Origin of the sequence: Kitasatospora sp. MAP5-34 (assembly GCF_029894335.1) — a bacterium.
Classification (GTDB): domain Bacteria; phylum Actinomycetota; class Actinomycetes; order Streptomycetales; family Streptomycetaceae; genus Kitasatospora.
Map to the genome: position 1 here is coordinate 171,501 of NZ_JARXZC010000003.1, position 56,445 is coordinate 227,945.

The window sequence follows — 56,445 nt, forward strand, 5'->3', positions numbered from 1 at the left end:
GGCCAACCGCTCGGAGTCACGGGCCACCAGGACGAGATCCCGCCCGTCCTTGGCGAGACGACGGGCGAAGGCGGCACCGATGCCGGCGGTGGCGCCGGTGATGAGGGCTGTGGTCATGAGCCTGACCGTAACGCCTGGACGGGCGTTACAGGGAACCGTACGCACATGGTCAACCACCACAGGGGCGCGGGGAACTGCGCGCACAACCATGCACCTTCGTAGCGCCCTGGTCGCACAGTTCCCCGCGCCCCCGGAGGGGTTGCTCAGGCGTCTCGGGCCGCCGAGTCCGCCTCGCCGCCCGCGCCCACCGGGCGGAGGCGGCTCGCCGCAGTGGCCCGCAACTCCGGTGCCAGGCGGGCGACATCGCGTGAGCCGACGGCCGCGATCAGGGTGGGCAGCAGCGAGCGGACGGGCTGCATGCCGCGCAGCCACGCCTGGGCGTAGACGTGTGCCGAGCGGCGGGCGATCCCGGCGACCAAGCGGTCGACGGCCGGGCCGAGCGGGTAGGTCTTGTTGGCGGGCCAGGGCAGCCGGGCCCGCATCTGCCGCAGTACGGCGTCCTGGTCGGCGCCGCGCACCATGTCGGTGTCGGTCCAACTCAGGTATCCGACGCCGACCTTGACGCCCTGGTAGGCGACCTCGGCGCGCAGCGAGTGGGCGAACGCCTCGACGCCCGCCTTGCTCGCGCAGTACGCCGCCATCAGCGGCGCGGGGGTGATCGCGGCCAGCGAGGCGATCTGCAGCAGGTAGCCGCCGCTCTCGGCGAGGGCCGGCAGGAAGGCCCGCGCGGTCGCCACGCTGCCCAGCAGGTTGACCTCGATCACCCGGCTGAAGGCGCGGTGGTCGCTGTCCAGCAGCGGGCCGCCGATCGCGATCCCGGCGTTGGCGACGACGGTGTCGATCCGGCCGTAGCGGTCCTGGACGGCCCGGGCCGTCGCGGTCAGCGCCTCGACGTCGGTGACGTCGGCCTCCCAGTACGTGGCCTCCGGCCCGCACTGCGCGGCGGCGGCCTTCAACTCCTCGGGTTCCAGGCCAACCAGCGCCACCTTGGCGCCGCGCTGGGCGAGCTTGCGGGCCGTCATCGCGCCGACCCCACGGGCGGCGCCGGTGACGACCACGACCTGTGCGGAGAGCGGTGGGATGGCACTCATTCGGTCACACTCCTCTGGTTCACGGCCGTCCCGGCGACGGCGCCGATCTTCGCCAGGCGGCGGATCTCGGCGGCCACCTCGACCGGCCGTTCGACGGGTGCCATGTGCCCGGCGCCCGCCAGCTGGAGCAGCCCCTGCGAGTCGGGCAGCGCGGCCACTATCCGCTGCGAGTGCACGGGCGGGGTGAGCCGGTCGACGGTGCCGACGACCACCGAGGTCGGTGCGGCGAGCCTGGGCAGCTGGTGGTACTCGTCCAGTGTGCCGAGCACCTGGGCCCAGCGGTACCTGACCTGGGTCGGGCAGGCGTGCACCACCCGGGCGGTGGCCGCGACCCGGGGTGCGGGGGTGTCCGGGCCCATCGTGGCGTACTTCAGCAGCGCGCTGCTGACGCCGTTCGGCCGGCCCAGCGGCAGCCGGGAGTTCAGGATCATCCGGTGCAGCAGCCGCCGGAACCCGGGCACGAAGCCGGGGACGACGTCGAGCTCGGCGACCAGGTCACCGGCCCCGGTGCTGACCAGGACCGCAGCGGCCGTCCGGGCCGCGACCTCGCCCCGGTCGGCGGCGGCCATGATGGTCATGCCGCCCATGCTGTGCCCGGCCAGCACCACCCGCTCCCCCGCCGGGACGACGTGGGCGAGGACGGCCTCCAGGTCGTCCGCCAGCTTCGCGGTGGAGTAACCGGCGGCCGTCGGCGGAATGTCGCTGCGCCCGTGCCCGCGCTGGTCGTAGGCCACCACCCGGTAGTCGGCGGCGAGTTGGTGGATCACCGGGGCCCAGAACGCGATCGAGCAGGTCCAGCCGTGCGAGAGCACCACCATGGGCGCGCCGACCGGGCCGTACGCCTCGGCGTGCACCCAGTGGCCGTCGGCCGAGCGGATGCGGTGCTCCTCGTCGGGTGCGGGCAGGACGCAGTCCGCTGCCGACTCGCTGACGAACTTCACGCGGGTACCTCCTGGGAGACGTTGTCGACCGGGCCGGCACCGGCTCGGGCGGGGTGCCTGATCAGCTCGTACTCGGCGAGGTCCACCCGGCGGGTGGCCCGGCGGAAGCTGGTGGTGGAGCCGGGCCAGAGCACGGTGTTCCTGCCGTCCTCGTCCAGGTACCAGCTCTTGCAGCCGCCGGTCGTCCAGACCGTGCGGGACATCCTCTGCTGGAGTTCGAGGTTCCAGTGCCGCTGGGCCCGGGCGGTGGGCTGCATCGCCGCCGCGCCGACCGCTTTCAGCGTCGTCAACGCGTCGACCAGGTAGTTCAGTTGGGACTCGATCATCAGGATCATCGAGTTGTTGCCGAGGCCGGTGTTGGGGCCGATCACGAAGAACAGGTTGGGGAAGCCGTGCACGGTCGAGCCGCGCAGCGCCTCCATGCCACCCTTCCACTCCTCGGCCAGACTCCGCCCGTCGATGCCGAACACCCGTTCTCCGATGGGCATGTCGGTGACGTGGAAGCCGGTGCCGAAGACGATCGCGTCCGCCTCGTGCTCGCCGCCGTCCGCGTCGACCAGGGTGGAACCGCGCACCTCGGCGAGACCGGCCGGGACCACCTCGGCATTGGGGGCGGCGAGCGCCGGGTAGTAGGCGTTGCTGAGCAGGATGCGCTTGCAGCCGATCCGGTAGTCCGGCGTCAGCTTGGCACGCAACTGCGGGTCGCTGATGGCCTGTTCGAGGTTGCGGACGGCGAGTCGCTGGACCAGCTTGAGCGCGCCGGGGCGGCGGACGAAGGCGTCCACCTGGAGCTCGCGCAGGGCGAACAGGGTGGCGCGGCGCAGCTTGCCGGTGGAGGGGATCGCGGCGTGCAGCCACTTCTCGGTGGCCGAGATCTCCCGGTCGGCCCGGGGCAGGACCCAGGCCGGGGTGCGCTGGAAGACCGTCAGCCGCCCCACCTTCGGCTGGATCGACGGGACGATCTGGGCCGCCGAGGCACCGGTGCCGACCATCGCGACCCGCTTGCCGGTGAGGTCGAAGTCGTGGTCCCAGCGCGAGGAGTGGAACACCTTGCCCGGGAAGTCGGCCAGCCCGGGGATGTCCGGGATCTGCGGGTCCGCCAGCGGCCCGGCGGCCGAGACCACCGCGTCGGCCGTCCAGCTGCCCGCCGAGGTGGTGACCCGCCAGCGGGTCCGTTCCTGGTCCCAACGCAGCTCGGTGACCTCGGCGTTGAAGCGCAGGTGCGGGCGGAGGCCGAAGGTGTCGGCAACCCGCTCCAGGTAGGCGCGGATGTCCGGCTGCCGGGAGAAGCTGCGCGGCCACTCGGGGTTGGGGGCGAACGAGAAGGAGTACAGGTGCGAGGGCACGTCGCAGGCACAGCCGGGGTAGCTGTTGTCGCGCCAGGTGCCGCCGACCGAGTCGGCGCGCTCCAGGATCACGAAGTCGGTGATCCCGGCCCGGCGCAGCCGGACGCCGGCGCCCAGACCGCCGAAGCCGGAGCCGACCACCGCCACCCGTACGTGGGGGATCGCCTCGGACTGCTTGGTGCGCTTGGGACTGGATGCCATCGGAGCGGCCTCCTGAGGGGGATGGGTGGGGGTGCCCAGGTCCATTAGAACCGCGCCAGTAATCACTGGCACGATTGGCAGGGTAGCCGCTGCGGGAGCTTCGCGGAAGGAGCCCGGCAGTACCGGTTTCACCCCGTTCCACCCGCGTCGGCCGGCCCTATGCTGGGCGGCGTGGAGACGATCAGGAGAGCCGGGGACGGCAGTGACGGCGCACCGCGCGAGTACCGGGTCGAGGAGCTCGCGCAGGCGGCCGGCATCACCACCCGCACGCTGCGCTTCTACCGCGAGCGCAAGTTGCTCCAGCCGCCGCGCAAGGAGGGCCGGATCGCCTGGTACGGCGAGGAACACCTGAGCCGGCTCCGGGTGATCGGCGAGCTGCTGGAGCGCGGCCACACCCTCGGCGGCATCGCCGAGCTGATCGGCGCGGGCGAGAGCGGCCGGGACGTCGCCGAGCTGATCGGCCTGCAGGCGGCGATCACCGCCCCCTGGTCGGACGAGACCCCCGTCCACCTCAGCTGGGCCGAGCTGGCCGAGGCGTTCGGCGACCAACTGACCGAGGCCAACACGGCGGAGTCCATCGGCCAGGGCTACATCACCGTCCAGGAGGACGGCATCACCCACGTCAGCCGCCGCCTGATGGACGCCACCACCTCCCTGGTCGCCGAGGGCGTGCCGCTCTCCGCCGTGCTGGCCGCCAGCCGCAAGGCCCAGGACTACGCGGACGCCGTCGCCGAGGTCTTCACCGCCCTGATACGCGACCAACTGCTCGGCGCACTCGCCCACGTCGAGGACGTGACCCCCGCCGAGGCCGCCCGCCTGACCGGCCAGATCCAGCGCGTCCGCCCGCTCGCCCGCACCGTCGCGGACGCCCAGTTCGCCCTCGCCATGGACCGGCGGGTCCACGCCGAGTACGACGCGGTACTCAAACACCGGGGCTGACCGGGGAGCGGGCGTCGCGACCATCCCGGTGGGCCCAGGCCCTGTCTGACAATTCGCGGCGCACGACGGGAACTGTCAGACAGGGCCTGTGTCGGGTCGGGCCCCGGCGGGGCCCCGCCGCAGGTCACACCCGCACGGCCGTGCGAGAGTGGTACCCAGCGAAGGGAGCGCGCACGTGCTGATGGAGAAGGTGGCCGAGATCCTCGCGGAGGCGTCTGCCGAGGTGGTCGAGCCGCGCTTCCGGGCACTGGCGGCCGGTGAGGTGATGGAGAAGGCTCCCGGCGAGGTGGTCACCATCGCGGACCGGGAGGCCGAGGAGATCATCACTCGCCGCCTGCGTGAGCTGCTGCCCGTGCCCGTGGTGGGAGAGGAGGCCGTCTCCGCCGACCCGGCCCTCGCCCGGGCGCTGCTCTCCGAACCCGCCGTCTGGCTGGTCGACCCGGTGGACGGCACCTCGAACTTCATCGCGGGCCGCCCGGACTTCGCCGTGATGGCCTCGCTGGTCCGCAGCGGGCAGACCGTGGCCGCCTGGATCTGGCAGCCGGTCACCAGGACGGCCTACGCCGCCGAACTGGGCTCCGGCGCCTGGCGCAACGAGCACCAGCTGACCCGGACGCCCGCCGGTGACGCGCCGGAGAAATGGCGCGGAGTCCTGAAGAGCCGCTTCCTGGACCCCGCCGAGCACCACCGGCTGCAGACCAACGCCCGGGCCTTCGGCCATCTCACCGAGGGCCTGCGCGCGGCCGGCATGGAGTACCCGCAGATCGCCGACGGCGACCAGGACTTCATCCTCTACTGGCGCACCCTCCCGTGGGACCACTCCCCCGGCTCCCTCCTGGTCACCGAGTCCGGCGGCGTCAGCGCCCGGCTGGACGGCAGCGCCTACCACCCCGAGCCGCCGGGCGGCCAGGACGGGCTGCTGGTGGCCTGCGACCCGGCGACCTGGGAACGGACCAGGGACATCCTCCTCGGCCTCCAGCGGCCCTGAGGCCCGCTCCCACGCCGCGCCTGGTAACCAGCTCACCAGAGCAGTGGCAACCGCTCCGGGAGCCGCTTGATGAAGCCGGGGCGCCAGGCCAGCTGCTCCACCGGCAGTGCGAGCCGCAGGGCCGGCAGCCGCTCGACCAGGGCCTGGAGGGCGATCTCGGCGTGGGTGCGGCCGAGGGCGGAGGCCGGGCAGAAGTGCTGCCCGGCGCCGAAGGCGAGGTGCGGGTTGGTCTCGCGGTCGAAGTCGATCTTCTCGGGGTGCGGGAAGACCTCCGGGTCGTAGTTGGCGCCCTCGATCAGTACCAGTACCAGTTCGCCCTGCCTGACCAGCACCTCGCCGACCTGGACATCGGCCAGCGCCAACCGGGGCAGCGCGTCGCCGATCGACAGGTTGTAGCGGAGCAGCTCGTCCACCGCCCGGCCGATCACGGCGGGCTCCCGGCGGAGCCGTTCGGCCAGCTCGGGCTGCTGGACCAGCGCGATGATCGCGTGCAGTAGGAAGGCGGAGGTGGAGACCGCGCCCGCGCCGAACAGCGAGAGCGCGACGGTGGCCAGCAGGTCGTCGCTGACCTGCCCCGAGCCGACCTGATCCAGGCCATCCTGCTCCAAGACGTCCGGGGAGCGGCGGAGCTCGGCGAAGCGGCCGAGCAGCCCCTCGGTGGGCGCCGGGTCGGCGCGCAGCCGGTCCAGCATGTAGCCGAGATCCTTGTACCAGTTCGGCGTGGAGCCCTCGAAGACCGCCGGGCTGGTGACGAAGGCCAGGTCGATCCCGGACATCAGCCGGCGCCAGTCGTCGGTGGGTATCCCGAGCAGCCTGCAGTGCAGTGCGGCGGAGTAGGGCTCGGTGAAGCCGTCCCGCAGGTCGGCCGGCGGTCCCTGGTCGACCAGCCGGTCGATCAAGCGGTGTGCTTCGGCCTCCAGCCAGCCGCCCAACTCCTTGTCCGCGCGCGGCGAGAGGGTCTTCATGACGGCGTTGCGCAGCCCGGCGCTGTTGATGTTGCCCATGTTGTTGACCACCTCCGGCGGGATGGTCAGCGCGTACTGGCGCGGCACGCCCGGGTTGGCGGTGTCCTTGAGGCTGAAGCGTTCGTCCTCCAGTACCTGCTTGGCCAGCGCGTAGCTGCTGACCAGCCAGGCTTCGTCGCCGGTCAGGGTACGGACCTTGGCCACCGGGTGCTTGTCCCGCAGCAGGTCGGCCTCCTCCGGCAGGACGTCGCCGCGCCGGGAGAGCGGGAAGGTGAAGTCGCACTGTGCGCTCGTGGTCATCGAGGCTGCTCCTCTTGGTACTGACTGCAGTTGACGGTTCGGTACTTCGGTCGGCGCCCGGGGTCAGGCTGCGGCGGTGTGCTGCTCGGGCAGCGGGCGGATCACGGCGTAGCCCTGCTCCGGCACCGCCCTGAGCCCCTCGTTCCGGCCGAACAGGACCGGGGTGAGCGGGAGTTGGACGTGGTAGCAGGAGACGGAGGTGGGCACGCCGAGCAGGCGCGGGGTGTCCAGGAAGAACGGCAGCTCGGCGGCTATGTACGCGACCCCGGCCGCGAGTTGGGCGGGTGAGACGTCGCCGCCCTCGGTCAGCCTGGCCCCCAGGAAGGCGCGGGCCATCCCCTCGGTGGCGTCGCGGAAGATCCGGTCGGTGCCCAGCGCCTCCAACACGCTGCGGTGCAGGCCCTGGTACACCGGATCCGGTTGGAACTCGGAGAGCGCGCGGACCCGGACCCCGGCCGTGCCGGCCTCCTCCACCCCGCGCTGAATGCGCCGGTGGGTGGTCTTGATCTCCTTGGTGGCGCGCCGCAGCGCGCGGTCCGGCGAGTAGCCGAAGGCCGCGAACTGGGTGTCGACGTGCAGATCGGCGTAGACGATGTCGATGGATCGGAAGAACTCGGCACCCCAGAGCAGGAGTTGAGCGATCCGCTGATGGCTGAAGTAGCTGTTGCCAGGGCTGACGCCGATCAGCAGGTGGTCGCCGCGCCGCCAGACCTGGCGGCAGCGGTCGGAGTAGGGCAGCGCCTCGAACCGGGGACGTGCGTCGAGGGGGGTGGTGGCTGTGGTGCTCAGGAGCATGTCGCTCATACCGCGCGGCCTCCGCGTCGCAGGACTGAATGCACTGAAGTGGTGTGGCGCAAGGGTGAGGTGAAGTGAGCTGGGCTGGGCTGGGCTGGTTGGGCTGGGCTGGGCTGGGCTGAAGGGTGCGGCTGCGGCGCGGGGGCGCCGCCGCGCATGGCGGACCACCGGGTCGAGGCGGTTCCACACAGGCGGGGGTACGAGCCGCGCCGGGGCAGGGTGCCGCGCCGGACGGGCTTCAGGAGATGGCCGGGGGTACTACCAGGCTGGTTGCGGCCGGGCCGGCAGCGCAGCTGCGGCCGACGCGGGCGTCTCGAAACGACATGCCGCAGTAACCGCGAGATCGCGGTCGCGCATGGCGGATCCCCCTTGCGCCGCGAGTCCCATGGGGCCGTGTGCTCCTGGTGTGGCGGCGGCTACTAGAAGTTACCGCCGTTGTTCGGTCAGTACGCAAGCCCGATCATGTGGTTGGCGAGATTCGATCGGCAGTACGGCTGAAATCGGCTGGACAGACCGGGGGACGGTACGTACACAGACTCTCTCTTGCGCCGACCGAACAGCGGCCCACCGGCGCTGACCTGGCCCGATGGCGGCGAACGCCAGTGTGCCTTCCTCCAAATCCGAGGAGCTGAAAGGCCGCTGGCTTTAGACCGACCCGCCGCTCTCCGACCCGCCGCTCGCCGCTCCCCGCTCCACGGACCGGCCGGCCCGGACGACTTCGGCCAGCAGCGCGGCCACCTGCGCCCCGGAGGTGTGCGGGTTCAGCAGCGTCAGTTTGAGCCGGACCCGGCCCGGCCCCTCGCCGGGCAGCTCCGTCCGGCCCACCACCGCCCGGCCCGCGCGCAGCAGGGCGCGGCGCAGCTCGGCATTGCACCGGTCCACCTCCGCCGGATCGCGGGAGTCCGGCAGGTAGCGAAAGACCACGGTGGTGAGGATCGGCTCGCAGTGCAGTTCCAGCACGGGTTCGGCCCGTACGGTCTCGGCCGCGACGAGCGCGAGGTCGTGGCAGGTGTCGACAAGTCGGCCCAGGCCGGCCCGTCCCAGGGTCCGCAGGGTGACCGCGATCTTGAAGGCGTCGGCCCGGCGGGTGGTGCGCAGCGACAGCCCGAGCAGGCTCGGATAGCCCGCGCGTTCGTCGTCGTCGGGGTTGAGGTAGACGGCGCGGCGGGCGAGTGAGGCGTACGTCTGGGCTCGGCGGACCAGGAAGACCCCGGCGGCGGTGGGCTGCCAGCCGAGCTTGTGCCAGTCGAGCGAGACCGAGTCGGCGCGGGCGAGGCCGTCCAGCAGCGGCGCCAGCCGGTCGGAGAGCAGGGCGCCGCCGCCGTACGCGGCGTCCACGTGCAGCCAGGCGCCGTACTCGGCGGCGAGGTCGGCCGCCCGGTGCAGCGGGTCGACCGCGCCGGTGTCGGTGTTCCCGGCCGTGGCGACCACCGCGATCGGCGTGGCACCCGCCCGGACGGTGTCGGCCAGCACCTCGGCGAGCCCGGCCGGGTCCATCCGCAGCTCGCGGTCGACCGGGACGACCCGCACCGCGCGCTCGCCGAGTCCGAGCAGGGCGGCGGCGCGCTGGACCGAGAAGTGGGCGGCCCGGGAGGCGACGATCGTCGGACGGACCCCGGCGGGCAGGCCGTCCAGTTCGACGTCGGCGGCCAGGATCTGATCGCGGGCCAGCATCAGCCCCATCAGGTTGGACTCCGTCCCGCCCGAGGTCAGCACACCGGCCGCCGCGCCGGGGTGGTAACCGACCAGCCCCGCGAGTTCGGCCAGCAGCGCGGTCTCCAGGGCGGTCGCGACGGGCGCCTGGTCCCAGGAGTCCAGGGACGGGTTGAGCGCGCTCACCGCGAGGTCGGCGGCGGCGGCCACGGCCAGCGGCGGGCAGTGCAGGTGGGCGGCGCAGGCCGGGTCGGCGGGGTCGGCGCTGCCGTACGCGAGGAACTCGGTCAGGCGCGGCAGCGCATCGTCGTCCGGCCCGAGCCCGAGGCCGAACGCGGCACGGGCCTGGTCGGCGAGCTGCTCGGGCCGGCCGGCCGGGATCGGCCCGGCCCGGCCCTCGGCGCCCGCCCGCAGGCCGGTCAGCACCTGCTCCAGCAGCGGGCGCAGCGCGTCGGGGCCGCCCGTGCCGCCGGACAGCGGAGCGCTCGGCGGGAGGCTCACGCGGAGGCCTCGATCGCGTCGGCGAGCCGGTCCAGCACCGCCTCGACCTGCTCGTCGGTGATGGTGAGCGGCGGCAGCAGCCGGAGCACCGCGTCGTGCCGACCGCCGAGTTCGACGATCAGGCCGCGCTGCAGGCAGGCCGCCCGGACCCGGACGGCGAGCTGCGGATCGGCCGGGTGGGCGCCGCAGCTGTCGGGCTCGCCCGACGGGTCGACCAGCTCGACGCCGAGCATCAGACCGCGTCCCCGGACGTCGCCGATCACCGGCAGCCGCTCCTTCAGGCCGTTGAGCCGATCGATGATCCGGGTGCCCAGCAGGGCGGCCCGCTCGGCCAGACCGTTCGCGGCGACGTACCGCAGGGTCGCGGCGCCGGCCGCCATGGCGAGGGTGTTGCCCCGGAAGGTGCCGGCGTGGGCACCGGGCCGCCAGCCGTCGTACTCCTCGCGGTAGACGACGACCGCGAGCGGCAGGCTGCCACCGATCGCCTTGGACAGCACCATGGCGTCCGGGACGATGCCGCTGTGCTCGACCGCCCACATCGCGCCGGTACGGCCGACGCCGCTCTGCACCTCGTCCACGATCAGCGGGATGCCGCGCTCGGCGGTGATCCGGCGCATCTCGCGCAGCCAGCCGTCCGGCGCGGGGACCACCCCACCCTCACCCTGGACCACCTCGAGGATCATCGCGGCGGGCGGCACCACGCCACCTGACGGATCGTCAAGCAGCCGCTCGACGTAGGTCGCGGACAGCTCGGCCCCCTTCGCGCCCACCCCGAACGGGCAGCGGTAGGCGTGCGGGTACGGCAGCCGGGTGACCTCTCCGCCGCTGGGCAGCGGGGCCTTGACGCCCACGTTGCCGGTAACGGCCAGCGCGCCCGCCGTCATGCCGTGGTACGCGCCGGTGAAGGCGAGCGCGCCGCGCCGTCCGGTGGCGGTCTGCATCAGCTTGAGCGCGGCCTCGACGGCGTCCGTCCCGGCCGGGCCGCAGAAGTGCACCCGGGAGCGGTCGGCGACGGCGGCCGGGAGGCTGGCGAGCAGGGTGGTGGTGAAGTCGTCCTTCTCGGCCGTGGCGAGGTCGAGCAGGTGCAGCGGCGCGCCGCTGTCCAGCGTGCGGCGGATCGCCTCCAGCACCACGGGGTGGTTGTGGCCCAGCGCCAGGGTGCCCGCGCCGGCGAGGCAGTCGAGGTAGCGGCGGCCGTCGGCCCCCTCCACGGTCATCCCGTTGGCGCGCACCGGCACGATCGGGAAGGACCGCGCGTAGGTCCGGGCGGCCGACTCGCGGGTGCGCTGGCGACGCAGGATCGCCTCACCGGCTGCAGGGGCGGCGGCGGTGTCAACGGTGAGAGACAAGGCGGGCTCCCTTTTTGTTAGGTTAGCCTTACTTTACTCACCGAAGTCGCCCTGACCGCCCGCCACCCCCAAGTCCACTCGACCGGGTGACACCCCGCCACCCCACCCAACGACCCGACCGGGCCTGAGGTCACGTACGCTGCGGCAGATGACGTACGAGAGCGAACTCGCCCGCACCCGGGAGTTCTTCGCCGCCCGGGCGGCCGGCTGGGACACCAAGTACCCGGACGACGGCCCGCGTTACGCCGCCGCCATCACCGAACTCGTCCTGGGCGCCGGACAGTTCGTACTGGACGCGGGCTGCGGAACGGGACGGGCGCTGCCCTACCTCCGGGCGGCCGTCGGGCCGGACGGGACGGTACTCGGGCTGGACCTGACCCCCGAGATGATCCGGCAGGCCACCGCCCACCGCACCGACGCCCACCTGGTCACCGCCGACGTCGGCCACCTCCCGCTGCGCGACTCCGTACTGGACGCGGTCTTCGGCGCCGGCCTGATCTCCCACCTCCCCACCCCGCCCGCCAACCTCCGCGAACTCGCCCGCGCCACCCGCCCCGGCGGCCTGCTCGCCCTCTTCCACCCCATCGGCCGATCCACCCTCGCCGCCCGCCACGGCCGCGACCTCACCCCGGACGACCTCCGCGCCGAACCCAACCTCCGCCCCCTGCTGACCGCCATGGGCTGGCGGCTCACGAGCTACGAGGACACGGCCGAGCGCTTCCTGGCGGTGGCGGTGCGGGTAGCGGAATAGTTACCACCCCTGGTCCCCTGGTGGCAACAGGCGTGGTGTGACGAATCACGGCTCGACGGGCGCTCCCGCCACGGCACCCAGGTCGACCAGTTGTGCCCTGCCGTTGCCCACCGACCAGTTGTCGAGGGCGTTCTCGACGAGCGTGACGAACACGTCCTCGGGCCGCACGCCGACGTCGGTCAGGTTGGCGGCGATCTGCCGGTACAGGTCGAGTTTGAGCTCCCGCGGCCGACCCGCCACCAGGGTGATCTGGATGCAGACGACGTCCCGGCGGGCCACGTCGAGGTAGTCGGGGTCGAAGATCAGCTCGTCCGGATCGTGCGGGTTGACGATCTGGAAGCGGTCACCGGCCGGGATGCCGACGGCGTCGACGAGGGCCTGATGCACGCCGTCGGCGATGGCCCGTCGGAGAGCGGGCGGCCGGGTGGCAGACAGGTCGATGCGGACCAGAGGCAAGAGAACGCTCGCTTTCCGGAAGGCCCAGCTACGAAGGCACAGCTACATTGTTCGATGAACATCGACCATATCAGTGTATGACGATCATCGAACACCCTGCAGAGGATCGATCCATGTCCGCCCGCACCCGCAGCCTCACCCACGCCCATCCGACCGAGGTGTCGCTCCAGGACGCGCTCGACGCGGTCGGCGATCCGGTGCGACGCGCCATCCTCAGGGAGTTGGCCGGCACCCCCGACTGGACCCGCGCCTGCGGCACGTTCGACCTTCCGGTAACCAAGGCGACGCGCAGTCACCACTTCGCCGTGCTGCGTGCGGCCGGCCTCGTCGAGCAACGCGACGAGGGAGCACGTCGGCTCAACCGGCTCCGCCGCCCCGAATTCGACCGGCGGTTCCCCGGTCTCCTCGCTCTGGTCCTGGCCGAGCCGGGCTGATCCTGACCGAGCCCGCAACGGACCAGTCCGGTCCCGCGCAGGTTCGCGTGCGAGCGTCAAGGCGCGCGCGCGTCAAGGCGTCGGGGCTGGCGACTGCCTGACGATCGCCAGCGGTAGCACAGCTCCGGGCGGCCGACCTGGCCGTACTGGGGTTCACGGACGGCGAGGCCGGTGTCGACCAGGTGTTCCAGATAGCGGCGGGCGGTGATCCGGGAGACCCCGGCGGCGGTGCCGGCGGCAGCGGAGGAGAGGCCCTCGGCGGCGCCCCGCAGGACGGTGGCGACCGTCTCCAGGGTGGCCGCGCTGAGGCCCTTCGGGAGGGCGGTGCGGTCGGGGGTGCGCAGGACGGCGAACGCCTGGTCCACCTCGTCCTGACCGGTGGCCTCGCCGGAGCGGGCGAGGCTGTCGCGGTAGCGGGCGTAGCGTTCGAGGCGGTCCCGCAGGGAGGCACTGCTGAAGGGCTTCAGCAGGTACTGGACCACGCCCGCCGAGACCGCCTGCCGGACCATTGCCAGGTCGCGGGCCGAGGTGACGGCGATGATGTCGGTGCCGTGGCCGGCCGCGCGCAGCGTGCGGCAGAGCTGCAGACCGTGGCCGTCGGGGAGGTAGAGGTCCAGCAGGGTGAGGTCGACCGGCCGGCCGGCCGCTCGGGCGCACTCCAGCAGGCGCAGCGCGTCGGCGCAACTGTGCGCCGTGCCGGCCACCCGGAAGCCCGGGGTGCGCTCGACGTACAGGGCGTGGGCGGCCGCCGCCACCGGGTCGTCCTCGACCACCAGCACCTCGATCACCGGAACGTCTGTCGCCGGAACCTCGACCACGGGAACCTCGATCACCGGACGGCCTCCTGTCGCAGCGGCAGCCGTACGGTCAGCACCGCGCCGCGCTCGCGGCCGACCTCGACGGTCCCACCGTTGCGGCGGGCGGTCTGGGCGACGAGCGCGAGGCCGAGACCACGGCCGCTGCTCTTGGTGGTCCACCCCCGGGTGAAGACCTCGGTCACGGCCTGCGGGTCGATGCCGGGGCCGGTGTCGGCGACCCGCAGCAGCAGTTCGCCGCCGTCCACCCGGGCGGTGACGGTCACTTCGGGCGGTCCTGGCCGGGCGGCGGCGCCCTCGATGGCGGCGTCCACCGCGTTGTCGACCAGGTTGCCGAGCACGGTGACCAGGTCGCGCGGGGTGAGTCCGGGTGGCAGGACGCCGTCGTCGATCCGGCTGTCCTCGGTCAGGGTGAGGTCGACGCCGCGCTCCGCCGCCTGGGCGGCCTTGCCGAGCAGCAGGGCGGCGAGCACCGGCTCGCTGACGGCCGCCACCACCCGGTCGGTGAGCTGCTGGGCGAGGGCGAGTTCGGCGGTGGCGAACTCCACCGCCTCGTGGTGGCGGCCGAGTTCGATCAGCGAGACCACCGCGTGCAGCCGGTTCGCGGCCTCGTGCGCCTGCGCGCCGAGCGCGTCGGCGAAGCCGCGTACGGAGTCCAACTCGCCGGTCAGCGACTGGAGTTCGGTGTGATCCCGAAGGGTCACCACGGTACCGAGGCCCGCGCCGACAGCCGAGGTGTTGAGCACCACCACCCGCTCGGCGGTGAGATGGACCTCGTCGCGCACCGGCGACGGGCTCTCGAGCGCCCGTACGAGCGCCTCGGGCAGGCCCAGCCCGGCTATCGGGAGTCCGTCCAACTCGCCGGTCAGTCCGAGCAGTTCGCGGGCCGCATCGTTGCAGAGCACCACCCGCTGCAGCTGGTCGAGCAGCACCAGCCCCTCGCGCACCGAGTGCAGAGTCGCCTGGTGGTAGTCGTACAGGTGACTCAGCTCGGCCGCGCCCATGCCGTGGGTGTGCCGCCGCAGCCGGGCGCCCACCAGGTAGCTGCCGAGCCCGCCCAGTGCCAGCGCGGCGAGCGCGACGCCGACCAGTTCGAGCAGCCGGAGCCGCAGCCCGGCGCTGATCGACTCCACCTTGATCCCCGCACTGACCAGCGCGACCACGTGCCGCTGCCCGTCGAGCACGGGCGTGACCACCCGGACGGACGGGCCGAGGGTACCGGCGTACGTCTCCGAGAAGGTCTCCCCGGCGAGCGCCCGGTCGATGTGCCCGAGGAACGGTCTGCCGATCTGCGCCGGGTCGGGGTGCGTCCACCGCACCCCGTGGGTGTCCATCACCGTGACGAAGTCCACCCGGGTGTCCTGGCGCACCTGCTCCGCGTACGGCTCGAGCACCGCCGACGGATCGGGCCCGGCGGCGGCGTCCCGGACGGTCGGCGAGTCGGCGACGGCCCGGGCGGTGGCGGTGACCTGCCGGACGGCGGCGTCCTGGGCCCGGTCGGCGGCGAACAGGTACGCGAGCACGGCGCCGCCGGCGACCACGGCCGCCACGATCACGACCTGCACCGCGAACAGCCGGCCCGCGAGGCTGTGCAGGCGGCGGCGCGGCGGGAGGTGGGGGCGGGCGGTCATGCCAGACAGTGTGCCTTGCCATCGGCGGGCGTCGGAGCCTGCCGCGTGAACTCTATGAACGCAAACGTGACGGCGGTCACGCTGCGGCCCATAGTCGGATCGGCCCTCCCCCCGGGGCCGCCAGGAGCCGAAGGAGCCGCAGCATGACGACGACCGCAGGAGCCGACCGGAAGAGACCGGACCGCACGTGCCACCTCTACCTCGCCGTGCTCGCGGCGGTCGTCGCCGGGATCGTGGTCGGCCTGGCCGCGCCGGGCTTCGCGGTGGAGTTGAAGCCGGTCGGGACGGGCTTCGTCAACCTCATCAAGATGATGATCAGCCCGGTGATCTTCTGCACCATCGTGCTCGGGATCGGGTCCGTCAGCAAGGCCGCCAAGGTCGGCCGGGTCGGCGGGCTGGCGCTCGGCTACTTCCTGCTGATGTCCACCGTCGCGCTCGGCCTCGGCCTGGCGGTCGGCAACCTGATCGAGCCGGGCTCCGGCCTGCACCTCACCCAGGCGCTCGCCAGGACCGGCCACGCCCAGGTGGCCGGTGGCTCGCAGGGCACGGCGGACTTCCTGCTCGGCACCATCCCCACCACCATGTTCTCGTCGCTCACCGACGGCAAGGTGCTGCAGACCCTGCTGGTCGCGCTGCTCACCGGCTTCGCGCTGCAGGCGATGGGCCCGGTCGGCGCGCCGGTCCTGCGCGGTGTCGAGCACCTGCAGCGGCTGGTCTTCCGGATCATGTCGATGATCATGTGGGTGGCGCCGATCGGCGCCTTCGGCGCGATGGCGGCGGTGGTCGGAGCGACCGGGACGGCCGCGTTGAAGAGCCTCGCCGTCATCATGCTCGGCTTCTACCTGACCTGTGCCCTGTTCGTCGTGGTGGTGCTCGGGACGCTGCTGCGCCTGGTGGCCGGGGTGAACGTGTTCGCGCTGCTGCGCTACCTCGGGCGGGAGTTCCTGCTGATCCTCTCCACCTCGTCCTCGGAGAGCGCGCTGCCGCGCCTGATCGCCAAGATGGAGCACCTGGGCGTGAGCCGCCCGGTGGTCGGCATCACCGTCCCGACCGGCTACAGCTTCAACCTCGACGGCACGGCCATCTACCTGACGATGTCCTCGATCTTCATCTCACAGGCGATGGACCGACCGATGTCGCTCGGCCAGCAACTCTCCCTGCTGGTCTTCATGGTGATCGCCAGCAAGGGCGCCGCCGGAGTCACCGGGGCGGGCCTGGCCACCCTGGCCGGCGGCCTGCAGTCGCACCGGCCCGAACTGGTCGACGGGGTCGGCCTGATCGTCGGCATCGACCGTTTCATGTCGGAGGCCCGCGCGCTGACCAACTTCGCGGGCAACGCGGTGGCCACCGTCCTGATCGGCCACTGGACGAGCGAGCTGGACCACCAGCGACTGCACCAAGTCCTTTCCGGCCAGGCCCCGTTCGACGAGACCTCACTGGCGGAGCCGGGGACGACGGCCGGGCTGCCCGCCCAGCCCGAGGCCCCCGGGCTGGCCGACTCTCTGAAGTCCTAGTCGTACGCAGGTTCGTAGGTACCCCCGCTGAGTCCCCAGGCCAGGCCGGACGCCGGGTCCTCGACCGCGAGGTGCAGATAGCGCAGCTCGTCGGCCGGATCGCACCAGGTGAAGCAGCGCACCCGGGAGATCAACCCCTCGATCTCCCGGGCCACCACCCGGGACTCGCCCGTCATCGCCACCAGCACCCGCCAGAGCGCGAGCCGCCCCTGCGCGGAGCCGGCCGCCGGGCCGTCCGAGGCCGCCTGGACGAGCGCCGGGTACGCCTGGGCGAACGGGACGAAGCCGCCCGTCACCTGCCGGCCCGACGCCAGTTGGGCGGCGGCGTCGGGCGCGGTGCCGCATACGCAGACCGCCTCCGCCCACGCCGAGAAGCCGCCGAGCAGCCGGGTCGCCGCCAGTCCCGGCACCTGGCTGCCCGGTCCGGTCGAGGCCGACGGGACCACCCTCCCGGGCGCGGGCAGTTCCACCGGCCCGAGCCCCTCCCGGCCGGCGGGCAGCGCCAGCAGGGCCCGGCGCGCGCCGCCGGTGCGCAGGTACTCGCGGACCCGGCTGCGCTCGTCCCAGCCCGCCACCTCCCACGGCTCCAGCGCCAGCGGGACGGCCTCCTCGTCCGGCTCGGCACCGTGCCGCAGGTCCTCGCCGAGCAGCGCGCGGGTGTGCGCGACCAGCCGCCGGACGGGCGCCGGGCCGAGCAGGGGTGCCAGCCGCCGCCAGGAGTGCCGGGTCGCCAGCACCTCCCAGAGCGGCCCGGCGTCGTGGTCGCCCGTACCGGCCGCCGAGCCGGGCCCGCCGTCCGGGTCGAAGAGCCGGGCCGCCAGCTCGGGCGGCGCGCCGTACGCGATGAGGTGGCCGAGCGGCGCCGCCTCGGCCGCGCCCCGCACCTCGCCCCCCAGGGCGACAGCGGCGGCCCGGGCCCGCCGGTAGAGCCCGAGCAGCTCCACCCAGCGTCCCTGGTCGGCCAGTGTCCGCAGCTTGCGGTCCTCGTAGGTGATCACATTTTCAGCGTACGACTCCTGACGCGCCATCAGCCGGTGCGGCGTCGGTCCCGCGCGTCGGCCCGCGCGTGGCGGCTGCCCTACTGCGGCGGCTTGCCACCCGTGAGCACCCAGCGGACGTCCACGAAACCGTTCTGCTGCGGGGCCAGCTTGCCGTCCTGAACCTGCTGGAAGGTCACCCAGGTGTTGACCAGCCGGGGTGACTCCGCGCTGGGCAGCATGTCGGTCTGGCCCCAGCTCAGCGCGGGCGTGACCCCGCCGGTGTCGAGGGTGTCCCCGCTGTCCAGCTGCCCGCGCAGGTTCTTGGCGGTGAGCGGCGTACCGGCCGAGTTGAGCCGGTCGGCCGCCTGCAGGAGCACCTGGTACGCGACCCAGGTGGTCTGCACCGCCAGGTCCGAGGTGACGATCCGGGTGTCGCCGCCCGCCTCGGAGCGCAGCGTGTCCCAGACGTGGGACGACTCCGGCGGGTACCAGCCCGTCGCGTAGGTGCCGTTCAGCGGACCGTTGGCGCCGCCGGTGGAGTCGATCACGGACTGCTGGACGCTGCCGATCACCGAGGAGAACAGGGTGTGCCTGGGGTCGAGCTGCTTGTACGCGTCGATCAGCTTCAGGGTCTGCTCGGGGCCGAGCGCGTTGGTCACGCAGCCGCCCCGCTGGTCGCCGTTGACCGCCTTGCGGACGGTGTCACCGAAGTCGGCCGCCTTCTCCGGCACCTTGACGTCGACCAGCGCGACCCCGTCCGGCTGCAGGGCGCCGCCGAGGTAGGTGGTCAGCGTGTCCCCGGCCGGGTTGTCGGGGCGGACCACGGCCACGCTGCGACAGCCCGCAGCCGCCAACTGGCGTCCGCTGCCCGCGATCAGCGCGGGCGTGCCGCCCGCGACCGGGTAGGAGAACGGGCTGCTGAACTCGGGCCCGGAGAGGCCGTACCCGCCGATGTAGGGGATGCCGGCCGCCTCCAGCAGCGGCATGAAGGTGTCGGCGTACTGGCTGTAGGAGCCGACCACCGCGACCACCCTGGCATCGACCGCCTGCCGCACACAGGCCGTCGCGCCGTCGGCGGTGTTGTGCTCGTTGCAGGTGATGACCCGCAGTTTCCCGCCGTGTATGCCGCCCTTGGTGTTGGTGTCGCGGCCGATCGCGTCGGCGAGCACGGTCACCCCGGGCCGGTCGTCACTGCCGGTGCCGGAGGGGGCCCAGGTCATCACCGCGTAGTCGCCGGCGGCGGCGCTCTGGTCGGCCGGGCCCGTCGAACTTCCGCAGGCGGAGACGGCCAGCAGAGCGGGAAGCAGCGCCAGGGCCGCAGCCGCGACGCCCGCCCTGCTCCCCGTACCCGGTCTCCGGATTTCGGACGGTACGCTCCGGCTGGTCATCTCGAATGCCCTTCTCTGGACTCCTGGTGACGCGCGAACCGAGCCTGGCCGTGATCGCGCGCCCGCTCGGCGCCCAGCAAATCCGCCCCAGCGCAAGGCCAGAGAGACGAAATGCGAACGGCAGGAGGACGACCGGGTAACAGCGGGCGGTCCGGTGGATGGAGTACAGACGTCCGGGGAGGCAACAGCGGCGGTCGGGAAGATGACGCTGCGTCAGATATTCGTCACCGAACCGACACAGCACCATCCGCCACCTGGGCCCGAGCCCTGTCAGACAGGGCCTAACGGGCCGCCAGCCGGACCCGGACCGGCCCCTCGGCCTGCAGGGTGAGGGTCTGCCCGACCGGTACCACGGTGTCGATCGCCTCCAGGTCAAACGCCCGCAGCAGCGCGGCCAGGGTGAGCACCGACTCCAGCATCGAGAAGTGCTGCCCGATGCACGCCCGCGGCCCGCCGCCGAACGGGTACCAGGCGTACCGGTGCCGGGCCGCCTCCCGCTCGGGGGTGAATCGTTCGGGGTCGAAGACGGCCGGGTTCTCCCAGTGGTCCGGGTGCCGGTGGGTGACCCACGGCGAGACGATCACGTCCGCCCCGGCGGGGATGCGCTGACCGTCGATCTCGCACTCGGCGACCGCGCGCCGCCCGACCAGCCCGGCTGCCGGATAGAGCCGCATCGCCTCCTTGAGCACCCTGGTCAGGTACGGCAGCGCCTCCAGGTCCGCCGCGACCGGACGCCTGCCGTCGGCGAGCACCCCGTCCACCTCCTGCTGGGCGCGCTTGCGCTGCTCGGGGTGCAGGGCCAGCAGGTGCAGCGCGAAGGTGAGCGAGGTCGCGGTGGTCTCGTGCCCGGCGAGCAGGAACACCAGTACCTGGTCCCGGAGTTCGGACGCGTCCAGTTGTTCGCCGCCCTCGCCGCGAGCCGCCGCCAGCAGACCGAGCAGGTCCTCGGCCTCGTCGGCCTGCCCCTGCGAGCGCCGCCTGGCGATGATCTCGTCACAGATCCGGTAGAGCTCGGTCTGCGCCGTAAGTGCCTTGCGGTTGCCGGGAGTCGGCCACTGGCGCGGGATGCGCACCGGCGCGAAGCCCCGGTCCATGATGTACTCCCCCAGCGCCGGGAAGCTGGTCCGGACCACCTCGATCGCGGCCTCCACGTCGGTGCCGAACAGGATCCGGGCGACGGTACGCAGCGCGAACCGCGACAGCTCGCCGACCGTGTCCACCACGCCGTCCGGCACCGCCGCCCAACGCTCCACCAGCGCCTGGGACTCGATGCCGATCGCATCGGCGTAGCCGTCCACCCGCTTACGGGTGAACAGTGGCTGGATCAGGCGCCGTTGGCGTTGGTAGTCGCCGTCCTGCGCGGTCAGCAGCCCGTTGCCGAGGCTGATTCTGACCTCCTCGTAAATCGCGTTCTCCTTGCGGAAGTTGGCCGCCTGCCCGGCCAGCACCTGCTGCACCCCGTCCGGGGAGAACACCATGTAGAACTCGGCCCGCAGCCCGGGCGGCCCAGCGGTGAACCGCACTACGTCGCCGTACTCGCGCTGCGCGTCCAGACAGGCCCGCAGGGGGTCACGGGTGAGGTCGAACATGGAGCCGATCAGTGGCAGTCCGGGCGGACCGGGTATCCGGGTGGACGGCATGGCATCCCTCCTGAGCTGGGGAACGGATTACTTCAGCGCCAAGGTAGCTGACAGATCATCAGTACATAAGGGCGCACCGGGGGCGGTCGTCCGGATACGACCGAGCCACCCCTGTGGCGCAAATGGCACGGTACGTATTCCGGTCAACGTCCCAACAGGGGTTCAGCCAACCAGAATTGACGAGACGACAGGTCATATGCTCACCACCCGGCCAGTCTTGGCGCCTCCCGTCTGGCCGGAAACCGTCGCGGCGCAGCAGAATATGCCTACGACATTTTCATCACACCGCCCGGCGCCAGTAGCCTTCCGTGTCGAATAAGCCACTCGACGTAGCCAGACTCCCGTCCCGAAGGAGCCCGTGTGCCAGGCATCGATGACTGCCTGTCCGAGGCGATGGCGATCGCCGGAGCTCGCGGCGTGAGCCTCATCGACTGGAGCAGCGGGCTCTCGCTCGGGAACATCGGCGACAGTCCGAGCGGCGATCACGAGGCGGCCGCGGCCGAGGTGACCGACCTGGCCCGCGCCGCCGCCGAGAGCCCCACCTTCGCCGACCCGGCCGACCCCCGGACACCACTGCAGGACCTGATCGTCACCGCGAACCGGAGCTACCACCTGCTGTGCTTCGTCGACACCGTCTTCGACAGCAGGCTGCTCCTGCACCTCTGGCTCGACCGCACGGAGGGGAACCTGGCCTCCGCGCGGTTCCGGCTCCAGGCGCTCGCCGAGGAGCTGGTCCTGGGATGACCGTCACGGTGGGAGCGCCCGGCGAGCCTGTCGACGGGCCGGCCCGTGGCGGTTCACCCGCTGTCCGTCCACGACCCGGATGTCGCACCGCTGACCCGGGTCCTCACCGCACTGGAGGACCGACTTTGACCCCCTCTCCGCCCGCAGCCCCGCTCTCGTGGTCATGAGGCGGGCGCTGAAGCAGCGCATCGGAAGGAGGCAGCTCATCTCGCTGGAGGCCGACCTGCTGGCCGAACTCCGCGCCCTGCGCCACCGGGTGCCGCACCTAGCGGGCGGCCTGGTGGCCGGCGTGGACGGCCTGCTGATCGCACACGACACCCACGACGCCGAGCCGTCCAGCCTCGCCGCGCTGACGGCGGCGGCGCTCGGTGTGGCCCAGCGGCTAGCCGACGCCACCGGGCAGGGCGAGTTCAAGGAGTCGCTGGTCCGGGGCGAGCACGGCTACGTGGCGACATACGCGGCGGGGACCGTGTGCGTACTGACCGTGCTCTCCTACCCGGCCGTCAACGTGGGCCGCCTGAACCTGGAAGGGCGCCGCTCGGCGACCCGCATCGGCGCCCTGCTGGACGGCACCCTCGGGCCGAAGGAGGTGGAGTAGCACCCGCCCCCTGACCGCACCGCACTACCGACCCACCATCACCAAGACTCAACTCGACTCGAAGGAACCGGGAACCGACATGACTGACGTGGACAGCACGCTCCGACAGACGATGACCACGATCGAGGGAGCGCTCGGAGCCGCGCTCGTGGACTACAACAGCGGCATGGCCCTCGGCACCGTCGACGGCCCCGGCGGGCTGGACCTGAGTGTGGCAGCGGCAGGCAACACCGACGTCGTGCGCGCGAAGATGCGCACGATGGAGATGCTCGGCCTCAAGGACGGCATCGAGGACATCCTCATCACGCTGACCAGCCAGTACCACCTGATCCGGCCGCTCACCAGCCGCAGCGGCAAGGGACTGTTCCTGTACCTGGCCCTCGACAAGAACCGCGCCAACCTGGCCATGGCCCGGCACCAACTCGCCCGGATCGAAGCCGACCTGGAGGTCTGACCTCCCCAGGGCCGACAGCCGCACGGTGGCACGCCGACCGCACGGCCCGGGGCCGCACAGCCCCGAGCCGGGCGGCGCGGGCCCACAATGTCGACATAGGTACTTCTCCCCCGCTGGTTCCTGCCGGAGCAACTCCGGCAGCCGGGGCGATTGACTACCGGTTTATTCGGCTACGCGCCGGTTTAATGGTTCGCACATGCGGGAAGTGCGGGGCCGACACCATGGCCTGTGCAATGCGACAGCGGACATTCCGCTCGCATCTGCGGCACTATGATCACTTCAGCATCGCAGCCCCGCGCCTAGCCCGGCGCGGCAGGAGGAGAGCACCTCATGACCACCACCGCACGCCGCACCGCCGTCGCTGCCGCCGCCGCGCTCGCCCTCGCCGGCGGGCTCGCCGCCTGCAGCAGCAGCTCCACCCCCGCAGCGAGCGGCAGCTCGGTCTCGGCCGCCGCCTCCTCGAAGGTCACCGGCACCGTGACGGTCTTCGCGGCCTCCTCGCTGCAGGGGACCTTCACCGCCCTCGGCAAGAAGTTCGAGGCCGCCAACCCGGGCGTGAAGGTCACCTTCAACTTCGGCGGCAGCTCCGCGCTGGCCCAGAGCATCAACTCCGGCGCCCCCGCCGACGTCTTCGCCGCCGCCAGCCCGGCCACCATGAAGACCGTCACGGACGCCAAGGGCGCGACCACCTCCACGGTGTTCGTCCGCAACACCCTCGAGATCGCGGTGCCCAAGGGAAACCCCAAGCACATCGCCGTGCTCAAGGACCTGGCCGGTGCCGGTCTCAAGGTCGCCCTGTGCGCGAAGGAGGTCCCGTGCGGCGCCGCCGCCGTGACCGCGCTGAACGCGGCCGGGGTCAAGCTCACCCCCGTCACCCTGGAGCAGGACGTCAAGAGCGCGCTCACCAAGGTCGAACTCGGTGAGGTCGACGCCTCGCTCGTCTACAAGACCGATGTGCAGGCCGATGCTGCGAAGATCTCCGGTGTGGACTTCCCCGAGGCCGCCAAGGCCGTGAACGACTACCCGATCGCCGCCCTCACCAAGGCGCCGAACTCGGCGGGCGCCGCCGCCTTCACCGCGTACATCCTGTCGCCCGAGGGCCGGCAGGTGCTCACCGCAGCGGGCTTCCAGGCACCGTGACCCAGCCGCAGCCGCCCGCCGGGCCCGCGCCCACCGCTCTGCGGCTCCGGGGTCGGGCCCGGCGGCGCGCGCAGCGCGTCCCCTACGCACTGCTGCTGCCGGCCCTGCTGGGGCTGACCTTCCTGGTGCTGCCGCTGGCCGGGCTGCTGATCCGGGCGCCGTGGAGCACGCTGTCCCAGCAGCTCTCCAGCTCCCAGGTGTGGGACGCGCTGCGGCTCTCACTGGTCTGCGCGACGGCGGCCACCGGGCTGTCGCTGCTGCTCGGGGTACCGCTGGCCTGGCTGCTGGCCCGGACGGAGTTCCCCGGCCGCCGGATCGTCCGGGCCCTGGTCACCCTGCCGCTGGTACTGCCGCCGGTGGTCGGCGGCGTGGCGCTGCTGCTGGTCCTCGGCCGCAACGGCATCGTCGGGCGCTGGCTCGACGCCGCCTTCGGCATCACCCTGCCGTTCCACACCTCGGGGGTGGTGATCGCCGAGGCGTTCGTCGCGATGCCGTTCCTGGTGATCAGCGTCGAGGGCGCGCTGCGCGCCGCCGACCCCCGCTACGAGGAGGCCGCCGCCACCCTGGGCGCGTCCCGGCTGACCGCCTTCCGCCGGGTCACCCTCCCGCTGATCGCCCCCGGCATCGGGGCCGGCGCCGTACTGGCCTGGGCCCGGGCGCTCGGTGAGTTCGGCGCCACCATCACCTTCGCCGGGAACTTCCCCGGCCAGACCCAGACCATGCCGCTCGCGGTCTACCTCGCCATGGAGACGGATCCGGAGGCGGCGATCGCGCTCAGCCTGGTGCTGCTCGCGGTCTCCGTCGCGGTGCTGGCGGGGCTGCGCGAGCGGTGGATGTCAGCGCCGTGAGGCACCATCAGTCGGTGGGGCCGGGCAGGAGATCCGCAGGGGAGATCTCCTGCCCCGCCCGCATCCTTTACTCAGAGGCCCGGGTAACCCCATGACACCCCACGCGCTCGACGCCCTGCTCCGGGTCGACCGGCCCGCCTTCCGGCTCGACCTGGCGCTGACGGCCGCCCCCGGCGAGGTCATCGCACTGCTCGGGCCGAACGGCGCGGGCAAGTCCACCGCGCTGCGCGCGCTCGCCGGGCTGCTCCCGCTGACCACCGGTCATCTCCGGCTCGACGGCACCACCTTGGAGGACCCGGCAGCCGGGCTGCACACCCCCGCCGAGAACCGCCCGGTCGGCGTGGTCTTCCAGGACTACCTGCTCTTCCCGCACCTGAGCGCCCTGGACAACGTCGCCTTCGGCCTGCGCTGCCGGGGTCTCGGCCGAAAGCCGTCCCGGGCCGAGGCACTGCCCTGGCTGGAACGGATGGGGCTCGCCGACCACGCCCACACCAAGCCCGGCGCGCTCTCCGGCGGCCAGGCCCAACGGGTGGCCCTGGCCCGCGCGCTCGCCGTCCGCCCCCGGCTGCTGCTGCTCGACGAGCCGCTCGCCGCACTGGACGCCCGCACCCGGCTGGACGTACGGGCACAACTGCGCCGCCACCTGGCCGAGTTCGAGGCGGTGGCGGTACTGGTCACCCACGACCCGCTCGACGCGATGGTGCTGGCCGACCGGCTGGTGGTGATCGAGGACGGGCAGCAGGTGCAGTCCGGCACGCCCGCCGAGATCGCCCGGCACCCGCGCACCGACTACATCGCCCGCCTGGTCGGCCTCAACCTCTACCAGGGCCTGGCGGACGGGCTCACCGTCACGCTGTCGGACGGGCCCTCGCTGGCCACCACGGACGGCCTCACCGGGCCCGTGTTCGTCGCCTTCCCGCCGTCGGCCGTGACGCTGCACCGCAGCCGCCCGGACTCCAGCGCCCGCAACGTCTGGGAGCTCAAGGTCTCCGGCCTCGACCTGCACGGCGACCAGGTCCGGGTCGACCTCACCGGCGAACTCCCGCTCGCCGCCGACCTGACCCCGGCGGCCGCCGCCGACCTCGACCTCGCCCCCGGCAGCACCGTCTGGGCCACCGTCAAGGCCGCCCAGACGCATGCCTACCCCGCCTGACCGGGTTGTCTACTCGGTCCAGTGCGCGGGCCGGGTGAGCGAGGCCGGCAGCCTGGTGGCGGCATCGCCCTTGGCCGCGTCCAGCTGGGACTGGATCAGGAAGATGCTGTCGGTGAGGTCCGCCCCGCCGACGTCGGCCCCACGGAAGTCGGCCCCGATCAGGTCGGCCTTCCGCAGGTCCGCGCCCCGCAGGTCGGCCCCGATCAGGTACGCGCCCCGCAGGTTGGCCCCGCGCAGGTCGGCGCCCTTGAGCTTGGCCCCGATCAGGTCGGCGCCCCGGTGCTCCCGCTTCTTCTGCCGGACCTCGGCCCGCACCAGCTCGCTGGTCCGCAGCAGCACCTCGTTGACCTCGCGCCGGTGGGCCGCGACGTCCAGCTCCAGCAGGGCTTCGGCCGTGTCGAGGCTGAGGCGCTCGGTCTCGGCCAGCATCAGCCGCAGCTCGGCGTGGACCGGGCCGGCCGCCGGCAGCGACAGCGCCTCGGTCAGGTACCAGAGCAGCTCCTGCAAGTCCCGGACAACCGGGAACACCGCGAACATCTGCCGCGCGCTCTTCGGGGCCTGCCGCCAGTCCTGCCCGGCGTAGGTGACCTGGGAGACCTTCTGCCCGGCGCCGAAGCAGTCGTAGACGGTGCAGCCCCGGAAGCCCTTCTCGCGCAGCTTGGTGTGAATCCCGCAACGGAAGTCGGCCTTCAGGTTCTGGCACGCCTGGCCGGCGGGCTTGTTGATCGCGAAGTCCGTCGAGGCCGAGAACGCCGGTGCCACACAGCAGAGCGCGAAGCAGCTCTCGCAGTCCGCCCGCAGGCCACTTCGGTCCGCGTCGGCGGCGGGCTGTACCTGGCCTTGGTTCTCAGACAACGTGCGCGATCTCCTGTGTACGAGTGTGTACGAGTGTGTACGAGGCAGCTGTGCCGCTCACGGCCGACGACCCCGAACGGCAACTTCCACCACGCACCCTAGCCGACCTGCTCCGGCCGCCGCCGGGACGATGGCGGGGCGTTGGCGGGGCATTGGCGGGGCGGCCTGCTGGCCCCGTCAGCCCTGGTCCGGGCGCAGGACCGGGTGGTCGGCGACGACGGTACGGCTGCCGGGAGCGATCTCGGTTACGGCCTGCTCAGGTGCACGGACCCCAGCACGCGCCCGGTGCTGGAGAGCCTCGCGGAGCCGAGCGCCGAAGGCCCCGACGGGCCGCCACCCGGGGTGCCCGCTCCGCCTTCGGCTGCGGACGGCCCGGAGCACGCGAAGCCCGGCCGCGTCGGCCTGCCTCCATGGATACCGTCACCCACATCCCGCCGCGTCGACACGTCGATACCGCTGCGGCACGTGCTGGAGATCAACGGCTCAGCGCGGGACCTGCCCGAGGGCCCCGAACTGCGCTTCGTCCTCGAATCGCCCACATGCCTGCTCCCAGAGGCGGAACTCGGCGACCTCGCCGACCACTGGCGGGTGGCGCTCGACCGCCTGACCCGGCACGCCGGCGACGGCGGCCACACCCCGTCGGAATTCTGGCTGATCTCGCTGGGTCAGGAAGACATCGACGAGTTCGAGTCCGCCTTCGACTGTCCGTTCGCGCTGGTGACCGGCCGGTACGTGCTCCCCTGTGGTGCGCCCGCGCGCTGGTGGTCCGCTGGGATGGCCGTCGAATGCGGGGGGGGGGGGGACAGGGTCCCAGGTGCGCCGCTGAGCGCGATGCACCCGGAGCACGGTCAGGTCGACCTGACGGTGGACGACTCATACCGCCCTCTCAGGATCACCGGCAGAGTCTTGCGCTCGGCCCGCACCAGGCGACCCTTCGTCCGCCGCCGGGCAGGGTCGAACTCCCAAGCCGGCCCACTCTCCGAGCAGAATTTTGATCAGCAGTGTCTATTCATGCGCGTATTGGCAGACTACTTGTCACGTATGAGCATCTGTGCGTAAATCTCTCTCAGCTGTTCCGGATCATCCGAGGCCAGACCGACCCGTGAGGTTGCCCCGTGACTTCCCCCCTTGTACAGCGATTTCGTGCGACTCTCGCCAGTTGTTGTGCGCTCGCCACCGCGTCCGCCGGACTGATGCTCGCCACCCCCGCCGGGGCCGCAGCTCCGCTCGGCACGGTCCCGACGGGTGCGGCCGGCTCGGCCGCCCAATACCCGAACTACGCTCCGACTCCGCCGATGGGCTGGAACGACTGGTCCTACTACCAGTGCGGCATCAATGAACAGGTGATCCTCTCCAACGCCCGAGCCCTGGTCAGCAGCGGCCTGGCCGCCAAGGGCTACAACACCGTCACCACCGACGACTGCTGGATGTCCCAAAGCCGCGACAGCTCGGGCAGACTGGTCGCCGACCCGGTCAAGTTCCCGCACGGCATGGACTACGTCGGAGCCAAGATCCACGCCCTCGGGCTGAAGTTCGGAATCTACGAGGACGCCGGCACCTACACCTGCGGCGGTTACCCCGGGTCGATGAACCACTGGCAGCAGGACACCGACCTGTTCGCCGCCTGGGGCGTCGACTACGTGAAGCTCGACGGCTGCAACGTGCCGACGGCCGCTGGAAAGAGCGACGAGCAGAGCTACCACGAGGCCTACGCCGCGATGGGCCAGGCCATGCTCAACACCGGCCGACCGATGGTCTATTCGGTCTCCGCCCCGGCATACTTCCAGGACCAGCCCGCCTGGCACACCGTCATCGGCTGGTCGGCCCAGGTCGGCAACCTGTGGCGGGAAGGCGCCGACACCGCGCTCGGCCAGGAGAGCGCAGCGGCCAAGTGGAACGCGATCACGTACAACTACGGTTACAACAGCGGTCTCGCCGACCTGCAGAGCCCCGGGCGCTGGAACGACCCCGACTTCCTGCTCGCCGGCGACTCCGGCCTCACCCACGACGAGATCCAGAGCCAGATGTCGCTGTGGGCGGTCATGGCAGCACCGCTGATCTCCAGCACCGACGTCGGCCACCTGTCCGACGACGCCCTCTCCGTGCTCGGCAACGAGGACGTCATCGCCGTTGACCAGGACGCCCTCGGCCTGCAGGGCCGCATCGTCCAGCAGGGCAGCGGCTACGACGTCCTTTCCAAGCCGCTGGCAAACGGCGACCGCGCCGTGGCGCTGTTCAACTCCTCCGACTCCGCCCAGACGATCACCACCACGGCAGCCGCCGCAGGTCTGGCCCCCGGCTCCTCAGTCCTCCTCAAGGACCTGACCACCAAGACCGTCACACAGACCACCGGAACCATCTCGGCAGACGTCCCGCCACACGCCACAGTGCTGTACCGGGTCAGCGCGGGCCGTGGCCACAAGGTACAGCCCGCCACCGCGATCACCTGGCATGACGTGAGCACCGCCGGTGCGCACAACACCTACCAGGTCAGCCTCACCGACCACGGCTCCGACGGACTCTCCGACACCCGCCTGTCCGTGACGGCGCCCCAGGGCTGGACGGTATCGCCCGCGACAACACGGCTGGACCACGTGCAGCCGGGAGGAACAGCCACGGCCACGGTCACCCTCACAGCGCCCGAGGCTGCCCCGGGCACCACCATCTCCGCGATCACCGCCACCGCCGACTATCGCGCCGGCGCCGCCGGATCCGGCTCGGTCAGCGGCCAGCAGACGGTCACCTCCGTGGTCCCCTACCCGACCCTCGCGGACGCCTTCAACAACGTCGGCATCACCCAGGAGAGCAACCCCGCCCCCGGCGGCTTCGACTCCACCGGCGACAGCTATTCCGCCGACGCTCTGGCGAAAGCCGGCGCCACCCCCGGCTCGACGGTCAGCGCGGGGGCCCTGAGCTTCACCTGGCCCTCCGTGGCCGCCGGCACCCCGGACAACGTGGCCGCCTCGGGCGAGGCGATCACGCTCGCCGGTCAGGGCACATCGCTCGCCTTCCTCGGCTCGGAGACCGGCACAACCTCCGCCCCTGTCACCGTGACCTACACCGACGGAACCACCAGCACCGGCCAGCTCGGCTTCCCCAACTGGTGCTGCACCCCCGTCACCGCGTACGGCGCACAGACCGTGATCACCACGGACCACCGCAACACCCCGAGCGGACCCGCCAACTATGGCATCAGCTACCGCGTGTTCTCCAACACCGTCCCGCTTACCGCAGGCAAGACGGTGAAGAGCGTCACGCTGCCGAACCAGCCGGCGATTCACCTCTTCGCCCTTTCCATCACCCCCTGATCGCCTTCCCCCGAATTCTCTTTGCGACGCCGTGGGAAGGCGGCTACGTATGGGATTTCGGGTGGGGCAGGGTGAACAGGCCGGGCTCGGGCTCGGGCTCGGTCAGGATGCTTCGGCCGACCAGGCGCTTGAGCTTCGCGCGCATGCCTTCGACCTGCTTTGGGCTCCAGCCCGGCATCGAGAGCCTGGCAGAGGTGCTTGGTGCGGAGCCCGTCCTCGGCGTACTCGAAGGCGGCCAGGATCTGCCGGTAGGCCGGTGAGGAAAGGACCGGGTCTGCGGCGTGTTCCGCTTCGTCCTCCGCGGCCAGAGCGAGCAGGGTCTCGCGAGTGATCTCCAGACGTGGCAGGACGTCCTCGGCTTCGGTCAACTGTCCTGTCAGTACGCCGATCTGCTCGCGCAGCCGCTCGACCTGGTCGCGAGCGGCGCGCTCGCGCTCGGCCAGCCGTGCCGGCAGTGACCTATCGCGTGCCTCCCACTATGTGCTTCCGCCCGCGCGCGGTGGATCGTGCCAGGTCAGTGCCCTGGTGTCGGTCAGGCGGTGGGTCATGTTGTCGCCCATCGACCAATAGATCATCGACTCCGCGCTGGCCGGCAGCGTCTCATAGTCGCACACCAGCCGCCGGTGCAGCAGGCGCGCCATCGGACATCACCTGTCGCGGCTGGGCGCGGGACCGGGAAGCCACCGGCGCCCGCACCTGGCCGCTTGTTCCGGGGGCTGTCAGGCCGGGAGGTTCCAGGTCTGGTTTGCGCCGCTGTGGCAGTCCCAGATCTCCAGCTGGGGGCTGCCGAGGCTGTACCCAGGGTCGTCGAGGCACTTGCCGGACTGCGGGTTCATCAGACTGCCGTCAGCCTGCGCGACCCACTGCTGGGCGCCGCCGCCGTGGCAGTGGTAGAGCTGGACGACGGTGCCGTCGGTCGTGCCGCTGTGCAGCACGTCCATGCACTTGCCGAAGATCTGGACCGTGCCGTCACCGGGCAGGCTCCACTGCTGGTTGGCGTTGCCGGTGCAGCCGTAGAGCTCCAGCGGGTTGAAGTCGGCGGTGCTGCCGGCGCGGTCGTCCAGGCACCAGTTTCTGTAGCCGGTGACCGGGCCGGGGCCGCTGCCGGTGCCGAAGGTGGTCGAGCCCCACACGTCGGTGATCGGGGCGGTGGTGGCGGAGTTGCCGAGCTCCGGCAGTCCGTACATGTCCTCGACGGTGCGGAGCATGCTGTAGTGGTTGATGGTCTCGCCGTAGCTGCCCGGCTTGACGTTCGCGCCGTAGAAGACGGTCGGCATGTTGTTGGCGGGGGTGAAGTTGTCCTCGTCCCAGGTGACGATCAGGTCGCTGTTGTGGGTCTTGGCCCAACTGGCGTAGCCACCCAGGGTGTTCTTGACCCAGGTGTCACCTTCGAGGATGTTGTCGTCGTGCATGGACTGCGAGGCGTCGCCGTGTACGAACGTGACGGTCGGCAGCGCGGCGTAGCCGGCGGCGTCGGTGGGAAAGCCGCAGCCCTGGCCGGGCACCGAGCCCTGACAGGTCAGCCACTTGTCGACCGGGTTCGGGGCTGTGACGGTGCCGGGCAGGTCGGCGAAGCGCAGCCAGGCGGCAGGGGTCGCCTCGTCCGAGTAGTCGCCGAACGAGTATCCGTTCCGCGCGAGTTCGTTGGGCAGGTTGTCGGAGTTGACAGAACCGACCGGCGGCGGCGTGCTGTCGGTCAGGCCCTGGGTCGAACCCGACAGCAGCGCGTAGTAGTTGGGCAGGCTCGGGTGCCACTCGCCGTGCGCGTCGCTGAACGACGCGCCCTGCTGGGCCAGCGAGTTGATGTACGGCGCCTGGCTCGTGTTGCCGATGATGCTGCTGTTGTCCTCGTTCTCCATCATCACGATGACCACGTGGTCCGGCTTGGGCAGTACGGAGGCGGCGGCAGCCGCGGAGGCCGGAGCCGCCGCGGTCACGGTGAGGCCGCAGAGCAGCGCTGTCGCGCCGGCGAGGCCGACGATCGGCCGTGGGATGCGCACAGTTGTCTCCTGAGTGGGAGGTCGGGGAGATCCGCCCCGCCGAATTCCGGAGAAGAAACCTTGAAAAAGGCTCTGTTCGGGGCGGCTGACGGACAGCCTATGTTCGCTCCTGTTTTTCCGGGAATTCCCTCCGGATGAACTCACGGAGAACTGATCAGGAATTTCTGGACCATTAATTCCGATAGCTCAGAGGAAACCTTGAGCCACCCCGATCCGCCTGTTTGGAGACGCACTGAAGCCGTATCTCCTCGCGGATCGGCAATGCTGTAAATACTCGCTCATCGCCTGGCGGACCAGGCCTCGGGAAATCCATGCTCCACTGATTGTCCGACCGGCTTTCTCGGCCGAACGGCAGGCCGGTCCCGGTACCGGGTGAAACTTCTTCACCTGGTACCGGGACGCGCTGTGGCCGCCTGTCGAGTGCGGACCTGACCCGCCTTCCGCGGTGGCTCGGCATGGTCAGGTACGGCCGCCCACCTCCGAAATCATCACCGGGGCGCGGTTGGAGAGCTGGGTTGGATCACTGGGTGGTCCACTGCTGGTTGGTCTTGCCGGCGCCGCAGGTCCACTGCACGGCCAGAGCACCGTCGGTGGTCGAGGCACCGGTCACGTCCAGGCACTTGCCGCTGTTGACGGACACCACCTGCACCGCGCTGGACCCGGCGACCGGCTGGAGCAGCCACTGCTGGTTCGCCTTGCCGGCGCCGCAGGTCCACTGGAGCACCTGCGCGCCGTCGGTGGTCGAGGCACCGGTCACGTCCAGGCACTTGCCGCTGTTGACGTTGGTGACGGTGGTGGTCGTCGGGCCGGCGAGCGGGGTGATGGCGACGTTGGCGAAGTCGGCGTGCTGGAAGCCGCCGACGCCCAGGCCGATCTGGCCGGTCAGGTGGCTGCTGTCGACGACCGAAGCGACCTGCAGGTGGTCGACGGACGCGGTGATCGAATCGCCGGTCATCGCGAGCGTGAGGTTGTGCCAGGTCCCGGCACCGGCTCCGGAGTAGCTCCCGCTGGCCAGGACGGTGTCGGTGCTGGAACGGTCCTCGGTGAACAGTGTCCAGGCGCCGGTGTCATCGATCTTCAGGTGGTAGGCGGACCGGTCGTGGTCGACGTGGTCGATCCGGCCGAGCAGTTCGGCGGAGCTGCCGGACTGTTCGAGGTTCACGTCCGTACTGGCCTGGTAGTTGTTCCACCTCGGGTCGCCCAGCAGGGTGGCCGGGGTGTAGTTCATGTCCGAGTGCCAGGGCAGCGGGGCCTGGGTGATGACCTGGCGCAGGCACGTCGGGGTGCCGGCCCCGGCCGGGCAGGGTGCGGTCTCGAACGCGCCGGCCCAGTCGTGGAAGTACTTTGCGGTCGCGCCGCTCTGGTAGCCGCTCAGGTCGGCCTGGTACGGCAGCGGGAAGGTCTGCCCGGCGGGTCCGGTGGCGGTGCCCTTGCCCTGGCCGGTGGTGGTGGTCACGGTGTAGAGGTAGCCCGGCTGCAGGGTCAGCGAGTACGAGCCGCGCTGCGGGGTGACGTCCTGGGTGTGGACGAACCACTGGGCCGAGTCGTTGCTGTTCATATTGGTGGCCCAGACGTGCACCGCACCGGTCGAAAGACCGCCGGCGACCTTGACGTTGACGGTGGTCACGGCGGAGGCGTCGGTGGTCTCGAAGACGGTGCTGTAGTCCTTACCGGACTTGAGGGTGACGTAGCTGCCGCTGTGCGGATCGCCGCCCAGGCCGGTGCCGGGCAGGTAGCCGGTGGCGCCGTCCAGGTACTTCCAGCCCGGCTTGGCGAACTGCTCGGTGTGGGCCATCACCCAGATGTCGCGGCCCACCTGGTAGTTCCCCGACCAGGGCTGGTCGGCGGCCATCAGGCCGGCGCCCGCGAAGGGCAGGTTCGAGGGCCAGGAGCTGACCAGCGCCCACTTGATGTCCGCGGTCATCCGGGCGTCGATGTACTCGCGGTTGACGTTGCGGGAGAGCGCCGAGGGGTCGGAGCCGTAGCTGTCGTTGTCGTCCTCGGAGGCCCACAGCGGCTTGCCGAGCCCAATCGCGGTGGTGTTGCCCGGGCAGCCGGTGTAGGCCGGGGTCGAGTGCCAGCAGGTGCCGTGCAGGCCGACGACACCGACGGCCTTGTTGAAAGCGCTGTCGGTGGCCAGGTCGGAGGCGACCGACCAGTTGGCGTCGTCGTTGTCGGAGGCCACCAGCGTGGTGCCGGTGTAGCCGTGGCTGTCGAGGGAGGTGCGCAGGTTCTCGTACCAGGTCTTGTTGTAGCCGCTCTCGTTCCAGCCGCCCAGGTAGCCGATGTTCAGACCGTGGCTCTTGGCGCAGCCCATCCAGGACTGGATGTAGGTGATGTTGTCCTGGGACCAGATGCCGCCGTTCAGCCAGCCAGGGGCGGCCCACTCCAGGCCGTAGAACTTGATGCCGGGGTTGCGGGCCTTGGCCTGCGCCATGAGCCACCACTCGTAGCCGCGGTTGCAGTCGACCTCGGTGGGGGTGCGCATGTGGCTGGGCTCGGGGCCGTCGCTGGAGTTGGCGTCGCCGCCGATCTCCACCTTCAGCATCTGCAGCGAGGCTCCGTAGCCGGGCTTGAAGAGGTAGTCCAGGATCTGGCTGCGCTGTGGCTCGGGGTAGTCGACCAGCAGCCGCGAGGTCGCCCCGCCGCCACTGATCGCCCCGAGACCGTCGAAGGTCCGGCCGGTCGAGGTACCGTCGATCGTGATGCTCTGCGCGGTCGCGGGGGCGACGGTATTCGCGACGACGACACTCGGGGCCGCCGGCGCCGGGGTGGCGGTGAAGGCGGTGGCGAGGCCCAGGGCCAGCGCCGCGAGCAGGATCCCGCTTCGCGGTGCGAGGTGAGGTCTACGCACGGAGGTACTCCAAATCGACGGGGGTGGGGGAAGGTTGCCGCGCCGTGAGGGATGCGGGCCGGGCGAGTGGCCGAGCCCGCCCGGCCCGCAGGGCGTGGTTACGGCAGCGTCCAGCGCTGGTTGCTGCCACCGTTGCAGTCCCAGAGCTCCAGCCGGGTGCCGTTGGTGAGGGAAGCGGCCGGATCGTCCAGGCAGCGGCCGGACTGGGTGCCCTTCATGGTGCCGTCGCTCTGCGGCGTCCACTGCTGGTTGGCGCCGCCGTTGCAGTCCCAGATCTCCATCAGCGTCCCGTTGACGGTGCCCTGACCGGTGGCGTCGAGGCACTTGCCGTCGTGGGTCAGGGCACCGTTCGACCAGGTCCACACCTGCGAGGCGCCGCCGTTGCAGTCCCAGAGCTGCACGGGGGTGCCGTTGACGGTGGAATCGCCGTTGTCGTCCAGGCACTTGCCGGGCAGGGCGGAGGCGACCGTGCCGGTCTGGGTGCCGGGCGTGCCGGGGGTGAGGGCGAAGTTGTCGAACTGCTCGGTCTGGTAGCCGGTCACGCCGAGGCCGGCCTGGCCGTTGGTGAAGCTGGTGTCGGTGGCGCTGCCCACCGCGGCACCGTCGACGGTCGCGGTCAGCGCGCTGCCCTGCATGGTGAGGCTAACGGTGTGCCAACTTCCGCTTCCCAGCGCCTTGGTGGTACCAGTGGCGAGGGTGGTGAAGTTCCAGCTGGTGTCGCTCTTGTCGATGGACCAGGCGCCGGTGTCGCTGACGCGCAGGTGGTAGGCGTTCAGGCCGTTGTTGTTGCGGCCCTGCTGGTTGACCCGTCCGAGCAGTTCGGTGGTGCCCGGCTGCTCGAACATGGTGTCGGCAGTGACCGTGTAGTTGCTCCAACTGCCGTCGCCCATGATGGTGTACGGGGCGTCGTAGGGCTCGTCGGTCCAGCGGATCGGCGTGCTCGGGGTCATCTGGCGCAGGCAGCTGCCGGTGCGGCCGCCGCCGCAGGCGACGGTCTGGAAGGCGCCGTTCATGTCGGTGAAGTACTTCGGAGAGGTGGTGGTGACCGCTGTCTCGAAGCCGTCCGCGTAGGGCAGCTTGAGCGGGGCGGGGGCCGGTGGGGTTGCGGTGCCCTTGCCCTGGCCGGTCGTGGTGGTCACGGTGTACACGTAGCCGGGCTGGAGGGTGAGCGTGTACTTGCCGCCGCTGGGGGTGACGTCCTGCTGGTGGACGAACCAGGCGGCGGGGTGGGTGGAGTTGAGGTTGGTGGCCCAGACGTGGACCTTGCCGGTGGACAAGCCGCCGGAGACGGTGAAGTTCGCGGTCTGCGCGGCGGTGGCGTCCATCGTCTCGATGATCGTGCTGTAGTCCTTGGCGGTGGGCGACTTGAGCGTCACGTAGCTGCCGTTGCCGCGGTTGCCGCCGAGGTAGCCGCTGGCCGAGTCGATGTAGCGCCAGCCGGGCTGGGCGAACTGGGTGGTGTGCGCGGTGACCCAGGTGGTCGTGCCGATGTCGTAGTTGCCGGACCAGGGCTGGTCGGCGATCGACATGCCGTCGGTGGAGAAGTACAGGTTGGGGTAGAGCGCGGCGATGACCGGCCAGTTGATGAACGAGGTCATCCTGCCGTCGAGGTAGTCGCGGTTGATGGCCCGGGCCACCGCCGGGGCGCCCGCAGTGGCGTCCTCGGAGCCGTTCTCACTGGCCCACAGCGGCTTGCCGAGCGACTGCGCGTTCGCGGTGCTCGGGCAGGAGGTGAAGGCGCCGAGGTAGCCGCAGGGGTAGTGGACACCGACGATGTCCACGGCGTTCTTGAACGCCGGGTCCGTGGCCATGTCGTCCGCCACCGACCAGTCGCTGTCCGCGGCGACCACCTTGGTTCCGGAGTAACCATGCGTGGTGAGCGCCGACTTGAGGTTCTCGTACCAGGTCTTGTCGTAGCCGCGTTCGTTCCAGCCGCCCAGGTAGGAGACGGGCAGGTGGTGCTGCGCGGCGCAGCCCGTCCAGGACATCAGGTAGTCGATGCTGTCCTGCGACCAGAAGTTGCCGCCGCCGATCCAGCCCGGCGCACCCCAGGACAGGCCGTAGAACTTGATGTTCGGGTTGCGGGCCTTGGCCTGCTCGGCGAGCCACCACTCGTAGCCCTGGTTGCAGTCGACGGTGCCCTTGGCGTGTTCGATACTCGGCTCGGCGCCGTCGGTCGAGTTGGCGTCACCGCCGATCTCCAGTTTCAGGACCTGCAGCGAAGCGCCGTAACCGGGCTTGAAGAGGTAGTCGAGCAGCTGGCTGCGCTGCGGCTCCGGATAGTCGACCAGCAGACGGGAGTTGCCGCCGCCGCCGGAGATGGCCCCGACACCGTCGAAGGTCAGGCCGGGCTTGAGGCCACTGAGCGCCACAGCTATGGCAGGAGCAGGAGTGGCCGCGGCGGGTACGGGGGCGGCTTCGGCGGCAGCCGGTGTGCCGAAGGCGGTGCAGCCGAGGAGGAGCAGGGCTGCGCCGAAGGCGGTACGGAATCTTGGAGGCATGGCGCTGCGACCCATGGGGGGACTCCAGGGGTAAGGGTGGGGGATTGGGTTCAGACTTGCTCAATATGAAGGCCAAATAAGCAAGAGTCAACAAGTTCGAACAAATTCGCCCCCGCGCGCATCCACCGTCCCGATGACCCGGCACTCCCCCACCGAGGCTTCCATCAACAGAAGTTGACGGAAAGTCGAGGATGGCGTCCCATGGAGTGGTGTAGCGGGGATCTTGGAGTAACCCCTGGTCATGGGGCGGCCATCGCGCAACTCTCCGAGTAGAACGGCGAGTTCACCAGGGAGTACGCGATGGCCTTGTCCCGGTCTGACTTACTCCGCCTCATGGAATCACTGCGTACGGCCGACGGAATCGAGTTGATCAGGACCCTCGCTCAGCGGATCCTGCAAGAGCTGATCGAGGCCGAGGCCACCGCCCGGATCGGCGCCGAGCCCGGCGAGCACACCCGCTTCCGTACATCTACCTCGACGCCACGTACTGCAAGGCACGGGTGAACCACCAGATCGTCTCCCGGGCCGTGGTCGTCGCCACCGGGATCACCGAGGACGGCGGCCGCGAAGTGCTGGGGCTGATGGTCGGCGACAGCGAGACCGAGGTGTTCTGGGCCGAGTTCCCGCGCTCCCTGCGCGAGCGCGGACCGACCGGGGTCCGCCTGGTCATCGGCGACCACCACAGCGGCCTGGTCAAGGCGATCCGCAAGGTCATGCTTGGTGCCGCCTACCAGTGCTGTCGCGTTCACTTCCTGCGCAACACCTTTGCGATCTACCTGCCCGAGGGCAGCATGGACCAGATCTACCCCGGCGAGCGCACCCGCGACGAACTTCCTTCTACCGCATGACCGTTGGCACACGACCACTACACCACGCCAAGGGACGACCCCGCGCTCGGGTTGATGGGTTTGCTCATGACTCCCCGGAACCACGTGGACTGGAGGGCAGTTCGCTCGCTGCCAGGGTCATTGCGCAGCCGTCGGCGTCGGCGAACGTGTAGGAGAGTGGTTCCAGGGCAGCAGCCAATAGTTGATGCATTGCGTGGTGCGATTTCACCCAGCCTGCCGTCAGGTCGAGTCGCTGAGTGAGCACTCCGGGTTCCAGCGGCCCGGGTGGGACCAGGTTGAGGTAACGCTGCACGCCAGGAGTCGACCGGACCTCACGTACTCCGGTGACCGACCGCAGTTCTGTGGCGTTCAGTGGGGGCTGGTTCCAGAACTGGAAGCAGACCCGCGGATCGCGGTACTCGACCGCCTCCGCGCCCTCGCCGCCGCAGGCGAGGTCGGCGGCCACGGACAGCAGGTCCGCGCCGGTAGCTCGCTGGGTGAGTTCGGCGATCCAGCCGCCGAGGCGGCCGTTCACCTCGATCAACCGTGGCCCATCGGCGGTGAGCTTGAACTCGGTATGGGTGATTCCGTGCCGCACACCCAAGGCGGCCAGGATCCGGCTGGTGAGCCCAACGATCCTGCGGTTCTGATCCGGCGTCAGCCCGGACGGCCAGAACTGCCCGCATTCGCGGAACGGCGCCGCCTGGGGGAATTTCCCGGTGACCGCGAGGTGCCGCGGTCCCTGCGGCCCGAGTACCGTTTCGACGCTGACGTAGTCGCCCAGCCCAGGGCGTCCCTCACCTCGCAGGTACTCCTCCAGCACATAAGCTCGCCCGCTCGACAGTTCGGCGGCGCACCTGTCCACGTCTGCAGGCGTGGTCAGCAGATGGGTATCCATGCTGCCGCGGCCGACTACCGGCTTCAGAACGGCCGGCAGGCCGACCTGCTCGACCGCATCCGTCAGCTCGACCGGATCGAGCACCGGCGCCGACCGGGTGCTGTCCAGGCCGGCCTCGCTCAGCCTGGCCCGCTGGGCCCGCTTGTCGGTCAGCAGCTGAGCGGTGGTCGGCGAGTGGTACGGCAGGCCGAGAGCCTCCGCGATCGCCGCGGTCTGCGGGATCAGCTCGCTGAAGGTGGTGATACCAGCTGGCTTCCAGGCCCTCAGTTCCGCCAGCTGCCGGCGCCAGTGGCTCAGTTGCCGCACGGTGCCGGCGGCCCGCATGATGCCCGACAGCCGGGCGGTGTGTGCGGTGTCAGCCGCCAGAAAGCAGAGTTCGTAGCGGGCGCCGAGTGAGCGCAGCAGCTCGCCTGCGCCGGCCGCGCCCTCCTCGTACACGACCAGTAGCCGCGGTCGGTGGTGCTGGCGCTCGGTCACCGACCGGCCTCCGTGAGCTGGGCAGCGAGAGCGTCGGCGAGGGCGTTGAAGGTGGGTGTGGTGAAGAGCAGAGCCGGGTCGAGCTCGGTGCCGATGGTCTGCGAGAGTCGGGCGAACAACGCTGCGGCCAGCAGCGAGTGGCCGCCGTCCTCGAAGAAGTCGGAGTCCGGGCCCGGAGTGACGAACAGCAGCTCCTCCCACTGGTCGGCGAGCTCGGCGCGGATGTCGATGGTCATGGCGGTAAGCCTCTCTGCCGGTCGGGTGCGGGGTCAGATCAGTGGATGGTGGGGCGCGGTGGGGCTCCGGTCGAGCTTCCCGGAGGCGGTGGTGGCCAGTTCCGCCACCTGGACGAACCGGCTCGGGACCATGTGCTCGGGTAGCAGTGCCGCGAGGGCCCGGCGCAGTTCGGCGGACGTGCTCGCGGCTGCGGCCGGCACGACGTGGGCGACCAGTTGCTGGTCGCCGCGCGGGGTGGCCGCCACGGAGACGGCTGCCGCGCGCACCATGCCGGTGCGCAGCAGGACCGCCTCGACCTCGCCCAGTTCGATTCGGTAGCCCCGCAGTTGCACCTGCCGGTCGGCGCGGCCGAGGTAGTGCAGTTCGCCGTCGGCGTCCTCGGTCACCAGGTCGCCGGTGGTGTACCAGCGCAGGTCTCCGGTGTCGGGGAGCTGGACCAGTCGCTCTGCGGTGAGGTGCTCGTCACCGAGGTAGCCGGTCAGCAGCTGTGCTCCGCTGAGCAGCAGTTGGCCGCTGTGTCCGGGGCGGACCGGGCGCAGGTCGGGATCCACGACCCGGTGCGCGATGCCGGGCAGCGGCCACCCGATCGGGGTGGGGTGCGTGGGGGGCTCCTCGCCCGGCGCCAGTCGACGGAAGGTGGCGTGCACCGTGGCCTCGGTGATTCCGTACATGTTGGTCACGGCGGCGCGGTGCCCGAGTCCGCGCCATCGTCGCAGCGGGGCCGACGCGAACTCCTCTCCTCCGAAAATCACATGACGAACCGTCGGGAGAATCGTGCGTTGCTCCTCCAGCGCCGCGACAAGGTAGCCGAATACGGTCGGCACCTGGTTCAGCACGGTTGCGCCGGTCTCGGCGAGCCAGTGGACGGTGCGGGCCGGGGAGCGCAGGGTGGGCTGGTCGGGTACCGCGAGCTCTGCTCCTGAGCGCCAGGCTCCCCACATCTCCCAGACGGAGAAGTCGAAGTTGTAGGAGTGCATCAGCGGCCAGACGTCCTGCGGCCCGAAGTCGAAGAGCCGGTCGGTGGCTGCGAACAGCGCGGTCAGCGAGGCTGTGGTCACCGGGACGCCCTTGGGCACGCCGGTGGACCCCGAGGTGAAGATCACGTAGGCCAGTCCCGGAGTCGGCGAGCGGTCGGCGGGGCTGGGCTGCGGCGGGAGGAGGGTCATGCCGTCGAAGTCCTGGTCGCCTACGGTCAGGGTCAGGTTCGCCCGGTCCGCGATCAGCGCGGTGCGCTCCGACGGGTAGGCAGGGTCGAGCGGGACGTACGGCAGGCCTGCCTTGGCGCAGCCGAGCACGGCAACGGCGAGCCGGGCGCCGCGAGTCGGCCGCAGGCCCACTCGGTCGCCCGGTCGCAGCCCGGAGGATTCCAGGACCGTGGCGAACCGGCCTGCCAACAGGTCGAGTTCACGGTAGCTCAGGGTTTCGTCGGGGCCGCGGACGGCAATCCGGTCCGGGGATCGACGGGCGTGTTCCTCGAAGCGGGCGAGTGGCGTCCGGTCCGTCATGGCAGTCCTTCCGGCTGGGTGGCGCCCGGGGTGGGGCAGCGCGTCATCAGTGGGTGGTGGGTGAGGAGCGTCTTCGCCGCCACACCCGGCATGCGAGCAGCAACGCCGCCGCCAGGCATGCGATGGCCGCGGCGGTCAGCGCGTGCTCGGCCGCCGGCCGGGTCAGCCGGCCGCCAGGACCGCCGCTCGGACCGATCAACAGCACGCCCAGCCCCGCCGCCAGGGTGAGCACGGTCTTCGTCAGGCCGGCAGCCTCGCCCGCGATCTCGGGGCGGACCAGCTCCTGGGTGGCGGTCATGGCAAGCGCGTTGGCGATGCCCAGCAATGCCGCACTGCCTGCGGCGGCCGACAGGTAGCCGACAAGCGTGGCCGCCGTGCCGGTGGCGTACAGCAGGGCGGCCGCGCCGAGCAGGCAGAGCGTGGCCGCCGTCACCGCCGCCGTGGCGCCGACCCGTCCGGCTGCGGGGCCGGCCGCCGCCAGCGCGGCGGCCGGTGCCAGGAAGGCGACCGCGGCCGGCAGCGGGTCCAGCCCCCAGGTGTCCTGCAGGGCCCACGGCACGACCAGCAGGACCACCACGGTCGCCGCGTTGGCGACGGCGCCGGCCGCCGTCAGCGCCATGAACCGCCCGTCGCGCAGCAGCGCGGGTCGGACCAGCGGCTCGGCGGTGCGGCGCTCCACCGCCACGAGAACCGCCAGCGCGACACCAAGGGCTGCGGCGACTCGGACGGAGTGCCGGCCCCAGATCGGGATGCGATCGCTGAGCAGCGCCAGCGAGGCCACCAGGACGCCGGCAGCGGCCAGGCCCGGCAGGTCCGTCGAGCCGCTGCTCGTACTCCTGGATTCCCTGGCCCGGGTGAGGCACCAGGCGGCGAGCAGCGCGCAGGGGACATTCAGCCAGAAGACGGCCTGCCAGGACAGGGCCTGTACCAGTGCGCCACCGACCAGTGGTCCGCAGGCGGTGCCGATCCCGCCGATGCCCAGCGCCAGCCCGATGGCCCGCTGCCGGGGCCCCGGCGGGAAGGTGTTGGTCAGCAGTGCCAGGCCGGCCGGCATGATCGGCGCACCGACCGCGCCCTGCACCGCCCGGGCCGCCACCAGCAGCGCCAGCCGGGGAGCGAGCGCACAGAGCACGGAGGCCAGGGCGAACGAGATCAGGGACCAGGCCAGCAGCCGGCGATGACCGATCCGGTCGCCGAGCCGGCCGGCGCCCAGCATCAGCGTGCCGCAGGCGAGCAGGTAGGCACTGACAACCCAACCGAGGTGTCCGCCCGAGGCGCCGAGGTCGCGGCCGATCCGCGGCAGTGCCAGGTTGAGTGCGAAGGAGTCCAACTGGACACAGAATGCACCCAGTCCAACCCCGGTGACCGCCCAGCGGCGGGCAGCGCGACCTGTCACTGTGGCAGGCCGGTGAGCTCGGCCGACACCGGCTGGCAGCTGTCTCCGACCACCTCTCCCGCCACCATCCGCAGCCGCCGCACGCCCGGCACAGCAGCGGTGCTGAGACAGGCCACCGCGACCAGCGCAGCCGTCGCGGCCATGGCCCTCCCGGCCCCCCAAGCGGCGGCGGTCAGCGGGGCGAACAGCAGCGCGAGTGGCTGGGAGGCGAGCGAGGCCAGCCACTCGTAGGAGGTGACCTTCGCCAACTGTTCTGCGGGCACTGCGGCCTGCACTGTCGAGTCCCAGACCGGGTTCAGGAACCCCATCGCCGCCCAGGAGACGCCGTACCCGGCGACGATCAGCGGAGCCGGCAGCCAGCCGGCGAACATCAGCTGTGGCACCGCGCAGCCGGCCAGCACCAGGTTGCCCACCAGGATCGGCCGGCTGGGCCGGTACCGGCCTGCCAGCAGCGAGCCCAGCAGCAGGCCTATCCCGCCCGCCTGCACGGCCGCGATCCACACCGCCCGGCCACCTGGGTGCCCCAGCGCCACCAGCGGGCCGAGGGTGACCAGCACCATGTCCGCGAAGGTGACGCTGGCATGGGCGATCAAGCTGCTCCAGAACCAGTCCCGCGACCTGACCTCGCCCCAGCCGGCCACCAGGTCGGCCCGCAGCGAGCGGCGCGAGGGCGCCGGTCGGCCGACCCTGATCGCGAGGAAGGTGGACCCGCTGACGGCGAAGGCCGCCGCGTCGACCAGGAAGACCCACCCTGCGCCGACCGCCACCACCAGCAGGCCCGCCAGCAGCGGTCCAAGAATCAGGGTGAGGCTGCGGCCCACACCCATCAGGGCGTTGGCGCGCTGGCGGGCCTCGGCTCTCTCGACCACTCCGGCGACCAGTGGCGACATGCTGCAGAGCGACACTGCCGAGGCCGCGCCGGCGAACAGCTCGGCGATCGCGATGGTGGTCATGTCCGGTGATCGGGACAGCAGTTCGACTCCGACCAGCGCCTGAACGGCGCACCGTACGAGGTCGGCCGCGAGCCCGGCCCAACGGAGGCTGCACCGGTCCACCAGCACTCCCGCCAGCGGTAGGAGCACCAGGCGGCTGCCGACCGCACAGGAGAGCACGGCGGCCAGGGTCCCGGCCGAGTCGGTGAGCTGGATCACCGCGAGGCTCAGCGCGACCGGCATCAACCCATCGCTCAGCGAGGCGATACTGCGGCCGAGCAGCAGCATGCGGAAGGACCGCAGCCGCAGTGGACTTTCCTGGTCCGCCCGGGCCCGCTGGAAGCGGCTCAGCATCGGCGGCTCACCGGCTGTCGGTCTTCGAGTACCAGACGTCGTCGACCACCATGTCGTCGACGCCGCGGGCCTCGCAGTAGTCCACCAGGTCCGACATCCGATTGATGAAGCCCCGCCCGTTGAAGTTGAGCGAGGTGTTGCAGAGGATCCCGGCGCCGCGCTGCTCCGCGAAGCTGGTGAGCAGGGAGTGCAGCACCGGCTCCTCGTCCCGGGTGACCGTCTGGACCCGGGCGGTGCCGTCCACATGGGTGACCGCGCCGAGGCCCGCGTCGCGAACCCGGCGGAAGTACAGCATGTGCGGGTCGGGGAAGTCGGTGTCGAACAGCGCGGCGACATCCTCGGCGCGGCAGACCGGAGCGATCGGCCGGTAGTCCTCGCGGGCCTTGATGGCGTTGAGCCGGTCCTTGGTGCGCGGATCGAACGGCTCGGCCAGGAGCGAGCGGTGGCCCAGCGCCCGGGGACCGATCTCCCACTTGCCCTGGACCCAGGCGACCACCCGTCCGGCTGAGAGCGCTTCACCGAGCCTGTGCGGATCGAATCGCTGGGCGGACCAGCCGGCCGGGTCGGGCGCCGTGTCCATCTCGAACGGAAGGCCGCTGTAGACGTCCCAGTCGAGGGTCTGGCGGCCGGTCTCGTGGAACATCGCGTCGATGGCGGTGCCGATCGCCGAGCCCGAGTCGTTGGTGCAGGGCGGCACGAAGACCGAGGAGAAGTGTGCGCACTGGCGCCACAGGCCGTTCCAGTCGCAGTTGAGCCCGCAACCGCCGGAGATGTGCAGCGGCGTGCCGGCCGGGAGCCGGAGCCCGGCGGCCTCCCGGAAGGTCTCGAAGATACGGTGGCTGAGCAGAGCGGCCGCGCTCTTGGCCACCGGGCTGGTGACACCGGCATTGTGCAGCGGACTGCTCCGGAAGTCGGACTTGGGAAGCGGCAGCACCGCGTCCGGCCGCAACAGCCGGTCAACGACTTCGGCGGCCTGCTGGTCCGCGTCCTGAGGGCGGGCGAAGGCTGCCAGCGCCATCAGCTTCCCGCTGTCCTCGAAACGCTGGTTGGTCGCCTCGTCCGGGTAGCCCGGGTCGGCGATTGAGAAGAGCGAGGCATAACGGACGCCGGGCTGGCTGAGCACCGGGATCTTCTCCACCACCCGCATCTGACGGTCCACCAGGTAGAAGGCGCCGGTGTAGCCCTCCCAGACCAGCACCGTGCGCAGCTCGGCGTCGGTCTCGGGGGCCATGCCGAGCGCCATCATCAGGTGCGAACGCTCATGGCTGGAGGAGAAGTAGCGGACCTTCTTGCCGAACAGCGTGCGCAGTTCCCGGTGGATCTCGAACCCCTCGTAGCCGGCGCCGATCCGCTGGTCGATGGCTCCTCGCCGGTACCAGCCGCCGAGGGCCACCACGTCCGGAATCTGGTCGCACAGTTCGGCCGCGGCCAGCACGGTCGCGGCGGTCAGGTCGGTGTAGCGCCGGTAGGAGTCCTTCTCCGCCTCGATGGAGAACAGCAGTCTGCCGTCGCGGATCGCGGCGATCGCGCCGTCGTGGCCGGGCTTGAGCGCCAGTATCAGCATGCTGGATCACGGTCTCTCTGCTGCGGGGCAGCTGGGTTGCTCACCGGGGGTGCTTGACCAGCTCGGCGAGGTCGTCGATGGCGTGTTGGAGAAAGTCGTGGGTGGCCTGCTTCGGGAAGGCGCCGGGGTTGAACATGGCTCCCAGCCGCAGCCGCTGGTCGGGGCCGGGGAGCAGGGTGAGGTGCAAGCCGTCGATGTCGCCCGGTACCGTCAGCTCCGGGACCTCCTCGGAGTACATTCCGCCGAGGTCCTGCGGCACGAAGTTCAGCACCAGCTGCATCCGGCGACGGGCGGGGTCGATCTCGTGCTCCGGGCTGGGTGGGCAGGCGGCGCGGATGTAGTCGAGCGGGGTGGTCTGGTGGGCCAGGACCTCGCTCCAGCGCGCGTTCACCTCGGCCACCGAACGCAGCGGATCGGCGAGTTCGGGATGGGCGAGCCGCAGCGGTACCGAGTCGGCGAACCAGCCGAGCCGGTTGAGGTGGTCTGTCGGTCGGCCGCCGACGATCACCCGGAAGGTGAGGTCGGTGGCCCCGGAAAGCCCGGACACCGTCGCGGCGAAACTGGCCAGCACCACCAGGAACGGGCTGATGCCGAGCATCTGGGCACGGGCCCTCAGCCCGGCCGCCGTGACCGGCAGCGCGAGGTTCATCGAGGTGATCTCACCCGGCGCCCCCGGTTCGGGGAGGGTGGCGAACGGCAGTCGGGTGGGGCGGTCGGCGCCGGTGCCGGCCAGGTGCAGGTGCCAGAAGTCCCGGTCGTGGCTGCTGGGCCGGGTATCCGGAACGGGGAACCGCGTCCGCTGCCAGTCGACCCAGTCCCGGTACCGGCTGTCCGCGTGTCGCGGGCGAGCCGTGGGAGCTTGACTGAGCTCCTTCTGAAGCAGGTGCATGCTGTGGCCGTCGGTGACGAAGTGGTCGAAGACCGTGCAGGCGGCCCGGGCCGGCCGGCCGTTGCGGGCACGGTAGCCGATGACGGTGACCGCCCACAGCGCGCTGCCGACCCGCTCGAAGGTCCGGCCCGCAAGTTCCCGGGCCAGCGTCGACATCTCCTCCTCGCTGTCGCAGAACCGGAAGTCCAGCGGCACGGCCACATCAGCGGCGTAGTCGATCCAGCCGCCGTCCTCCAGTGAGCCGTCGACGATCCGCAGCGCCTCCTCGCGCCGAACGACCCGGGTCAGCCGCTCCCGGAACAGCTCGTCGCCGACGGCCTCCGGGACGGTGAACAGATTGGAGATCGAGGCGAATCGGCCGTGTGCCCGTTCGTCCCGCAGCCGGGCGAGCTGCTGCAGGCTCGGGGTGCCCCGGGTCGTTCCGCTGGTGTTGCCCATACCGTGCTCCTCGCAAGCCGTGCTCGTCGGCTCAGCGGCTCTCATAGAGCCCGCTGGTGTCCCGCTGATAGGTGTTTCGGACGATCTCGGTGAGGAACTGGTCGAAGTCGGCGACCAGGCGCAGGCCTCGCTCGGCGCTGTAGCCGAACAGACCCGGGCTCACCTCCCGATCGAGGCTGCTGTCGACGAAGAGGGCGTAGGACCAGCGATCCGGCCGGTCTGCGCGGCCCCGCGGCTGCTCAGCCACCCGATGGGCGACGGCGGCCACCGGCGTCGCGGTCTCCCGGGTCAGGATCTCCATGGCGCAGCCGAAGTTGACGATGAAGGTGCCCGGGAGGGGATCGATCGGGCACCACCGACCGGCCCGGTCCACCTCCAGACCCGGCTCGACCGAGCGCAGCACGGTCACCCAGCCGGAGTCCTTGTGGATGTTGAGTCCGCGTGCACGGACTTCGGGCCGGAAGTGGTTGAAGGTCAAGTGGTAGGTGCCCTGCTGGGAGAGACTGTGGCCGGTGGCCTCGTCCCAGAGCCGCTCCGGCAGGTCGAGGTGGCACAGCACCGCCCGCAGCACGCTCAGGGAGAAGTCGCGCATGGCCTCGGCCTGCCGGACCAGCGCCGCCGGGAAGACCGCGTCCCAGTGGCGGCTCTCCAGGAAGAACTGCTCGGTCTGATCCTCGTCCCGGCTGAAGTATCCCTGCCTGGGGGCGATCTGTCGCTCAGTCAGTTCTCGGTGGCCGCAGTAGGGATCGGCGTGGTCGACCACGGCCGGGAGATAGAACCGCTCGGCGAAGCGGTCTCCGGCGGCCAGCTTCGTCCCGGCCGGCTGGTCAACGAAGAAGAAGCCGTCCCTCAGGGCCCGACGCAGCCCGTCCGGCCGGTCGAACTCCAGTCCACCACCGGAGAGTCGGGCGTGTTCCCAGTCGTGTCGAGGTCTGCTGGTCATCGGTCTCCTCCGTCGCGGGTCGGGAGCTGAACTGGCGGTCCTGACAGGGGTTAGAGCCGGGGGTGGAACTCGTAGCCGAGCTTCTTGGCCTTCTCGACGGAGAAGTCGCGGAAACCCTGACTGACCAGCAGCTCGCCCTCCGGGGAGTACTGGTAGATGCCCATGTCGTAGCGGGGGCCCATGAAGACGGTGAAGGAGGACCTGTCGACCTCCCGCTCCTGGCTTTCGGGCACCTGGTGCACCACGGCGGTGATCGGCTGCGCGCAGTGCTTGGTGAGAACCTCCAGGCAGTCGCCGAGATTCACGATGAAGTTGGACCGATCGACATCGATCGGGATCCACTCGCCCTCATGGCGCAGCTCCAGGCCCGGCTGGTCGGCGTAAAGGACGGTGATGAACCCGCTGTCGGTGTGCTCCACGATGCCGATCCGGCCGCGCAGGTTGGATCGGTAGTGGTTGATCGTCGAGTGGCACCAGCCGTTGCCCAGGCTCGCGCCGCCGGTGATGGTGTCCCAGTCCGCCTCGGGCGCGCCGGCCAGCTCCAGCACTCCGTGCAGGGTGGCGAGGGTCAGGCTCTCCATCTTGCGCAGCAGAGCCACCGCCTCGGCGGGCAGGTAGGTGTCCCAGTGCGCGCTCTCCAGCTGGAGCTGCTCCACCTGGTCGGGGCGGTCCGAGTAGCCGAGCTTGGAGTCCGCGTGCCCCTCGGTCAGATGGCCCCGGTAGCGGTCCGCCGGGTCGGTGCGCGGCTGGTAGAAGCTGCGGCACAGGTCCAATCCGGGCTGCATGTCCAGGGCCTCGGGGATGGCGATCAGGAAGGCGCCCAGTGCCAGTGCCTGGTTCGCCTGCTCCTGGTTCTCGAACGCCAGTCGGCCGTCGACGACTTCAGCCCTGGGCAGGCGCAACCGGCTCGCGGTGGCCGGTGCTGCGGTGGTGTCGGTCATGCGTTCCCCTCCAGGTGGTTGGGCAGTACGAGTGCGCTCGGTCGGCCGGTTGTCGACCTAGAGTTCGCCGTTGTTGCCGTCATAGGTGCGGCTCACCTCTTGGACGGCGAAGTCGGCTACCGACTGGACGGCGTGGGGCATGCCGTCCTGGTAGCGGTAGATGGTTGCCGAGAGGTCGGAGTCGAGGAAGGTGACGTAGGACCAGCGGTCGCCCTGTCCTGGTTCCCGTTCGGTGCGGACCACGCCGTGGACGCTGGCCCTGACCGGTGTGGCCAGCTGCTCGGTCAGCACCTCGATCGAGCTGCCGAAGTTGACCACGAAGTAGCCCGGTTCGGGGTGGACGGCGCACAGTTCGCCGTCGATGAGTGCCAGCAGGCCCGGCTCGGTGGAGCGCAGGACGGTCACCCAGCCGGAGTCGCGGTGGAACTTCGAACCGCGGACCTTCTTCTCGGCACGGAAGTGGTTGAACGCGAGCATCTGGTGGCCGGCCCGCTCGGTGAGGCCGCCGGTGATCTCCGCCCAGTCCCGGACCGGTACGGCCAGTTCGGTCAGGACCCCGCGCAGGACCCCGATGCCGATGTCCACCATACCCTCACCGAGCGCGGCTACCTGACTGGGCAACAGGTTCCAGTTGGCACGCTCGATGTAGAAGTTCTCCCACTGGTCGTGCTCCCGGTCGAAGTAGCCCTGGTAGTCGCCGGGCACCGGCACCTCGCGATAGCCCCGATAGCGGTCGAGCCCGTCGCCCACAGGCTGCTCGAAGAAGTGCTGGGAAAACCGGTCCCCTGGGGTGGTGTCGGTCCCCGCAGGCATCCGCACCCGGAAGAAGCCCTGGCTCAAGGCCCGCTCGAAGCCACCGGCCAGCTCGAAGACGAGGCGCTCCCCGATGAGTTCGGCGCGCTGGAGATCGGCGCGCCGGTACGCGGATGCCGCTTCGCGCTCGCCCGGCATAGGGGGCAGACGGACTTCGGTCCGCGTGGTGGCGGACGTGACGTGCTCGCTCATTCATTGCCCTTTTGAGGGAGGTGGTGTGGTGAGATGCGGATCGTTCCCGGTGCGACTGGACGGGGCATGGACGAGTACGCGCGCAACCGCGTGTCGACACCCTCGACGGTGACCCTGTAGTGCCTGTACAGTTCATCGGCCACAATGGACTGGATCCGGACCGAGAACAGGCGGCCGGGGCACTTCCTCGGATTGCGTTCGGAGTTGATCATGCTGAACGAATTGATCTCGTAGCGGTTGCGGGACAGCATCGAGGAGACGGTCTCGCGCTCCGATCGCATGATCGCCCGGATGTTCGCAGGGTCGAAGCACTCGGGGTTCGGGAAGGCCGTCGGGTCCTGGTTGGCCCCTCTTCGGTCGAGCCAGATCATCGTTCCAGCCGGCAACTCGGCTTGCCTGCCCTGGTGCTGGAGCAGGAAGGGCACGGTGGTGCGGCGCCACAGCGCGGTCGGGTTGCTGCCCGCCAGCCGGACGGCCTCCAGTACTGCCAGGTCAAGCGTCGAGAGGCGGCCGCCCGGCTCGCCGGTCCCACCGGCGAGAGCCGCATCCCGGTGGGCCGGTGCGGTCTCCAGGAAGCAGAGCAGCCAGAGCAGGCTCAGCGCGGTGGTGTCGAAGGTGGCAACGATGAGCGTTGCGAGTTCCTTCAGCTGCGCGCCGTTCAGGGCCGATATTCCCGCCCTGGTCAACGGCGTTTCCCACAGGGCGAGATGACGCACGATCATATTGGCGTCGGACGCAGTCGCCAAGCACTCCAGGTTGTCGAGGAGCAGGTCCCGGACGAAACGCTCGATTGCCTCCAGCTCACGCAGTGCGACGTCATTCTTCTTGCTGATCACCTCTGAAGCGATGTCGAAGAAGCTGCGGACCACCTCGGCGTACTCGGGCATCGCCAGGTATTCCGTGAGCGGCCGCTGTCGCAGGTCCAGCACGCCGGGCAGTTGGCTGTCCACGTAGGCGACCAGCTGCAACGCGAACTCGTCGAGGGGCCAGGTCCGTTCGGTTGCCGAGCCGAGGAAAGCGGCCGCATGCCGACGGATCTCCGGCTCCAGGTCGTCCACGAACCTGCCGTTGCCCAGTGAACGTTCCACTGCCGCACGCTTGGCCGGCCGGTCCGGATGCGCATTGTCCAGCGACCCCATGAAGTCCCCGAACAGTTCGCTGTTGGCCGCCGTCGAAGGGGCCAGCACAGCCTCGTTCACCATCGGGTCGTTGGTCAGCTGATAGACGGCGACCTCGGCGCCGAAACGGAAGGTGCAGATGCCCCCGTTGGCTTCGGCGAGCGCGCCGATGCCGGAACGACGGAAGTAGTCGCTCGCCTGCTCCCCACGAACCACAGTGGCTTCGTGAAACGCTTCCTGATGCCCAACCAGCTCGTCCGGCCCGGGGTGGTGTGCCAGCAGCAGCTGCCCCGTTTCGGTAGCCGACATCAGGAGCCCGCCTCGGCGGCGCTGCCGACGATGCCGAAGTCCTGATAGCCGTCGTCCCAGGTGGCCCGGTTGAAGTCGCGCAGGAACTCCTCCACCGTCCGCAGCTGATCGACCGTGTTGTCGGGGCGCACCTGGTAGAGGTGGCCGGTGGCCGGCGGGTTGAGAAAGGCGGCGAAGGAGAAGCGATCCCCCTGCTCAGGGTTCGGCTCGCACTGGCGAACCCGGTGCAGGATGGCCCGCACTCGTGGCGCGAGTGGCTCGGTGAGCACCTCGAAGGCGCCGCCAAAGTTGATCACGAAGTAGCCGGGGGCCGGGTCGATCGGCGTCCACTCACCGTCGATGTGGGACTCCAGTCCGTCCTGCTCGATGTAGAGCAGGGTGACGAAACCGGTGTCCTGGTGCGGGGCGCAGCCCAACTGCCGGCGCTCGGGCCGATAGTGGCTCGCCGCGAACCAGCGCGTGCCGCCTCCCGCGACCGCGCCACCGGTGATCTGCTCCCAGAGGTGCTCGGGCACGGCCAGTTCGGCGAGCGCGGCCCGCAGCACGAGGAGTGCGAGGTCGTCCATCCGTTCGCACATCCGCACCACCTCGACGGGGAGGCTCCGCCGCCGATCCGACTCGTCCACCAGCAGGTGCTCAGTCTGGAAGTGCTCCCGGTCGAAGTAGATGCCCTCCCGCCCGCGGAACCCGGTATAGCCGGACTCAGGCGCACCGACCGGCTCGGCCGGACGGTAGAACCGCTTGCACAGCCGGATGCCGGGCGCCAGGTCCAGGTCGGCCGGAATGGCGAGCCGGAGGCATCCGTCGTGCAGCGCCTGCCGCAGCCCACCGGGGGTCTCGAAGAGCAGGTCGTCACCCTCGACCGCCGCGCGCTGCAGGTTCATGGGAGCGGTCACCGGCTCTCCTCCGCGGGACGCTCGGTGCCCTGGTAGATCTCCAGATCGTTGGACTCGATCAACTCGCGTGAGGAGCAGAGCCGTTCGAGATCCGAGCCGGTCCGGTAGCGGTAGATGCCGTCATCCTCGCCCGGTTCGCATCGACTGGAGCTGAAGTGGCCGAAGCTCGAACGATCGCCGTGCTGATGGGCCACCCTGTGCATGATCGCGGAGACCGGGCAGGCGCTCGTCCCGGTGAGGATCTCCATCGAGAGGCCGAAGTTGACGACAAAACAGTCCGGCTCGACAGGTACGGCTTCCCACTGATCCTGGCGGTTGACCTGCAACCCCGAGCTGGTGGTGCGCAGGATCGTCAGAAACCCGTCGTCCTTGTGGGAGTTCAGGCCGATCTCCGCCATCGCGGGCCGATAGTGGTTGAAGGTCAGGTGGTAGGAGCCGTTTCCGTCCGAGCAACGGCCGGTGGCGAGCGGCCACAGGGTGCGCGGAATGCCGACCTCGGCCAGGACCGAGCGCAGCACCTGCTGCGACAGTTCGGTCAGCGCCTCGCCGAGCCGCGTGATCTCCGCCGGGAAGGTGCCGGCCCAGAAGCGGCGTTCGAGCAGGAACTGCTCGATCTGGTTGACCCGTTGATGGTAGCCGAGAAGTGCGTCGCCGAACTGCTCCGGGCCGAGCTCACGGAAGGAGCCGTACGGCCGAGCGCCGCGGCCACGATAGAAATCCTGGCTGAACTCGTCGCCGACCGAGACGTCCAGGCCGCTGGGGATCCGGAGAAGGAACACTCCGTCGGCCAGCGCCCGGGCGCGGGCTTTCGGTCCCGCAAAAGTCAGTTCATCACCCTCTGTCCAACCGACCTCCAGATCTGCCTGGGCCGGGACCTGCGGATCCGAGGTCCAGTCGTCGCCGCTTCGCTTCTCGTACACATCCTGGTAGATACGGCCGGCGCGAATCTTCGGGGTCGCCTGCGGGGTTCCGCTCGCCATTCCTATCGTCCCTTCAACTGGAGTGACACAACGGTTAGTTCACGAAGTTCGGCAGGAGCTTCAGGATGACTTCCGCCGGCCAATTCAGCCAGGGTGCTGAACGACCCGGGGTAGACCATGACGCCGATGCCCCGCCGCTTGAGGCAGGCGAACACCGCGAACTCCTCCAAGAAGTAGGCACAGGACAGGCCTATTCGGCGCTCCTGCTCCACGTTGGTCAGCCCCTCGTCGCGTCGCGCGTGATAGGCCTCGCCGAACTCCCGGACCGAGTCACGGAACGCCTGGTCACTGTCGAAGAGTTCGACCAGCTCAGCGTGGTAGCGGTGATAGTCACCCCATGCCTGGACCTCGCCGCAGGTCAGAAACTCGAACTGGACGCTCGACCCAAACTCCTCGAAGACCTGTCGGTTTCGCTCGATGAACTCGGCGCCGAGTCGCAGCGCCTCGGCGGTGGCGGCGGGCTCCGGCATCGACCGGGTCGCCGCCAACGTGATCCGGTGGATGCTGTCACCGACCAGCACCGTGCACCGCGCGAACCGCCGCGACACCCACTCCGCCATCGCGGAAACCTTGGCCGTGCTGAACTGCTGGTTCTCCAGGCTGACCCCGAGAAAGCAGGCCGCCTCCTGCTCGAACTCCGCCCGCCGGCTGGGCGGTTCCACACCAGCAATCTTCGCTTTGTAGCGCGAAGGCACCGCGCTCTCGGACGGCTGGAGAGGCAGTAGTGCGCCAGCCACTGAAATCCCCCAAGTCTTCGACTGACAGAGTCCCCCAGGGACTCCTGACAACACCCGCCCGCACATGAAACGTTGGCCGCGAGAGGCAGTGAAAACATCAGTACTATGTCACATGTGAGGTGACGATCCAAGAAGCTTCTGGTGCGGAGGTGACGCATGAGAGTGGGCCGCCTCGGGCCGGAAGAGGTGCCCTGGGCGGCGGATCGGCTCAGCAGACGGCCGAGTTGAGGGTGGTCGGACCAGCGGTAGCAGGCGGGTCAGCCGCCGCGTGTCCTCACGGACCGCGATCCCACCCAACCAGCCCACCGAAGACGCGAGTTGGCCGGCAGGCTGCCGGCGGGCACTGCGAGCTCTGCGGATTGAGAGAGGACATTCAGGTCCACCAGATCCGCGAGCTCGCCGACCTCGACAACCTCGGGCAGGAACAGCCCGACTGGGCTGCCCTCATGGCCAAGAAACGGCGGAAGGACTTGGGCCCCCTTCGAGAGAAGCACCCGGTGATCAGGGCCGCGACGGCCTTGCTCCTGCTCGCGCTGGTGCTGCTGTTCGGGATGGGCTGCTTCGAGTTGGCATGGGGCTCGTGACAGTGAGCATCGGACGGTCGTCCACGCGCGACGGACCAGGCCGCGCACCGCAATGACGGTATCGGCGAGGCCGAAGAAGGCGTGGATGACGGTGACTTGGCGCTCGTAGCAGGGCCGAGGCGATGGAAGGCGTTCCGCCAGGCGCGGGTCCGTTCGACGGGCGCCTGAACGGAAGCCTTCTCGCCCTGGTGCGCGATGCGGTTGCGCAGGCCGCGCTCGTCCAGCAAACCGCGGGTCTTGTCGGAGTCATAGCCGGCGCCCAGGTGCACGGTGATGTCGTCGGGCTGATCCTCCCCAGAGGCCAGTACACCCAGGCTGCCAGGTCGGAGTCAGCATGGTGTGTCTACGGGCGTCGTAGGCGCGGGGTGGGGCAGTAGCGCTCGCCTCCTTCAAATGCAACAGTTGGCCCGGGCGCGATCTCCGTGAAGCCCGCGTCGCGGACGACCGGGAGGTCGGCGGCCGTCAGGGCGGCCCAGGCGGCCGGGGTCGCGGTGCGGACGGCGAGCGGGAAGCCGGCCTCCGACCACTCCTTGCGCCGGGTGTCGTCCAGCCGCCACCAGGCGAGCTGAGCGGCATGGCCGGTCTGGGCCATGGTCTTGCCCGCGCTCATCTCCAGCTCGGGGTTGACCCAGAGCACGGGGACACCGGGGGCCGGGTCGGCGGGCGGCTCGGGGTCGTCCAGATCGGTGCCGGAGACCTGGAGCTTGGCCAGCTCCTTGGGCCAGCCGTCCAGCGGGACGGGCGGGTAGACCCGCACCTCGGCGCGCTCCCCGGTCACCGTGATGCCGGGCAGCTCGCCCGCCTTGCGCCACTCGCCGCCCCTGGCCCGCCGAACCACCTTCCGGATCCGGGCGTCCTCCCAGGCCGAGACCAGCTCCGCCCACTCCCCCTCCTCCCCGGTGACCCGGGGGTCGGCGAGCAGGGTGAGCACCGCGCGCGCCGAGGTTTCCAGCGCGTCCGTACGGGCCGGGGAGTCGGCCTTCTCCAGGTGCAGCACCAATGGCAGCACGTACTGCGGGTTGGCGTCGCGGGCATTCGCGGCGGCGGCGGCTGCGGCCGCGCGTTCGTCGGCGGCGTCGCCTTCGGGCGCGGTGCTCGGGGCATCGAACGGTGAGGTCACCGCACCAGCATGCCAGGGCCGCCACGCCGCCTGGTCGGCGGCGGGCGGCACCGACTCGTCAGCGGCGGCTCAGCGGCGGTAGCCCCGGCTCACGTCGCGCTCCTCGGCGTCCTCGTAGGGGAGGAACCAACCCTCGGGGTGGGTGGCGGCGAGCAGCTGGTCGATCCGGTCGGCGGAGTCGGCGTCCGGGTCCTCGTCCTCGGGGCCGTAGACGCCGAAGAGCTCGTCGACGCAGCCGTCCCAGTCGTAGTCGTACAGGTCGACGGGGAGGTCGCCCATCATGTCGGCGACCGCCTGCGGCTGGGAGCCGAGCAGCTCTCGGGCGTCGGCGAGGGCCAGCCGCAGGGCCAGCTCCTCGGCCGGGCAGCGGGGCAGCGGCCATTCGCCGAGCGCCAGGTCGTCGGCGAGGTCGTCGAAGGTCCGGGCGACGGAGCGGCGCCAGCTGCGGTGCATCCCCCACGTCCGGCGCGGGAAGCGGGCGAGGACGGCCCACTCCTGTTCGTCGTCGTCGGTGATCGGGTCGCCCTCGTGCTCCTCGAGGTCGTCGTAGGCCGCGTCGGCGAGGGTGATCAACTGGGTGTGCAGGAGACAGGCCGTGCGCGGCGTGAGCAGCCAGTCGCCGACCGCGCCGCCGTCCTCCACCTCGGTGTCGAGGGGGAAGAGTTCGGCGAAGTCGGGGGCGAAATCGTCGGTGAGGCTGATCTCCAGGGTGCCGCCGAGCGCCTCGATACCGGGGATCGCGGCGACCAGGCGGTCCGGGTGGAGCAGGGCGCCGAGCGCCGCGTTCGGGTCCTCGGTGACCTCGCGCAGCAACGCCTCGCGCTGGCCCGCCGCGTCGATCCCGACGAAGTCGAGCTCCGCGACGGCCGCCTGCGCGGCGGCTCTCAAGGCCGGCCAGTCGGTGATCCGGATACCGAGCACCACCGTCGCCTCGATCTCCTGCGCGCCGGAATCCTCCGTCGCGCCCGGCCCCTGTGGATGATCGCTTCGCTCGCCCATGGGGCTACGGTACGGCTTTTCCCGCCCTGGGTTCACTGGAGTGTGACAGCTTCTTGCGCTCACCCCGGCGTGGCCGCGCGTCGGTGGCGCACCGGGGGGCGCA

At 70.8% G+C, this 56,445-nt stretch carries 50 protein-coding genes and 2 pseudogenes (1 of these 52 cut by a window edge); 16 read left to right on the forward strand and 36 right to left on the reverse strand.

The features are described from left to right. From P3T29_RS04395 to P3T29_RS04410, 4 genes are all read right to left on the reverse strand, one after another. A protein-coding gene (locus tag P3T29_RS04395; protein WP_280714921.1) for an SDR family oxidoreductase crosses the window boundary here: on the reverse strand, positions 1 to 117 show its 5' end (the start). It extends 657 nt beyond the left edge of the window; the window shows 117 of its 774 coding nt (coding positions 1-117); its start codon is at positions 115 to 117; its stop codon lies beyond the left edge, outside the window. A gap of 146 nt (positions 118 to 263) precedes the next feature. Continuing rightward, positions 264 to 1,151 (reverse strand): SDR family oxidoreductase, encoded by an 888-nt coding sequence (locus P3T29_RS04400; protein ID WP_280714922.1) that lies wholly within the window; start codon positions 1,149 to 1,151, stop codon positions 264 to 266. Then, a complete protein-coding gene (locus P3T29_RS04405) occupies positions 1,148 to 2,092 on the reverse strand; it encodes an alpha/beta fold hydrolase (protein WP_280714923.1) in 945 nt (314 codons plus the stop codon). The genes P3T29_RS04400 and P3T29_RS04405 overlap by 4 nt, the downstream gene beginning before the upstream one ends. Then, the gene (locus tag P3T29_RS04410; protein WP_280714924.1) at positions 2,089 to 3,639 is read right to left on the reverse strand and encodes an NAD(P)/FAD-dependent oxidoreductase; all 1,551 of its coding nucleotides are present in this window, start codon (positions 3,637 to 3,639) and stop codon (positions 2,089 to 2,091) included. Before P3T29_RS04410 ends, P3T29_RS04405 begins: the two co-directional genes overlap by 4 nt. Positions 3,640 to 3,810: 171 nt before the next feature. Here P3T29_RS04410 and P3T29_RS04415 point away from each other — a divergent pair, with 171 nt between their 5' ends. Then, a complete protein-coding gene (locus P3T29_RS04415; protein ID WP_280714925.1) occupies positions 3,811 to 4,578 on the forward strand; it encodes a MerR family transcriptional regulator in 768 nt (255 codons plus the stop codon). A 181-nt stretch (positions 4,579 to 4,759) separates the two neighbouring features. Continuing rightward, positions 4,760 to 5,566 (forward strand): inositol monophosphatase family protein, encoded by an 807-nt coding sequence (locus tag P3T29_RS04420; protein ID WP_280715085.1) that lies wholly within the window; start codon positions 4,760 to 4,762, stop codon positions 5,564 to 5,566. A gap of 32 nt (positions 5,567 to 5,598) precedes the next feature. Here P3T29_RS04420 and P3T29_RS04425 read toward each other — a convergent pair whose 3' ends face one another. The 4 genes from P3T29_RS04425 to P3T29_RS04440 form a co-directional block, all read right to left on the reverse strand. Beyond that, positions 5,599 to 6,831 (reverse strand): cytochrome P450, encoded by a 1,233-nt coding sequence (locus tag P3T29_RS04425; protein WP_280714926.1) that lies wholly within the window; start codon positions 6,829 to 6,831, stop codon positions 5,599 to 5,601. Positions 6,832 to 6,894: 63 nt separating this feature from the next. Continuing rightward, positions 6,895 to 7,635, reverse strand: a complete 741-nt coding sequence (locus P3T29_RS04430; RefSeq protein WP_280714927.1) for a tRNA-dependent cyclodipeptide synthase — start codon at positions 7,633 to 7,635, stop codon at positions 6,895 to 6,897. A 636-nt stretch (positions 7,636 to 8,271) separates the two neighbouring features. After that, entirely contained in the window at positions 8,272 to 9,780 is a 1,509-nt protein-coding gene (locus tag P3T29_RS04435) for a pyridoxal-dependent decarboxylase (protein WP_280714928.1), read from the reverse strand. Continuing rightward, positions 9,777 to 11,129, reverse strand: a complete 1,353-nt coding sequence (locus P3T29_RS04440) for a diaminobutyrate--2-oxoglutarate transaminase family protein (protein ID WP_280714929.1) — start codon at positions 11,127 to 11,129, stop codon at positions 9,777 to 9,779. Before P3T29_RS04440 ends, P3T29_RS04435 begins: the two co-directional genes overlap by 4 nt. Before the next feature lie 148 nt (positions 11,130 to 11,277). Here P3T29_RS04440 and P3T29_RS04445 point away from each other — a divergent pair, with 148 nt between their 5' ends. Further along, positions 11,278 to 11,880 carry a class I SAM-dependent methyltransferase gene (locus P3T29_RS04445; RefSeq protein ID WP_280714930.1) on the forward strand — a complete coding sequence of 201 codons (603 nt, stop codon included), beginning with the start codon at positions 11,278 to 11,280 and terminating at the stop codon, positions 11,878 to 11,880. A gap of 45 nt (positions 11,881 to 11,925) precedes the next feature. Here the strand turns inward: P3T29_RS04445 and P3T29_RS04450 are convergent, their stop codons facing one another. After that, a complete protein-coding gene (locus tag P3T29_RS04450; RefSeq protein ID WP_280714931.1) occupies positions 11,926 to 12,336 on the reverse strand; it encodes a tautomerase family protein in 411 nt (136 codons plus the stop codon). A gap of 113 nt (positions 12,337 to 12,449) precedes the next feature. Between P3T29_RS04450 and P3T29_RS04455 the strand changes: the two genes are divergently transcribed. Then, positions 12,450 to 12,770 (forward strand): helix-turn-helix domain-containing protein, encoded by a 321-nt coding sequence (locus P3T29_RS04455; protein WP_280714932.1) that lies wholly within the window; start codon positions 12,450 to 12,452, stop codon positions 12,768 to 12,770. Positions 12,771 to 12,826: 56 nt separating this feature from the next. On the opposite strand, the gene P3T29_RS04460 is transcribed toward P3T29_RS04455, so the two are convergent. Both P3T29_RS04460 and P3T29_RS04465 read right to left on the reverse strand, forming a co-directional pair. Then, positions 12,827 to 13,558 carry a response regulator gene (locus P3T29_RS04460; protein WP_280715086.1) on the reverse strand — a complete coding sequence of 244 codons (732 nt, stop codon included), beginning with the start codon at positions 13,556 to 13,558 and terminating at the stop codon, positions 12,827 to 12,829. A gap of 41 nt (positions 13,559 to 13,599) precedes the next feature. Beyond that, complete coding sequence (locus P3T29_RS04465) at positions 13,600 to 15,216, reverse strand: sensor histidine kinase (protein WP_280714933.1); 1,617 nt, start codon at positions 15,214 to 15,216, stop codon at positions 13,600 to 13,602. Positions 15,217 to 15,359: 143 nt separating this feature from the next. On the opposite strand from P3T29_RS04465, the gene P3T29_RS04470 reads away from it, so the two are divergent. After that, positions 15,360 to 16,730: a cation:dicarboxylase symporter family transporter gene (locus tag P3T29_RS04470; RefSeq protein ID WP_280714934.1), complete on the forward strand. Its 1,371-nt coding sequence runs from the start codon at positions 15,360 to 15,362 to the stop codon at positions 16,728 to 16,730. Here P3T29_RS04470 and P3T29_RS04475 read toward each other — a convergent pair. The 3 genes from P3T29_RS04475 to P3T29_RS04485 all read right to left on the reverse strand — a co-directional run bounded on the left by P3T29_RS04475 (position 16,727) and on the right by P3T29_RS04485 (position 20,738). After that, positions 16,727 to 17,728: a hypothetical protein gene (locus tag P3T29_RS04475; protein WP_280714935.1), complete on the reverse strand. Its 1,002-nt coding sequence runs from the start codon at positions 17,726 to 17,728 to the stop codon at positions 16,727 to 16,729. The two genes, P3T29_RS04470 and P3T29_RS04475, sit on opposite strands and share 4 nt — an antisense overlap. Before the next feature lie 80 nt (positions 17,729 to 17,808). Beyond that, a complete protein-coding gene (locus P3T29_RS04480; protein ID WP_280714936.1) occupies positions 17,809 to 19,098 on the reverse strand; it encodes an ABC transporter substrate-binding protein in 1,290 nt (429 codons plus the stop codon). Positions 19,099 to 19,379: 281 nt separating this feature from the next. Then, positions 19,380 to 20,738 carry a cytochrome P450 gene (locus P3T29_RS04485; protein WP_280714937.1) on the reverse strand — a complete coding sequence of 453 codons (1,359 nt, stop codon included), beginning with the start codon at positions 20,736 to 20,738 and terminating at the stop codon, positions 19,380 to 19,382. A gap of 360 nt (positions 20,739 to 21,098) precedes the next feature. Here P3T29_RS04485 and P3T29_RS04490 point away from each other — a divergent pair, with 360 nt between their 5' ends. From P3T29_RS04490 to P3T29_RS04515, 6 genes are all read left to right on the forward strand, one after another. Further along, positions 21,099 to 21,482, forward strand: a complete 384-nt coding sequence (locus P3T29_RS04490; protein ID WP_280714938.1) for a hypothetical protein — start codon at positions 21,099 to 21,101, stop codon at positions 21,480 to 21,482. 163 nt (positions 21,483 to 21,645) lie between these two features. Then, on the forward strand, positions 21,646 to 22,080 hold the full coding sequence (locus P3T29_RS04495; protein WP_280714939.1) for a roadblock/LC7 domain-containing protein: 435 nt from the start codon (positions 21,646 to 21,648) through the stop codon (positions 22,078 to 22,080). A gap of 79 nt (positions 22,081 to 22,159) precedes the next feature. Beyond that, positions 22,160 to 22,534 (forward strand): hypothetical protein, encoded by a 375-nt coding sequence (locus P3T29_RS04500; protein WP_280714940.1) that lies wholly within the window; start codon positions 22,160 to 22,162, stop codon positions 22,532 to 22,534. A gap of 330 nt (positions 22,535 to 22,864) precedes the next feature. Beyond that, positions 22,865 to 23,674 (forward strand): molybdate ABC transporter substrate-binding protein, encoded by an 810-nt coding sequence (gene modA / locus P3T29_RS04505; RefSeq protein ID WP_280714941.1) that lies wholly within the window; start codon positions 22,865 to 22,867, stop codon positions 23,672 to 23,674. A gap of 38 nt (positions 23,675 to 23,712) precedes the next feature. After that, positions 23,713 to 24,522 (forward strand): ABC transporter permease, encoded by an 810-nt coding sequence (locus P3T29_RS04510; RefSeq protein ID WP_280715087.1) that lies wholly within the window; start codon positions 23,713 to 23,715, stop codon positions 24,520 to 24,522. Positions 24,523 to 24,613: 91 nt separating this feature from the next. Then, positions 24,614 to 25,675 carry an ABC transporter ATP-binding protein gene (locus P3T29_RS04515; protein WP_280714942.1) on the forward strand — a complete coding sequence of 354 codons (1,062 nt, stop codon included), beginning with the start codon at positions 24,614 to 24,616 and terminating at the stop codon, positions 25,673 to 25,675. A 9-nt stretch (positions 25,676 to 25,684) separates the two neighbouring features. Here the strand turns inward: P3T29_RS04515 and P3T29_RS04520 are convergent, their stop codons facing one another. Beyond that, a complete protein-coding gene (locus P3T29_RS04520; protein ID WP_280714943.1) occupies positions 25,685 to 26,530 on the reverse strand; it encodes a pentapeptide repeat-containing protein in 846 nt (281 codons plus the stop codon). 465 nt (positions 26,531 to 26,995) lie between these two features. Between P3T29_RS04520 and P3T29_RS04525 the strand changes: the two genes are divergently transcribed. The 3 genes from P3T29_RS04525 to P3T29_RS04535 all read left to right on the forward strand — a co-directional run bounded on the left by P3T29_RS04525 (position 26,996) and on the right by P3T29_RS04535 (position 30,296). Beyond that, the gene (locus P3T29_RS04525) at positions 26,996 to 27,589 is read left to right on the forward strand and encodes a hypothetical protein (RefSeq protein WP_280714944.1); all 594 of its coding nucleotides are present in this window, start codon (positions 26,996 to 26,998) and stop codon (positions 27,587 to 27,589) included. Between the two features lie 134 nt (positions 27,590 to 27,723). Continuing rightward, a complete protein-coding gene (locus tag P3T29_RS04530; RefSeq protein ID WP_280714945.1) occupies positions 27,724 to 29,838 on the forward strand; it encodes an NEW3 domain-containing protein in 2,115 nt (704 codons plus the stop codon). Between the two features lie 281 nt (positions 29,839 to 30,119). Next, positions 30,120 to 30,296, forward strand: coding sequence for a hypothetical protein (locus P3T29_RS04535; RefSeq protein WP_280714946.1), 177 nt, complete (start codon positions 30,120 to 30,122; stop codon positions 30,294 to 30,296). Between the two features lie 18 nt (positions 30,297 to 30,314). On the opposite strand, the gene P3T29_RS04540 is transcribed toward P3T29_RS04535, so the two are convergent. The 4 genes from P3T29_RS04540 to P3T29_RS04555 form a co-directional block, all read right to left on the reverse strand. Then, positions 30,315 to 30,479 carry a hypothetical protein gene (locus P3T29_RS04540; RefSeq protein ID WP_280714947.1) on the reverse strand — a complete coding sequence of 55 codons (165 nt, stop codon included), beginning with the start codon at positions 30,477 to 30,479 and terminating at the stop codon, positions 30,315 to 30,317. A 78-nt stretch (positions 30,480 to 30,557) separates the two neighbouring features. After that, the gene (locus P3T29_RS04545; RefSeq protein ID WP_280714948.1) at positions 30,558 to 31,838 is read right to left on the reverse strand and encodes an alkaline phosphatase family protein; all 1,281 of its coding nucleotides are present in this window, start codon (positions 31,836 to 31,838) and stop codon (positions 30,558 to 30,560) included. Between the two features lie 520 nt (positions 31,839 to 32,358). Beyond that, the gene (locus tag P3T29_RS04550) at positions 32,359 to 34,692 is read right to left on the reverse strand and encodes an RICIN domain-containing protein (protein WP_280714949.1); all 2,334 of its coding nucleotides are present in this window, start codon (positions 34,690 to 34,692) and stop codon (positions 32,359 to 32,361) included. Positions 34,693 to 34,790: 98 nt separating this feature from the next. Further along, positions 34,791 to 37,208 (reverse strand): ricin-type beta-trefoil lectin domain protein, encoded by a 2,418-nt coding sequence (locus P3T29_RS04555; RefSeq protein ID WP_280714950.1) that lies wholly within the window; start codon positions 37,206 to 37,208, stop codon positions 34,791 to 34,793. 285 nt (positions 37,209 to 37,493) lie between these two features. Between P3T29_RS04555 and P3T29_RS04560 the strand changes: the two are divergent. After that, positions 37,494 to 37,996 (forward strand): annotated as a pseudogene (locus P3T29_RS04560) (transposase); the annotation flags it as partial. 109 nt (positions 37,997 to 38,105) lie between these two features. Here the strand turns inward: P3T29_RS04560 and P3T29_RS04565 are convergent. The 14 genes from P3T29_RS04565 to P3T29_RS04630 form a co-directional block, all read right to left on the reverse strand. Then, entirely contained in the window at positions 38,106 to 39,242 is a 1,137-nt protein-coding gene (locus P3T29_RS04565; protein ID WP_280714951.1) for an ATP-grasp domain-containing protein, read from the reverse strand. Between the two features lie 149 nt (positions 39,243 to 39,391). Further along, on the reverse strand, positions 39,392 to 39,631 hold the full coding sequence (locus P3T29_RS04570; RefSeq protein WP_280714952.1) for a phosphopantetheine-binding protein: 240 nt from the start codon (positions 39,629 to 39,631) through the stop codon (positions 39,392 to 39,394). Between the two features lie 33 nt (positions 39,632 to 39,664). After that, positions 39,665 to 41,137 carry an amino acid adenylation domain-containing protein gene (locus tag P3T29_RS04575; protein WP_280714953.1) on the reverse strand — a complete coding sequence of 491 codons (1,473 nt, stop codon included), beginning with the start codon at positions 41,135 to 41,137 and terminating at the stop codon, positions 39,665 to 39,667. A 46-nt stretch (positions 41,138 to 41,183) separates the two neighbouring features. Next, the gene (locus tag P3T29_RS04580) at positions 41,184 to 42,533 is read right to left on the reverse strand and encodes an MFS transporter (RefSeq protein ID WP_280714954.1); all 1,350 of its coding nucleotides are present in this window, start codon (positions 42,531 to 42,533) and stop codon (positions 41,184 to 41,186) included. Next, entirely contained in the window at positions 42,530 to 43,819 is a 1,290-nt protein-coding gene (locus P3T29_RS04585; RefSeq protein WP_280714955.1) for an MFS transporter, read from the reverse strand. The genes P3T29_RS04580 and P3T29_RS04585 overlap by 4 nt, the downstream gene beginning before the upstream one ends. 7 nt (positions 43,820 to 43,826) lie before the next feature. Next, positions 43,827 to 45,383 carry a carbamoyltransferase C-terminal domain-containing protein gene (locus P3T29_RS04590; RefSeq protein ID WP_280714956.1) on the reverse strand — a complete coding sequence of 519 codons (1,557 nt, stop codon included), beginning with the start codon at positions 45,381 to 45,383 and terminating at the stop codon, positions 43,827 to 43,829. Positions 45,384 to 45,423: 40 nt separating this feature from the next. Further along, positions 45,424 to 46,710 carry a condensation domain-containing protein gene (locus P3T29_RS04595; protein WP_280714957.1) on the reverse strand — a complete coding sequence of 429 codons (1,287 nt, stop codon included), beginning with the start codon at positions 46,708 to 46,710 and terminating at the stop codon, positions 45,424 to 45,426. A 31-nt stretch (positions 46,711 to 46,741) separates the two neighbouring features. Further along, positions 46,742 to 47,653: a 2OG-Fe(II) oxygenase family protein gene (locus tag P3T29_RS04600; RefSeq protein ID WP_280714958.1), complete on the reverse strand. Its 912-nt coding sequence runs from the start codon at positions 47,651 to 47,653 to the stop codon at positions 46,742 to 46,744. 50 nt (positions 47,654 to 47,703) lie between these two features. Then, positions 47,704 to 48,594, reverse strand: coding sequence for a 2OG-Fe(II) oxygenase family protein (locus P3T29_RS04605; protein ID WP_280714959.1), 891 nt, complete (start codon positions 48,592 to 48,594; stop codon positions 47,704 to 47,706). A gap of 57 nt (positions 48,595 to 48,651) precedes the next feature. After that, the gene (locus P3T29_RS04610) at positions 48,652 to 49,599 is read right to left on the reverse strand and encodes a 2OG-Fe(II) oxygenase family protein (protein ID WP_280714960.1); all 948 of its coding nucleotides are present in this window, start codon (positions 49,597 to 49,599) and stop codon (positions 48,652 to 48,654) included. After that, a complete protein-coding gene (locus tag P3T29_RS04615) occupies positions 49,596 to 51,026 on the reverse strand; it encodes a cytochrome P450 (protein ID WP_280714961.1) in 1,431 nt (476 codons plus the stop codon). The genes P3T29_RS04610 and P3T29_RS04615 overlap by 4 nt, the downstream gene beginning before the upstream one ends. Next, the gene (locus tag P3T29_RS04620) at positions 51,026 to 51,922 is read right to left on the reverse strand and encodes a 2OG-Fe(II) oxygenase family protein (protein WP_280714962.1); all 897 of its coding nucleotides are present in this window, start codon (positions 51,920 to 51,922) and stop codon (positions 51,026 to 51,028) included. Before P3T29_RS04620 ends, P3T29_RS04615 begins: the two co-directional genes overlap by 1 nt. Continuing rightward, positions 51,919 to 52,902 (reverse strand): 2OG-Fe(II) oxygenase family protein, encoded by a 984-nt coding sequence (locus P3T29_RS04625; RefSeq protein ID WP_280714963.1) that lies wholly within the window; start codon positions 52,900 to 52,902, stop codon positions 51,919 to 51,921. The genes P3T29_RS04620 and P3T29_RS04625 overlap by 4 nt, the downstream gene beginning before the upstream one ends. 2 nt (positions 52,903 to 52,904) lie before the next feature. After that, a complete protein-coding gene (locus P3T29_RS04630) occupies positions 52,905 to 53,597 on the reverse strand; it encodes a tRNA-dependent cyclodipeptide synthase (protein WP_280714964.1) in 693 nt (230 codons plus the stop codon). A gap of 401 nt (positions 53,598 to 53,998) precedes the next feature. Here P3T29_RS04630 and P3T29_RS04635 point away from each other — a divergent pair, with 401 nt between their 5' ends. Further along, on the forward strand, positions 53,999 to 54,223 hold the full coding sequence (locus P3T29_RS04635; protein ID WP_280715091.1) for a hypothetical protein: 225 nt from the start codon (positions 53,999 to 54,001) through the stop codon (positions 54,221 to 54,223). A 9-nt stretch (positions 54,224 to 54,232) separates the two neighbouring features. On the opposite strand, the pseudogene P3T29_RS04640 reads toward P3T29_RS04635, so the two are convergent. The 3 genes and pseudogenes from P3T29_RS04640 to P3T29_RS04650 form a co-directional block, all read right to left on the reverse strand. Then, positions 54,233 to 54,507 (reverse strand): annotated as a pseudogene (locus P3T29_RS04640) (IS5/IS1182 family transposase); the annotation flags it as partial. A gap of 59 nt (positions 54,508 to 54,566) precedes the next feature. Then, entirely contained in the window at positions 54,567 to 55,343 is a 777-nt protein-coding gene (locus tag P3T29_RS04645; protein WP_280714965.1) for a peptidyl-tRNA hydrolase, read from the reverse strand. Positions 55,344 to 55,412: 69 nt separating this feature from the next. After that, positions 55,413 to 56,342, reverse strand: a complete 930-nt coding sequence (locus P3T29_RS04650) for a hypothetical protein (protein WP_280714966.1) — start codon at positions 56,340 to 56,342, stop codon at positions 55,413 to 55,415. Between the last annotated feature and the right edge of the window lie 103 nt (positions 56,343 to 56,445).

Bases quoted from the DNA above. Each gene is read 5' to 3' on its own strand.
- P3T29_RS04400 (WP_280714922.1), bottom strand. From the start codon at position 1,151: ATGAGTGCCATCCCACCGCTCTCCGCACAGGTCGTGGTCGTCACCGGC.
- P3T29_RS04410 (WP_280714924.1), bottom strand. From the start codon at position 3,639: ATGGCATCCAGTCCCAAGCGCACCAAGCAGTCCGAGGCGATCCCCCAC.
- P3T29_RS04420 (WP_280715085.1), top strand. From the start codon at position 4,760: ATGGAGAAGGTGGCCGAGATCCTCGCGGAGGCGTCTGCCGAGGTGGTC.
- P3T29_RS04425 (WP_280714926.1), bottom strand. From the start codon at position 6,831: ATGACCACGAGCGCACAGTGCGACTTCACCTTCCCGCTCTCCCGGCGC.
- P3T29_RS04430 (WP_280714927.1), bottom strand. From the start codon at position 7,635: ATGAGCGACATGCTCCTGAGCACCACAGCCACCACCCCCCTCGACGCA.
- P3T29_RS04445 (WP_280714930.1), top strand. From the start codon at position 11,278: ATGACGTACGAGAGCGAACTCGCCCGCACCCGGGAGTTCTTCGCCGCC.
- P3T29_RS04455 (WP_280714932.1), top strand. From the start codon at position 12,450: ATGTCCGCCCGCACCCGCAGCCTCACCCACGCCCATCCGACCGAGGTG.
- P3T29_RS04465 (WP_280714933.1), bottom strand. From the start codon at position 15,216: ATGACCGCCCGCCCCCACCTCCCGCCGCGCCGCCGCCTGCACAGCCTC.
- P3T29_RS04470 (WP_280714934.1), top strand. From the start codon at position 15,360: ATGACGACGACCGCAGGAGCCGACCGGAAGAGACCGGACCGCACGTGC.
- P3T29_RS04480 (WP_280714936.1), bottom strand. From the start codon at position 19,098: ATGACCAGCCGGAGCGTACCGTCCGAAATCCGGAGACCGGGTACGGGG.
- P3T29_RS04485 (WP_280714937.1), bottom strand. From the start codon at position 20,738: ATGCCGTCCACCCGGATACCCGGTCCGCCCGGACTGCCACTGATCGGC.
- P3T29_RS04495 (WP_280714939.1), top strand. From the start codon at position 21,646: ATGAGGCGGGCGCTGAAGCAGCGCATCGGAAGGAGGCAGCTCATCTCG.
- P3T29_RS04500 (WP_280714940.1), top strand. From the start codon at position 22,160: ATGACTGACGTGGACAGCACGCTCCGACAGACGATGACCACGATCGAG.
- modA (WP_280714941.1), top strand. From the start codon at position 22,865: ATGACCACCACCGCACGCCGCACCGCCGTCGCTGCCGCCGCCGCGCTC.
- P3T29_RS04515 (WP_280714942.1), top strand. From the start codon at position 24,614: ATGACACCCCACGCGCTCGACGCCCTGCTCCGGGTCGACCGGCCCGCC.
- P3T29_RS04530 (WP_280714945.1), top strand. From the start codon at position 27,724: ATGCTCGCCACCCCCGCCGGGGCCGCAGCTCCGCTCGGCACGGTCCCG.
- P3T29_RS04540 (WP_280714947.1), bottom strand. From the start codon at position 30,479: ATGGCGCGCCTGCTGCACCGGCGGCTGGTGTGCGACTATGAGACGCTG.
- P3T29_RS04555 (WP_280714950.1), bottom strand. From the start codon at position 37,208: ATGGGTCGCAGCGCCATGCCTCCAAGATTCCGTACCGCCTTCGGCGCA.
- P3T29_RS04565 (WP_280714951.1), bottom strand. From the start codon at position 39,242: ATGCGGGCCGCCGGCACCGTGCGGCAACTGAGCCACTGGCGCCGGCAG.
- P3T29_RS04570 (WP_280714952.1), bottom strand. From the start codon at position 39,631: ATGACCATCGACATCCGCGCCGAGCTCGCCGACCAGTGGGAGGAGCTG.
- P3T29_RS04575 (WP_280714953.1), bottom strand. From the start codon at position 41,137: ATGACGGACCGGACGCCACTCGCCCGCTTCGAGGAACACGCCCGTCGA.
- P3T29_RS04585 (WP_280714955.1), bottom strand. From the start codon at position 43,819: ATGCTGAGCCGCTTCCAGCGGGCCCGGGCGGACCAGGAAAGTCCACTG.
- P3T29_RS04590 (WP_280714956.1), bottom strand. From the start codon at position 45,383: ATGCTGATACTGGCGCTCAAGCCCGGCCACGACGGCGCGATCGCCGCG.
- P3T29_RS04595 (WP_280714957.1), bottom strand. From the start codon at position 46,710: ATGGGCAACACCAGCGGAACGACCCGGGGCACCCCGAGCCTGCAGCAG.
- P3T29_RS04600 (WP_280714958.1), bottom strand. From the start codon at position 47,653: ATGACCAGCAGACCTCGACACGACTGGGAACACGCCCGACTCTCCGGT.
- P3T29_RS04605 (WP_280714959.1), bottom strand. From the start codon at position 48,594: ATGACCGACACCACCGCAGCACCGGCCACCGCGAGCCGGTTGCGCCTG.
- P3T29_RS04610 (WP_280714960.1), bottom strand. From the start codon at position 49,599: ATGAGCGAGCACGTCACGTCCGCCACCACGCGGACCGAAGTCCGTCTG.
- P3T29_RS04615 (WP_280714961.1), bottom strand. From the start codon at position 51,026: ATGTCGGCTACCGAAACGGGGCAGCTGCTGCTGGCACACCACCCCGGG.
- P3T29_RS04625 (WP_280714963.1), bottom strand. From the start codon at position 52,902: ATGGCGAGCGGAACCCCGCAGGCGACCCCGAAGATTCGCGCCGGCCGT.
- P3T29_RS04650 (WP_280714966.1), bottom strand. From the start codon at position 56,342: ATGGGCGAGCGAAGCGATCATCCACAGGGGCCGGGCGCGACGGAGGAT.